General features: G+C 69.5%; 51 protein-coding genes (1 of these 51 only partly in view). 25 read left to right on the plus strand and 26 right to left on the minus strand.

Annotated elements, in window-relative coordinates; all coding sequences use genetic code 11:
* Positions 1-125: 125 nt before the first annotated feature.
* Positions 126-731 (minus strand): cysteine hydrolase family protein, encoded by a 606-nt coding sequence (locus ACE3N6_RS04590; protein WP_374244001.1) that lies wholly within the window; start codon positions 729-731, stop codon positions 126-128.
* 122 nt (positions 732-853) lie between these two features.
* Between ACE3N6_RS04590 and ACE3N6_RS04595 the strand changes: the two genes are divergently transcribed.
* The 3 genes from ACE3N6_RS04595 (at position 854) to ACE3N6_RS04605 (ending at position 2,925) form a co-directional block, all read left to right on the plus strand.
* Positions 854-1,714, plus strand: coding sequence for a LysR family transcriptional regulator (locus ACE3N6_RS04595; RefSeq protein WP_374244002.1), 861 nt, complete (start codon positions 854-856; stop codon positions 1,712-1,714).
* A 168-nt stretch (positions 1,715-1,882) separates the two neighbouring features.
* Entirely contained in the window at positions 1,883-2,188 is a 306-nt protein-coding gene (locus ACE3N6_RS04600) for a hypothetical protein (protein ID WP_374244003.1), read from the plus strand.
* A 38-nt stretch (positions 2,189-2,226) separates the two neighbouring features.
* Positions 2,227-2,925: a DUF2202 domain-containing protein gene (locus ACE3N6_RS04605; protein ID WP_374244004.1), complete on the plus strand. Its 699-nt coding sequence runs from the start codon at positions 2,227-2,229 to the stop codon at positions 2,923-2,925.
* 135 nt (positions 2,926-3,060) lie between these two features.
* On the opposite strand, the gene ACE3N6_RS04610 is transcribed toward ACE3N6_RS04605, so the two are convergent.
* Both ACE3N6_RS04610 and ACE3N6_RS04615 read right to left on the minus strand, forming a co-directional pair.
* The gene (locus tag ACE3N6_RS04610; protein WP_374244005.1) at positions 3,061-4,908 is read right to left on the minus strand and encodes a VWA domain-containing protein; all 1,848 of its coding nucleotides are present in this window, start codon (positions 4,906-4,908) and stop codon (positions 3,061-3,063) included.
* A gap of 87 nt (positions 4,909-4,995) precedes the next feature.
* On the minus strand, positions 4,996-5,784 hold the full coding sequence (locus ACE3N6_RS04615) for a 3-hydroxybutyrate dehydrogenase (protein ID WP_374244006.1): 789 nt from the start codon (positions 5,782-5,784) through the stop codon (positions 4,996-4,998).
* Positions 5,785-6,243: 459 nt separating this feature from the next.
* Here ACE3N6_RS04615 and ACE3N6_RS04620 point away from each other — a divergent pair, with 459 nt between their 5' ends.
* The gene (locus ACE3N6_RS04620) at positions 6,244-7,284 is read left to right on the plus strand and encodes a ParA family protein (RefSeq protein WP_374244007.1); all 1,041 of its coding nucleotides are present in this window, start codon (positions 6,244-6,246) and stop codon (positions 7,282-7,284) included.
* A gap of 64 nt (positions 7,285-7,348) precedes the next feature.
* The gene (locus ACE3N6_RS04625) at positions 7,349-7,918 is read left to right on the plus strand and encodes a hypothetical protein (protein ID WP_374244008.1); all 570 of its coding nucleotides are present in this window, start codon (positions 7,349-7,351) and stop codon (positions 7,916-7,918) included.
* Positions 7,919-8,068: 150 nt separating this feature from the next.
* On the opposite strand, the gene ACE3N6_RS04630 is transcribed toward ACE3N6_RS04625, so the two are convergent.
* Positions 8,069-8,674, minus strand: a complete 606-nt coding sequence (locus tag ACE3N6_RS04630; protein WP_374244009.1) for an HNH endonuclease — start codon at positions 8,672-8,674, stop codon at positions 8,069-8,071.
* A gap of 387 nt (positions 8,675-9,061) precedes the next feature.
* Here ACE3N6_RS04630 and ACE3N6_RS04635 point away from each other — a divergent pair, with 387 nt between their 5' ends.
* The 5 genes from ACE3N6_RS04635 (at position 9,062) to ACE3N6_RS04655 (ending at position 18,408) form a co-directional block, all read left to right on the plus strand.
* On the plus strand, positions 9,062-9,226 hold the full coding sequence (locus tag ACE3N6_RS04635) for a hypothetical protein (protein WP_374244010.1): 165 nt from the start codon (positions 9,062-9,064) through the stop codon (positions 9,224-9,226).
* Between the two features lie 156 nt (positions 9,227-9,382).
* Positions 9,383-11,038 (plus strand): fatty acid--CoA ligase, encoded by a 1,656-nt coding sequence (locus ACE3N6_RS04640; protein ID WP_374244011.1) that lies wholly within the window; start codon positions 9,383-9,385, stop codon positions 11,036-11,038.
* A gap of 339 nt (positions 11,039-11,377) precedes the next feature.
* Positions 11,378-14,758, plus strand: a complete 3,381-nt coding sequence (locus ACE3N6_RS04645) for a DUF2126 domain-containing protein (protein ID WP_374244012.1) — start codon at positions 11,378-11,380, stop codon at positions 14,756-14,758.
* Between the two features lie 181 nt (positions 14,759-14,939).
* Positions 14,940-17,465 (plus strand): circularly permuted type 2 ATP-grasp protein, encoded by a 2,526-nt coding sequence (locus ACE3N6_RS04650; RefSeq protein WP_374244013.1) that lies wholly within the window; start codon positions 14,940-14,942, stop codon positions 17,463-17,465.
* A 10-nt stretch (positions 17,466-17,475) separates the two neighbouring features.
* Entirely contained in the window at positions 17,476-18,408 is a 933-nt protein-coding gene (locus ACE3N6_RS04655) for a transglutaminase domain-containing protein (protein WP_374244014.1), read from the plus strand.
* 1 nt (position 18,409) lies between these two features.
* Here the strand turns inward: ACE3N6_RS04655 and ACE3N6_RS04660 are convergent, their stop codons facing one another.
* The 6 genes from ACE3N6_RS04660 to ACE3N6_RS04685 all read right to left on the minus strand — a co-directional run bounded on the left by ACE3N6_RS04660 (position 18,410) and on the right by ACE3N6_RS04685 (position 24,074).
* Positions 18,410-19,771: an ATP-binding protein gene (locus ACE3N6_RS04660; RefSeq protein ID WP_374244015.1), complete on the minus strand. Its 1,362-nt coding sequence runs from the start codon at positions 19,769-19,771 to the stop codon at positions 18,410-18,412.
* 13 nt (positions 19,772-19,784) lie between these two features.
* Positions 19,785-20,450 (minus strand): response regulator transcription factor, encoded by a 666-nt coding sequence (locus ACE3N6_RS04665; RefSeq protein ID WP_374244016.1) that lies wholly within the window; start codon positions 20,448-20,450, stop codon positions 19,785-19,787.
* 3 nt (positions 20,451-20,453) lie between these two features.
* Positions 20,454-20,762 carry a PepSY domain-containing protein gene (locus ACE3N6_RS04670; RefSeq protein WP_374244017.1) on the minus strand — a complete coding sequence of 103 codons (309 nt, stop codon included), beginning with the start codon at positions 20,760-20,762 and terminating at the stop codon, positions 20,454-20,456.
* Between the two features lie 48 nt (positions 20,763-20,810).
* Positions 20,811-21,350 (minus strand): cytochrome b/b6 domain-containing protein, encoded by a 540-nt coding sequence (locus ACE3N6_RS04675; RefSeq protein ID WP_374244018.1) that lies wholly within the window; start codon positions 21,348-21,350, stop codon positions 20,811-20,813.
* A gap of 99 nt (positions 21,351-21,449) precedes the next feature.
* The gene (locus ACE3N6_RS04680; protein WP_374244019.1) at positions 21,450-22,856 is read right to left on the minus strand and encodes an FAD-dependent oxidoreductase; all 1,407 of its coding nucleotides are present in this window, start codon (positions 22,854-22,856) and stop codon (positions 21,450-21,452) included.
* Positions 22,857-22,871: 15 nt separating this feature from the next.
* On the minus strand, positions 22,872-24,074 hold the full coding sequence (locus ACE3N6_RS04685) for a c-type cytochrome (RefSeq protein WP_374244020.1): 1,203 nt from the start codon (positions 24,072-24,074) through the stop codon (positions 22,872-22,874).
* Between the two features lie 322 nt (positions 24,075-24,396).
* Here ACE3N6_RS04685 and ACE3N6_RS04690 point away from each other — a divergent pair, with 322 nt between their 5' ends.
* Together ACE3N6_RS04690 and ACE3N6_RS04695 are read left to right on the plus strand one after the other, a co-directional pair.
* Positions 24,397-24,633 carry a hypothetical protein gene (locus ACE3N6_RS04690; RefSeq protein ID WP_374244021.1) on the plus strand — a complete coding sequence of 79 codons (237 nt, stop codon included), beginning with the start codon at positions 24,397-24,399 and terminating at the stop codon, positions 24,631-24,633.
* Positions 24,634-24,711: 78 nt separating this feature from the next.
* Positions 24,712-24,912, plus strand: coding sequence for a hypothetical protein (locus tag ACE3N6_RS04695; protein ID WP_374244022.1), 201 nt, complete (start codon positions 24,712-24,714; stop codon positions 24,910-24,912).
* Positions 24,913-25,061: 149 nt separating this feature from the next.
* Here ACE3N6_RS04695 and ACE3N6_RS04700 read toward each other — a convergent pair whose 3' ends face one another.
* A complete protein-coding gene (locus ACE3N6_RS04700) occupies positions 25,062-25,541 on the minus strand; it encodes a hypothetical protein (RefSeq protein ID WP_374244023.1) in 480 nt (159 codons plus the stop codon).
* 146 nt (positions 25,542-25,687) lie between these two features.
* A complete protein-coding gene (locus tag ACE3N6_RS04705) occupies positions 25,688-26,149 on the minus strand; it encodes an Lrp/AsnC family transcriptional regulator (RefSeq protein ID WP_374244024.1) in 462 nt (153 codons plus the stop codon).
* A 141-nt stretch (positions 26,150-26,290) separates the two neighbouring features.
* On the opposite strand from ACE3N6_RS04705, the gene ACE3N6_RS04710 reads away from it, so the two are divergent.
* Complete coding sequence (locus tag ACE3N6_RS04710; protein WP_374244025.1) at positions 26,291-26,908, plus strand: LysE family translocator; 618 nt, start codon at positions 26,291-26,293, stop codon at positions 26,906-26,908.
* 68 nt (positions 26,909-26,976) lie between these two features.
* On the opposite strand, the gene ACE3N6_RS04715 is transcribed toward ACE3N6_RS04710, so the two are convergent.
* The 3 genes from ACE3N6_RS04715 to ACE3N6_RS04725 are packed head-to-tail and all read right to left on the minus strand — an operon-like array spanning position 26,977 to position 32,724.
* Entirely contained in the window at positions 26,977-28,383 is a 1,407-nt protein-coding gene (locus ACE3N6_RS04715) for an efflux transporter outer membrane subunit (RefSeq protein ID WP_374244026.1), read from the minus strand.
* Positions 28,380-31,502, minus strand: coding sequence for an efflux RND transporter permease subunit (locus ACE3N6_RS04720; protein WP_374244027.1), 3,123 nt, complete (start codon positions 31,500-31,502; stop codon positions 28,380-28,382). The genes ACE3N6_RS04715 and ACE3N6_RS04720 overlap by 4 nt, the downstream gene beginning before the upstream one ends.
* A gap of 13 nt (positions 31,503-31,515) precedes the next feature.
* Positions 31,516-32,724 carry an efflux RND transporter periplasmic adaptor subunit gene (locus ACE3N6_RS04725; protein WP_374244028.1) on the minus strand — a complete coding sequence of 403 codons (1,209 nt, stop codon included), beginning with the start codon at positions 32,722-32,724 and terminating at the stop codon, positions 31,516-31,518.
* A 108-nt stretch (positions 32,725-32,832) separates the two neighbouring features.
* On the opposite strand from ACE3N6_RS04725, the gene ACE3N6_RS04730 reads away from it, so the two are divergent.
* Positions 32,833-33,438, plus strand: coding sequence for a TetR family transcriptional regulator (locus ACE3N6_RS04730; RefSeq protein ID WP_374244029.1), 606 nt, complete (start codon positions 32,833-32,835; stop codon positions 33,436-33,438).
* 6 nt (positions 33,439-33,444) lie between these two features.
* Here ACE3N6_RS04730 and ACE3N6_RS04735 read toward each other — a convergent pair whose 3' ends face one another.
* Both ACE3N6_RS04735 and ACE3N6_RS04740 read right to left on the minus strand, forming a co-directional pair.
* A complete protein-coding gene (locus tag ACE3N6_RS04735) occupies positions 33,445-34,623 on the minus strand; it encodes a hypothetical protein (RefSeq protein WP_374244030.1) in 1,179 nt (392 codons plus the stop codon).
* A 36-nt stretch (positions 34,624-34,659) separates the two neighbouring features.
* A complete protein-coding gene (locus ACE3N6_RS04740) occupies positions 34,660-37,080 on the minus strand; it encodes a hypothetical protein (RefSeq protein WP_374244032.1) in 2,421 nt (806 codons plus the stop codon).
* A 138-nt stretch (positions 37,081-37,218) separates the two neighbouring features.
* On the opposite strand from ACE3N6_RS04740, the gene ACE3N6_RS04745 reads away from it, so the two are divergent.
* The 6 genes from ACE3N6_RS04745 to ACE3N6_RS04770 are packed head-to-tail and all read left to right on the plus strand — an operon-like array spanning position 37,219 to position 40,878.
* Positions 37,219-38,187 carry a prenyltransferase gene (locus ACE3N6_RS04745; RefSeq protein ID WP_374244033.1) on the plus strand — a complete coding sequence of 323 codons (969 nt, stop codon included), beginning with the start codon at positions 37,219-37,221 and terminating at the stop codon, positions 38,185-38,187.
* On the plus strand, positions 38,184-38,864 hold the full coding sequence (locus ACE3N6_RS04750) for an HAD family hydrolase (protein WP_374244034.1): 681 nt from the start codon (positions 38,184-38,186) through the stop codon (positions 38,862-38,864). Before ACE3N6_RS04745 ends, ACE3N6_RS04750 begins: the two co-directional genes overlap by 4 nt.
* Positions 38,865-38,867: 3 nt before the next feature.
* Positions 38,868-39,182: a hypothetical protein gene (locus tag ACE3N6_RS04755; protein ID WP_374244035.1), complete on the plus strand. Its 315-nt coding sequence runs from the start codon at positions 38,868-38,870 to the stop codon at positions 39,180-39,182.
* On the plus strand, positions 39,179-39,790 hold the full coding sequence (locus ACE3N6_RS04760) for a glutathione S-transferase family protein (protein WP_374244036.1): 612 nt from the start codon (positions 39,179-39,181) through the stop codon (positions 39,788-39,790). The genes ACE3N6_RS04755 and ACE3N6_RS04760 overlap by 4 nt, the downstream gene beginning before the upstream one ends.
* 12 nt (positions 39,791-39,802) lie before the next feature.
* Entirely contained in the window at positions 39,803-40,390 is a 588-nt protein-coding gene (gene ruvA, locus ACE3N6_RS04765; protein WP_374244037.1) for a Holliday junction branch migration protein RuvA, read from the plus strand.
* Positions 40,387-40,878, plus strand: coding sequence for a DUF4442 domain-containing protein (locus ACE3N6_RS04770; RefSeq protein ID WP_374244038.1), 492 nt, complete (start codon positions 40,387-40,389; stop codon positions 40,876-40,878). The genes ruvA and ACE3N6_RS04770 overlap by 4 nt, the downstream gene beginning before the upstream one ends.
* Here ACE3N6_RS04770 and ACE3N6_RS04775 read toward each other — a convergent pair.
* Entirely contained in the window at positions 40,875-42,290 is a 1,416-nt protein-coding gene (locus ACE3N6_RS04775; RefSeq protein WP_374244039.1) for a tetratricopeptide repeat protein, read from the minus strand. The genes ACE3N6_RS04770 and ACE3N6_RS04775 overlap by 4 nt on opposite strands.
* 5 nt (positions 42,291-42,295) lie before the next feature.
* On the minus strand, positions 42,296-43,645 hold the full coding sequence (locus ACE3N6_RS04780; protein ID WP_374244040.1) for a hypothetical protein: 1,350 nt from the start codon (positions 43,643-43,645) through the stop codon (positions 42,296-42,298).
* Positions 43,646-43,792: 147 nt separating this feature from the next.
* Between ACE3N6_RS04780 and ACE3N6_RS04785 the strand changes: the two genes are divergently transcribed.
* Complete coding sequence (locus ACE3N6_RS04785; RefSeq protein ID WP_374244041.1) at positions 43,793-44,857, plus strand: AI-2E family transporter; 1,065 nt, start codon at positions 43,793-43,795, stop codon at positions 44,855-44,857.
* Positions 44,854-45,921, plus strand: coding sequence for a Holliday junction branch migration DNA helicase RuvB (gene ruvB, locus ACE3N6_RS04790; protein WP_374244042.1), 1,068 nt, complete (start codon positions 44,854-44,856; stop codon positions 45,919-45,921). The genes ACE3N6_RS04785 and ruvB overlap by 4 nt, the downstream gene beginning before the upstream one ends.
* Before the next feature lie 38 nt (positions 45,922-45,959).
* Here ruvB and ACE3N6_RS04795 read toward each other — a convergent pair whose 3' ends face one another.
* From ACE3N6_RS04795 to ACE3N6_RS04815, 5 genes are all read right to left on the minus strand, one after another.
* Entirely contained in the window at positions 45,960-46,397 is a 438-nt protein-coding gene (locus ACE3N6_RS04795) for a hypothetical protein (protein ID WP_374244043.1), read from the minus strand.
* A 223-nt stretch (positions 46,398-46,620) separates the two neighbouring features.
* Entirely contained in the window at positions 46,621-47,805 is a 1,185-nt protein-coding gene (locus ACE3N6_RS04800) for a class I SAM-dependent rRNA methyltransferase (protein WP_374244044.1), read from the minus strand.
* A gap of 200 nt (positions 47,806-48,005) precedes the next feature.
* Positions 48,006-48,656 (minus strand): DUF484 family protein, encoded by a 651-nt coding sequence (locus ACE3N6_RS04805; RefSeq protein ID WP_374244045.1) that lies wholly within the window; start codon positions 48,654-48,656, stop codon positions 48,006-48,008.
* A gap of 23 nt (positions 48,657-48,679) precedes the next feature.
* Positions 48,680-49,519, minus strand: a complete 840-nt coding sequence (gene dapF, locus ACE3N6_RS04810; RefSeq protein WP_374244046.1) for a diaminopimelate epimerase — start codon at positions 49,517-49,519, stop codon at positions 48,680-48,682.
* Positions 49,516-49,929 carry a CoA-binding protein gene (locus tag ACE3N6_RS04815; RefSeq protein ID WP_374244047.1) on the minus strand — a complete coding sequence of 138 codons (414 nt, stop codon included), beginning with the start codon at positions 49,927-49,929 and terminating at the stop codon, positions 49,516-49,518. The genes dapF and ACE3N6_RS04815 overlap by 4 nt, the downstream gene beginning before the upstream one ends.
* A 143-nt stretch (positions 49,930-50,072) precedes the next feature.
* Between ACE3N6_RS04815 and sppA the strand changes: the two genes are divergently transcribed.
* From sppA to ACE3N6_RS04830, 3 genes are all read left to right on the plus strand, one after another.
* A complete protein-coding gene (gene sppA / locus ACE3N6_RS04820; RefSeq protein WP_374244048.1) occupies positions 50,073-51,848 on the plus strand; it encodes a signal peptide peptidase SppA in 1,776 nt (591 codons plus the stop codon).
* 135 nt (positions 51,849-51,983) lie between these two features.
* On the plus strand, positions 51,984-54,014 hold the full coding sequence (locus tag ACE3N6_RS04825) for a bifunctional 2',3'-cyclic-nucleotide 2'-phosphodiesterase/3'-nucleotidase (RefSeq protein WP_374244049.1): 2,031 nt from the start codon (positions 51,984-51,986) through the stop codon (positions 54,012-54,014).
* Entirely contained in the window at positions 53,992-54,753 is a 762-nt protein-coding gene (locus tag ACE3N6_RS04830) for a tetratricopeptide repeat protein (RefSeq protein ID WP_374244050.1), read from the plus strand. Before ACE3N6_RS04825 ends, ACE3N6_RS04830 begins: the two co-directional genes overlap by 23 nt.
* 78 nt (positions 54,754-54,831) lie before the next feature.
* On the opposite strand, the gene ACE3N6_RS04835 is transcribed toward ACE3N6_RS04830, so the two are convergent.
* Positions 54,832-55,185 carry a DUF2782 domain-containing protein gene (locus ACE3N6_RS04835; RefSeq protein ID WP_374244051.1) on the minus strand — a complete coding sequence of 118 codons (354 nt, stop codon included), beginning with the start codon at positions 55,183-55,185 and terminating at the stop codon, positions 54,832-54,834.
* A 63-nt stretch (positions 55,186-55,248) separates the two neighbouring features.
* Positions 55,249-55,620, minus strand: the 3' portion of a protein-coding gene (locus ACE3N6_RS04840; RefSeq protein WP_374244052.1) for a TIGR00730 family Rossman fold protein. Its footprint extends 354 nt past the window's final position; 372 of the gene's 726 nt are visible here — the last part of the coding sequence; its start codon lies off the right edge, out of view; the stop codon is at positions 55,249-55,251.

Consider the following 55,620-nt stretch of genomic DNA (forward strand, 5'->3'; position numbering starts at 1 on the left):
GCGTTTTCGTGGGGGGGGGGGGGGCGCGCGGTGCTGGCCCGGGGCGGGGGGGGCCCCCCCCGCGCCCGCCCCCCCCCCCCCCCCCCGCGCCCGCGCCGGATTGCCGATGCCGTCGCGGCGCAGCCCTACGCGTCCGCAATCGCCGCGCCGTTCGCCACCACCAGCGCGAACACGTCCGACAAGCCCGCCAGATTGGCCCGCTGCACCTCCGCCGCGGGCACCGTGCCGCCGTCCGGCGCCGGCAGCGCGCGGGTGGCGGTGGCTGCCGCCGGCACGCACACCGGCCAGCCCAGGTTCACCGCCCCGCGGGCGGTGGAGTTGACGCAGTTGTGGGTCATGAAACCGCAGATCACCAACTGGCGCACCTTGCCCAACGCCTTCAGGCGCGCCTCCAGCTCGGTGCCGACAAAGCCGTTGGCGAGGCGCTTCACCACCACCGCCTCGCCCTCCACCGGAGCCACCCGGACGGCGATGGCACCGATCTCGGCGCGGATGTCGAACAGCGAACCGGGCCCGCTGTCGTGCTGAATGTGGATCACCGGCGCGCCCACCGTCCGCGCCCGGGCCAGCAGCGCCGCGCATTCGTCCAGCGCGGCCTCCACCCCGTCGAGGCGGAGCGGCCCGTCCAGATAGGTGTTCTGCGCATCCACGACGATCAGCACGGATTCGGACAGGGGCGCCGGGGTGGCGGGCTTGCCGGCCAGCTGGCGGATGGTGAAGGGGGCGGTCATCGTCGATCTCCTCGGGTGGGTTGGGATGGCTGCAGCTTAGGGCCCGCGCAGGCTGGCGTAAATGCATATACATGCAGCACAATGCTGCAAAATTGCATGCCCTCATCCCCGGAGCCCCCACCATGAACTGGGACGACCTGCGCGTTCTCGTCGAGATCGGCCGGGCCGGCAGCATCGCCGGCGCCGCCCGCCGCCTGAAGCTGGATCAGACCACCGTGGCCCGCCGCCTGCGGGCGCTGGAAGACCGCCTCGGCGTGCGCGTGTTCGGCCGCGGCGCGTCGGGGCGCTGGCAGCCCACCGCGGTGGGGCTGCGGGTGCTGGAGCGCGCCGCCCGCGTCGAGGAGGACGTGGCGGGCCTGCTGCGGGTGGCCGACGCCGCCCACCCCGAGATCGCCGGCAGCGTGCGCATCACCTCCGTCGGCTCGATCCTCGCCCACTGGATCACCCCGCGCCTGCCGGCCCTGCTCGACCGCCACCCCGGGCTCGCCGTCGAGCTGGTGGCCAGCAACGACAACCTCAGCGTCTCCCGCCGGGAGGCCGACATCGCCATCCGCCTGGCCCGCCCCGAGCACGGCGACTTCCTGATCCGCAAGCTGGCCGACGTGGGCTTCGCGGTATACGCCCCCGCCGCCGGCACGCCGCCCGACGCCTGGGTGTGCTACGACGACGACCTGGCCCACACCCCCGAGATGCGCTGGCTCGCCCCCCACCTGGCCACCGGCCGGGTGCGCCTGCGCAGCAACGAGGTGGACTGCCTCGTCCGCGCGGTCGCCGCCGGCATCGGCCAGGCCGTGCTGCCCTGCTTCATCGCCGACCCCAACCCCGCCCTGCAGCGCCAGCGCGCCCCCGCGCCGGCAGTGACGCGGGAGCTGTGGCTGCTCATCCACCCCGACGCCCGGCAGCAGCCGCGCGTGGTGGCCGTGGCGGATTGGCTGGCCGCGCAGTTTGCCGACAACCGGGGCGCCTTCCTCGGCCAGCCGTAGGCCCAGCGCCACGGCGGCGGGCCGCGGCATATTGCCGCACATAAGCAGAATCTAATATTCAAAGGCTATGCTGGCAGTGAGGCGGGCAATCCCCCCCACACGCCCACCGCCGGCCGCATCCCCAAGCCCGCCCGCCCCAAGCCGGGGTTGGCCCTTGAGGAGATCGCGATGACATCCCGCACCCTTCTGGCTGTCGCCGGCGCCGCCCTGTGCCTGCTGTCCGGCGCCGCCGCCGCTGCCGGGGAGACAACCTACGGCAGCCAGCTCATGACGCCCCAGGAGCGGATCGAGCACCGCAACGCCCTGCGCAGCCGGCAGACCGACGCGGCGCGCGAGGCCTACCGCAGCCAGCAGCACGAGCGGATGCAAGCCCGCGCCCAGGAACAGGGCGCCCGGTTGCCCGAAACGCCGCCCGCCCGTGGCGCCGGCGCCAACCGCCGGGCTGCCGGCATGGGCCCCCGCGGCGCCCGCTGAAGGCTCGCCCCCGCCCCATCCACGCCGGAGAAATCGCAATGAAACAGACCCTTCGCAAGATTGCCGTCGCCGCCCTCGGCGCGGGCCTCCTGGCCGCCTGCGGCGGCGGGGGCGACGGAACCCCCCAGGGCGGGCCGCCCTTCACGGTGAGCGCCGACGGCAGTTCGGCCTTTGCCGCCGCGGCGCTGGGCAGCACGCTGGCCGCCCTGCCGGTCGAAGCCCTCAGCGCGGCCGAGGCGGCGTCCCTCGCCTACATGCGCGAGGAGGAGAAGCTGGCCTACGACGTCTATTCGCGTCTCGACGCGATGTGGGGCCGGCAGCTGCCGATCTTTGCCAACATTGCCCAAAGCGAGGCCACCCACACCGAGGCGGTGCGGCAGCTACTGGTGCGCTACACCCTGACCGATCCGGCCGCCAACCTCAGCGCGGGGCTGTTCACCGTGCCCGTGCTGCAGCAGCTCTACCACGACCTCGTCGCCCAGGGCGCCACGTCGCTCATCGCCGCGCTGCAGGTGGGCGCCACCATCGAGGAGATCGACATCGTCGACCTGGAGACGGCGCTCCCCACCATCGACAACCAGGACATCCGGCTGGTGTACGGCAACCTGCTGAAGGGCTCGCGCAACCACCTGCGTGCCTTCGTGCAGGCCCTCGCCCAGCAGGGCGTGACCTACACCCCGGCCTATCTCACCACCGACACCTACAGCGCCATCGTCACCACCGCCTTCGAACGCTGAAGCCCTCGCCCACCTGTAGGTCGGGGTTAGCGCAGCGTAACCCGACATGCATTTCCACGACTGACGTGACGTGATTCGATCACCGGATGTCGGGTTACGCTCTGCGGGCTAACCCGACCTACAGATCCGGAAAGGTCACCCGCCGGTGAGCTGCGCGTAGAGCAAGGGCAGCCGTGCCGGCAGCTCGGCCGGGTTGCGCAGGATGGTGTAGCCCGCCGGCCCGAAGAGGTGGGGCAGGTAGCCCTGGCCTTCCTTGTCGATGGTCACGCAGAAGGGGCGCACGCCCTCCTGGCGGGCGGCGTTGAGGCTCATCCGGGTGTCTTCGATGCCGTAGCGGCCCTCGTAGTGATCCACGTCGTTGGGCTTGCCGTCGGAGAGGATCAGCAGCAGGCGCAGGGCTTCGGGGCGCTTGGCGAGGAGCTGGGTGGCGTAGCGGATCGCCGCGCCGATGCGGGTGTAGAAGCCCGGCTTGAGGGCGCCGATGCGGCCGCGGATGCGGTCGTCGGCGGGTTCGTCGAAATCCTTGATGCGGTGAAAGCGGATGTGATCCCGCTTGCGCGACGAGAACCCGTACAACCCGAACGGGTCGCCGGTGGCGCCCAGCGCCTCGGAGAACAGCCACAGGCTGTCGCGGATCACGTCGATCACCCGCTGCTCGTCGCTCACCCAGGTGTCGGTCGAGAGCGACAGATCGGCCAGCACCAGGCAGCACAGGTCGCGCTCGCGGCGCTCGCACGACAGGTAGCCGCCGGTGTCGCCGGTGACGTGGCCGGTTTTCCGGTCGGCAAAGGCGCGCACCACGGCGTCCAGATCAAGCTCGGGGCCGTCGGGCTGGTTCTTGAGCCAGCGCCGGGCCGGGGTGAGGGCCTCGAACTGGTGGCGCAGGCGCCGCGCCGGGCGCAGCAGGTGCGAGGGCAGCGCGCAGGGCTGGGCGTCCCGCGGGTCGAGCACGGTGAGGCTGCACACGTCGCGCTTGAGCTGCTGCTTCTTCCAGTCCCACTCGGGCAGCAGGATGCCGGACTCGAGGGGCGTGTCGTCCTGGGCGGCAGAGGGCAGGTCCAGGTCGAAGCGCACCTTGGAGGCGGTGTCGCTGCCGTCCTGGGCCACCGAGATCCGGTCCATGTCGGCGGCGGCGCGGGCCGGGTCGTCCTCGGCGTCGTCGTCCTGGCCGCGATTCACCTTCACGAACTCGGCAAACGACAGCAGGCTCTCGGCCCGGAAGTTCAGGATCAGGCCGTTCTTGCCGTCGGGCATGTCCTCGCGCTGGGCCTGACGGCGGCGGTCGGTGGCATCCGCCGCCTTGCTGCCGTCTTCGCGCCGGTCGGCCGGGGTGGGCGGGTTGGATTGCTCGCGGCGGTCGATGGTCACCGGCGCCGGGTAGAGCCACAGCGCCACCGGCATGGGCGGGCGCCTGGCGGCGGGCAGGCCGGCCACGCTGCCCGGCTCCTGCAGCGCCTGGCGGATCGCCCGCTCGGCGGCGGCCTCGTCGGCCGGCAGCTTGGCCGGGTCGGGCCGCTCGGCGATCACCGCCGCCACCAGCCGGCGGTAGCGCGCCGCAAAACCGGGGAAGGCCGCCAGCGTGGCGCGGCTGGCAGCCTGGTTGGCGGCGATCCAGGCGTCGGCGTCCAGCCCGCCATCGGGCAGCGCCGCGCCCTGGGCGATCAGCCACAGGTACAGATCGCGGTTGAGGCTGCGCTCGGGAAAGAACTCGATGCTCGCCGGCAGGCGCAGGGTTTCGGCGTCCCGCGCGGCGTGGGCGGCCTTCTCCCCCACATGGGCGATGCGCTGCAGCCAGTTGCGCCGGGCCCCGTGCTCGATCTCGGCCGCCGGCGCCACCCGCAGGCCGGGGTCGCCCCCCAGCGCCCGGAACAGGATGCCCGCGGTGCGCTCGATGTCGTCCAGCCGCACGGCGGCGTCCGGATAACTGCGCGTCGCCGCCCGGGTGATGAACTTGTGCCACAGACCGCCGATGAACTCTTCCATGATCCTACCCGGGGCCAGCCGCCCCGCTCTGTTGGGGCGACCTCAGCCGCCCATCGCGCGTTGAACAGACACGCCGCCGGCAGCCGCCTAGCGCGCCGTCCACCCGCCATCGATCAACTGCGCCGACCCGGTGACCGACCTGGCCGCATCCGAGCACAGGAACACCGCATACGCCGCCACCTCCTCGGCCTCGACAAACTGTCTGGTAGGCTGGGCGGCGAGGATCACCTCGCGGATCACCCGCTCCTCCGGCAGGTTGTGCACCTTGGCCTGATCCACCACCTGCTTGTCGACCAGCGGCGTGCGCACATAGCCCGGGCACAGCGCGTTGCAGGTGATGCCCTGCTCCGCCACCTCCAGCGCCACCGCCTTGCTGAAACCCACCACCGCATGCTTGCTGGCCGTGTAGGGCGCCTTGAACGGCGAAGCCACCAGCCCGTGGGCCGACGCGATATTGACGATCCGCCCCCAGCCCTGCGCCTTCATCCCCGGCAGCGCCGCCTTGGTGGTGTGAAACACCGACGACAGGTTGATCGCCAGCAGCTGATCCCAGGTGTCGTCGGGAAAGGCATCCACCGCCGCCACATGCTGGATGCCCGCGTTGTTGACGAGGATGTCCACCCCGCCAAAGGCCGCGATGGTCGCCTCCACCAGCCCCCGAGCCGAAGCCGGGTCGGCCAGATTGGCCGGCGTGTAGGCGATCTCCGCGCCCGTCTCGGCGGCCAGCGCCGCGCGAACCGACTCCGCATCCGCCGCCACCCGCGAGCCGTTGAGCATCACCCGCGCCCCCGCCTGGGCCAGCGCCCGCGCCACCGCAAGGCCAATCCCCGAAGTGGAACCCGTAACCACCGCCCGCCTGCCTGCCAGAACCGCCATCCGATCTCTCCTCGAATCCCCGAGCCCACGCCCGGCCATGCGGGTGATGCTACCGCAGGGCGGGGATGCGGCGATGACTATAGCGGCGAGGGGTGGGGGGCGCCCTGTTGTGGGTCAAGTTCTGAGGACGGGATGACTCTATAACTTATGGCATATGGGCAAGAGGTGGCAGAAAGGCTAACATTTGGCGCGTTATGTATTGATGTGCGAAACACATGCCAAGAGACGGTAGTTAAGGTGAATGGCTGCATATCGGCCGGTGCGAACGATCATGCTTATGCGCTAGAATGACAACTATAAATTCAAGAGCAGACCCTGTTGTCGCCAGATCTAGCCCTAACTTAGCAGCAGGTAGCTCAGACCTAAGCGGCCCTTTATTTTCACAAAGGATCAGCCCGAAATTTGAATTGCGCCCAATCGGCAGCACCAACTCAATACAATTGATAAATCGAGAATCTTATGGCCAAAGTAATTTGTCTTTTTAACCACAAAGGCGGTGTTAGCAAGACGACCACCGCGTTTAACCTTGGCTGGATGATGGCAAGAAAGGGGAAGAAGGTATTGCTTGCTGATTTTGATCCTCAATGCAATCTCACTGGAATGGTGATGGGTTTTGCGGGAGTCGAAGAGTTAGAAGCAGTTTACAAGCCCAATCCCGCAAACAACGTCAAAGATGCATTGGCGCCTGCATTTGAGTCACAGCCTCGCATAATAACAGCAGCTGAGTGCGCTGAAGTTGCGGGGAATCAAAACCTCAGATTGCTACCAGGTCACATTGCGCTATCAGAGTATGAAACCACATTGGGTGTAGCTCAAGAGTTATCTGGTTCGCTGCTGCCTCTGCGAAATCTTCCGGGTGCGATTCGCTTTCTTTTAGATGAAACGGCAGCTAAGTACGAAATCGATTATGTCTTAGTTGACATGAGTCCAAGCCTTGGCCCATTGAATCAAAATCTTTTAGCCACATCTGATTATTTCATCGTTCCTCTGCATCCGGATTACTTCTCTTCAATGGCGCTTAGTTCGCTTGCCCAGACCCTTCCTAAGTGGCAAGCATGGGCAAAAATGGCTCATGGATTAGATGTGCTAGTGAAAGCTGACTATCCATTTCCTGAGCCAAAAACTCAATTCATTGGGGCGATTATTCAAAAGTATCGACCGCGAAACGGCAGGGCCTCGAAGGCGTTTCAGCAATGGATCGATCGATTGCAGGAAGGAATTCAGCAAAGGCTGGTGCCGGCACTGGAGGGGGCTGGCATGCTTGATCGAGCAGCCTATTTCGACAAGACGGGCACGAACCCTTGGACTCCCATAATGGAAGTCGCCGACTTCAATAGCATCATTGCGTTGTCGCAAGAGTTTCAAGTTCCAGTTTATGAATTAACTGAACAACAAGCAAATCAGCAAGGTGCCGTATGGGACCAGACGCGGGAAAGCATGAATGTCTTTGAGACGGCATTTAGCAAATGTGCTGACAGCGTATTCTCCCTAACTGATTGAGCTTATGGCTTCTCCGCACGACCTTTTTAATGATGCATGGCTCCGTTGTGACATGCTTTCCTCAATGTACGCTTATCTCGCCAAAGCAACGACAAAAGCGCTACACACAGAAGAGATTCTCAGGGCCGAGTGGGTTGCACGTGTGGCGGCACTTGACCTATACATACACGAGTTGGTTGCACAACGCCTAGTGGAGATTTTTGAGGGACGTTGTCCAGCAACTGATTCCTACAAGAAGTTCATGTTGCCGAATGAGACAGTTGCGCGCATTCGTTCTGCACCAACTCCAGACGACGCAAGGGCTGCTTTTGATCTTGAGGTTCGTCGGCAACTGGGGTTTATTACTTATCAAAGTGCCGAATCAATTGCCGATGGTGTACGAATGATTTCGTCAGTTGAATTATGGAACGGAGTGGCAGCTTTCCACGGGGCAGCACCGGCTGATGTCACAAAGCAGGCAAAAGCGCTGCGCCGACAATTGTCGATAATTGTGGAACGACGTAATAAGATTGCACATGAAGGCGATATGCAACCATCAGTTCCTCGCCAGCCTTGGCCAATCTGTCAGGAAGACCTACAGACTGTTCGTAATTTTATCTTTCAAGTCGTCGCGGCAATCGATGCCATCGTTTGATAGACGCCTTATGACAAATAATCCGACCAAGGTTTTGCAAGCAATGCGTAGGGGGCTCTGGTGCGGCTCTTGTCAGTTATCGGCTGGGAAGACTGCCGTTCAAAATTAGAGCGCGTTGAACGGTAGCTGACTGTCCGAAAGCAGGCACTCCTATCTCAGAGCGTGAATGACCGCAAAGGCCGGCAACCCGGCGCCCCCTCCCCCCAACTTATAAGCCACCTTCGTTTCCTCCACCACCAACTGCCCCCATCGCTGAAGTTCCTTGATCACAGCATCCACGTCCGCATCCGAGTGGGCGCGCTGCAGGCTTTTCAGTAGCGCCTTGATGGTGCTCGATAGGGTCGCCACTTTCCGGGGCCGGGAAGCACCGCGTTTCTTGAGGTCTGACACCACAAGATCAAAGGCAGTTTGGGTGCTGTTGGCGCTGGCGTGCGGCGGAGTGGGCTTGGGCGTCACTGCGTTTGCAGGAGAAGCAGAAGCTAATGGTGCAGGGCACGACGCCTGGGCCAGCACCGCCGGGCACTGGAAGTTGCCTCGCTGATTCAGCACGACCTGCATCTTCTCGCGGATCGATTTGGCGCCAAGCAGATGGTTGAGCGTCTTGCAGCAGGCCACGCAGTTGCCTTCGTCATTGGTGCCGCCGTTGGCAGTGGCCACCAGATGCTCTACCGACGCCTCTGCCTTCGGAAGCGGTTTGCGGCAGAAGAAGCACTGCCCACCCTGAGCAAAGAGGAGGCGGTCGAGATGTGCGGTCATGGCGATGTCGGTTCTGGCGTCTTTCCGTAGGGCGGGGAGAGGATACCAGCCGATTGCGGGCGCCGCACACCGGCATTGGGGCCAGATGCCCACCGCCCCCCCAAAAACCCAGCCCCCGCGCGGCTTTCGGGGCGCTTGCGCCTTATGCCGACCGCTTTTCGCGATCTCCGGCAACGGTTGCCCGACGTGCTGGAATCATTGCCCGATGTCCGGCAATTGTTCCACGACGTCCTGCAATGGCTGCAGGGCGTCGGGCAAACCTTGCATGACGTCGGGCGATAGTTGCCCGACGCCATGCACAGGCTGCCGGATGTCTGGCAACTATCGCCGGATGTCTGGCAATCATTCACGGACGTCGGGCAGCCCTTGCCGGATGCCGGTGAATGATTGCCCGGCATCCGGCAAGGGCTCACGGGCAGCTGGCAAGGTTTGCGCGATGCCCTGCAAACAGTGCACCGCGTCGTGCACTGTTTGCAGGGGGGCGGGCAGATGTTGGCCGACGCGCGCGATCTGCCAGAAGCCGTCGGCCAGGATGTGCCGGGCGACGTGTGATCGATGCGGGGGGCGCGTGGATGGCTGGGGCGTCCTCTGCAGGCGGAGCGGCAGAGGCCTCGCCCCCACCCCGCAGCCCAACCCCGCCACCCCACCTCCGCCCCGCACCTGTTAATCTCCCCGTCACAAAACCATAACAGCGTTGGGAGTATCGCCATGCCCGTCAAACTCATCGACCGCACGCCGGAGGCGTACGGCTATCCGCTGCTCATCAAGCAGCTTCTGCACACCCCGCTGGCCATTGCGCCGGATCGGGAGATCACCTACATGGGCGGGCGGCGGCACAGCTACCGCACGATGCGGGCGCGCATCGGGCGGCTGGCCAGCGCGCTGGCCGGGCTGGGGGTGGATGCGGGCGACACGGTGGCGATGATGGACTGGGACAGCCACCGCTACCTGGAGTGCTTCTTTGCGGTGCCGATGATGGGCGCCATCCTGCAGACGGTGAATGTGCGCCTCACGCCGGAGCAGATCCTCTACACCCTCAACCACGCCCAGGCGGATGTGGTGCTGGTGAATGCGGAGTTCTTCCCGATCCTGGCCGCCATCGCCCCGCGGCTCACCACCGTGCGGCGTTTCGTGCTGATCGAGGATGCGCCGGCCGATACGCCGCCGCCGGTGGATTTTGCGGGGGAATACGAGGCGCTGCTGGCCGCCGCGTCGCCGGATTACGACTTTCCGGATTTCGACGAGAACGCCAAGGCCACCACCTTTTACACCACCGGCACCACCGGGCTGCCCAAGGGGGTGTATTTCAGCCACCGGCAGCTGGTGCTGCACACCCTGGCGGTGGCGGCGGGGCTGGGCGGGGCCACCGGTCAGGGCCGGCTGGATCGGGACGATGTGTACATGCCCATCACCCCCATGTTCCACGTGCACGCCTGGGGCCTGCCTTATGTGGCCACCCTGCTGGGGCTCAAGCAGGTGTATCCGGGCCGCTACGTGCCCGAGACGCTGCTCAAGCTGGTGCGCGACGAGGGGGTGACCTTCTCCCACTGCGTGCCCACCATCCTGCACATGCTGCTGGTGCATCCGCTGTCCAAGGTGATCGACCTCTCCCGCTGGAAGCTCATCATCGGCGGGTCGGCCATGTCGCAGGCCCAGGCCCGGGTGGCCCAGGAGCGGGGCATCGACGTGTTTGCCGGCTATGGCATGTCCGAGACCTGCCCGATCCTCACCGTGGCCTTGCTGCCGCGCACCGCGCTGGATGCGCCGCCGGCCGATCAGGCGGTGCTGCGCGCCCGCACCGGGCTGCCGCTGCCGCTGGTGGATGTGCGCGTGCAGGGGCAGGACGGCGCCGACCTGCCCCGCGACGGGCGCAGCGTGGGCGAGGTGGTGGTGAGGAGCCCGTGGCTCACCCAGGGCTACCTGCACGACCCCGAGGCGTCGGCGGCCCTGTGGCAGGGCGGGGTGCTGCACACCGGCGACATTGGCCACATCGCGGCCGATGGCTGGCTGCAGATCACCGACCGCATCAAGGATGTCATCAAGACCGGCGGCGAATGGACCTCGTCCCTGCAACTTGAGGACGTGGTGGCCCAGCACCCGGCGGTGGCCGACGTGGCGGTGATCGGCGTGCCCGACGCCAAGTGGGGCGAACGCCCGCTGGCCAAGGTCACCCTCAAGCCCGATCAGGTGGGCAAGGTCACCGAACACGAGATCCGCAACTTCGCCGCCCGGCTCATCGAATCCACCGGGGTGAGCCGTTACGGCGTGCTGCTGCAGGTGGAGTTCGTCGAGGCCCTGGCGCGCACCAGCGTGGGCAAGCTCAACAAGCGGGCCATGCGTGAGGCCCAGGGCAACACCGCCTGAACGGGGCGGGCGCCAGCCCCAAGGCAGGGCGGGCCCCGTTACGGGCAGATGAAACCGGGGTGGCGCACCAAATCGGTGCCGCCCACCGGCCCCGTTGTGGTGCGTCCGGGCCTCGCGCACCGGCGCGGTCGGGGCGCCTGCGCCCACCCGGCGGGCGGTTTGACGCGCAAAATCGCCCGCCCGGCGGAGGGGGGTCATCCCTTCGCGCAGGCGGCCGCCCGTTCGGGTGCCGCGCGGCCGCCATCGTGGCGCAATGCCCGCAGGGTAAACAGGCTGGCTTGAAGCTTGCTAACACAGAAGACCAGTCCGAACCCTGCAGCCCCACGAACGGAGTCTACCGTGACCATTCACGTTGCCCTCAATCACCTGACTTCCTACAAGTACGACCGCCCGATCAACGTCGGCCCGCAGGTCGTGCGCCTGCGCCCGGCGCCCCACAGCCGCACCCGCATCCTGTCCTACTCGCTGCGGGTGCTGCCCAAGCCGCACTTCATCAACTGGCAGCAGGACCCGCAGTCGAACTACCTCGCGCGGCTGGTGTTCCCGGAGAAGGTGACCGAGTTCAGCGTCGAGGTCGATCTGGTGGCCGAGATGTCGGTCATCAACCCCTTCGACTTCTTCCTGGAGCCCGAGGCCGAAAACTTCCCCTTCGCCTACGACAAGACCCTCGCCCACGAGCTGGCGCCCTTCCTGCTGAAGGAAGAGGCCACCCCCGCCTTTGCCGACTACCTCGCCACCCTGCCCCGCGAGAAGATGCGCAGCGTCGACTTCCTGGTGAAGGTGAACGCCGACCTGCAGCAGCACATCGGCTACGTGATCCGGATGGAGCCCGGCGTGCAGACGCCCGAAGAGACCCTCGTCAAGCGCACCGGCTCGTGCCGGGATTCCGCCTGGCTGCTGGTGCAGCTGCTGCGCCACATGGGCCTGGCCGCGCGCTTCGTGTCCGGCTACCTCATCCAGCTCAAGGCCGACGTGAAGGCCCTGGACGGCCCCTCCGGCACCGACGTCGACTTCACCGACCTGCACGCCTGGACCGAGGTCTACCTGCCCGGTGCCGGCTGGGTGGGCCTCGACCCGACCTCCGGCCTCTTCGCCGGTGAAGGTCACATCCCGCTGGCCTGCTCGCCCGATCCCTCGTCCGCCGCGCCGATCTCCGGCCTCATCGACGAGTGCGAGTGCGAGTTCGAGCACCGCATGGCGGTCACCCGTGTGAAGGAAGCGCCGCGGGTCACCAAGCCCTACACCGAAGAACAATGGGCCGAGATCGAAGCCCTGGGCCACCTCATCGACGTGGACCTGGAAGCCCACGACATGCGCCTCACCATGGGCGGCGAGCCCACCTTCGTATCCATCGACGACCCCGACGGCGCCGAGTGGAACACCGAGGCGATGGGCCCCAACAAGCGCATCCGCGCCGAAGACCTCTACCACCGCCTGCGCGACAAGTACGCCCCCCAGGGCCTCGCCCACTTCGGGCAGGGCAAGTGGTATCCGGGCGAGCAGCTGCCGCGCTGGTCGCTCACCTGCTTCTGGCGCAAGGACGGCGAGCCGATCTGGACCCGCGCCGACCTGATCGGCGATTCGGCCACCCCCGGCAACGTCAAGGTCGACAAGGCCCACACCTTCCTCGCCGGCGTGGCGCAGCGCCTCGCCGTGGACCAGCGCCGAGTCTTCCCGGCCTATGAGGATGCCTTCTACTACCTGTGGCGCGAGCGCCGCCTGCCGGGCAACGTGGACCCGTTCGACGCCCGCCTGGACGACCCCCTGGAGCGCGACCGCATCCGCCGCGTGTACGAGCACGGCCTGCCCAACCCGGTGGGCTACGTGCTGCCGATCTCCCTCAACGCCTACACCGGCGCGTGGCAGACCGGGCCGTGGTTCCTGCGCGACGAGCGCTGCTACCTGATCCCCGGCGATTCGCCGGTGGGCTACCGCCTGCCGCTGGATTCCCAGCCCTGGGCCGCCAAGGGCGACTACCCCTACGTGAACCCGGTGGACAGCCACCAGACCTTCCCGCCGCTGCCCTCCCACTCGGCGATCCGCCGCCAGCTGCCCGGCGGCCAGACCGCGGTGCTCAACGCCCTCACCGACGACGCCAGCGGCTTTGGCACCTCGGCCGCAGCCCGCGCCGCCGAAGCCCTCAAGGCCGCCCGCGCCGCCGAAAAACTGAGCCCCACCGACCGCCAGCCCCAGCCCTTCGAGTCGGCCGACTGGATCGTGCGCACCGCCATGTGCGCCGAACCGCGCAACGGCACGATGCACATCTTCATGCCGCCGCTCGCCAGCCTCGAGAAGTACCTGGAGCTGGTGGCCGCCATCGAAGCCACCGCCGCCGACCTGGGCATGCCGGTGGTGCTGGAAGGCTACGAGCCGCCGCAGGACCCTCGCCTCACCCACTTCCGCATCACCCCCGACCCCGGCGTGATCGAGGTGAACATCCACCCGGCCAGCAACTGGGAAGAGCTGGTGGAGCGCACCACCCACCTCTACGAAGCGGCCCACTACGCGCGCCTCACCACCGAGAAGTTCATGGTGGATGGCCGCCACACCGGCACCGGCGGCGGCAACCACTTCGTGCTGGGCGGCGCCACCCCGGCGGATTCGCCCTTCCTGCGCCGGCCGGACGTGCTGCGCAGCCTGATCTCCTACTGGCACAACCACCCGAGCCTGTCCTACCTGTTCTCGGGCCTGTTCATCGGCCCCACCAGCCAGGCCCCGCGGATCGACGAGGCCCGCAACGACTCGGTGTATGAAATCGAGACGGCCTTCCGCCAGTTCCCCAAGCAGGGCGAGAACGTGCCGCCCTGGCTGATCGACCGGCTGCTGCGCAACCTGCTGATCGACGTGACCGGCAACACCCACCGCTCCGAGTTCTGCATCGACAAGCTGTACTCGCCGGACGGCCCCACCGGGCGGCTCGGCCTCGTCGAGATGCGCGCCTTCGAGATGCCGCCCCACGCGCGCATGTCGCTGGCCCAGCAGCTCCTGCTGCGCGGCCTGCTGGCCCGCTTCTGGGAGACCCCCTACGCGCCGGAACGCCTGGTGCGCTGGGGCACCGAGCTGCACGACCGCTTCCTGCTGCCGCACTTCGTCGAGCAGGATTTTGCCGACGTGATCGAGGACATGCAGGCCCACGGCCTCGGCTTCAAGAAGGAATGGTTCGCCCCGCACCTGGAGTTCCGCTTCCCCAAGATCGGCGACTTCGCGGTGCGCGGCATCGACGTGGAGCTGCGCAACGCCCTCGAACCCTGGCACGTGATGGGCGAGGAAGGCGCCATCGGTGGCACGGTGCGCTTCGTGGATTCGTCCGTCGAGCGCCTGCAGGTGAAGGTGACCGGCATGTCCGACGACCGCTTCGTGCTGGCCGTCAATGGCCGCACGGTGCCCCTGCAGCCCACCGGCACCGTGGGCGAGTACGTGGCCGGCGTGCGCTACCGCGCCTGGCAGCCGCCCTCGTGCCTGCACCCCACCATCCCGCCCCACGCGCCGCTCACCTTCGATCTGGTGGACACCTGGAGCGAACGCTCCCTGGGCGGCTGCCAGTACCACGTGGCGCACCCGGGCGGTCGCAGCTTCGAAACCTTCCCGATCAACGCCTTCGAGGCCGAGAGCCGCCGCCTGGCGCGCTTCTTCCGGATGGGCCACACCCCGGGCGAACCGAAGGTGAAGGCCTCGCCGGTGGAGAAGGAGTTCCCCTTCACCCTCGACCTGCGCCGCTAGGCGTCTCGCGGCCCGTAAAGCCGCCCCGTGAAGTGCCCGGCGACACCCTCGCCGTGCACTTCACCCTTTACGCCGCCCCTGAAATGTCAGTAGCCTACGGGGTTCGTGGAGCGGGGCCGATCTCCTTCCGGGAGCGTCGGCCCGTTTTACCTCCGCCCTACCCGATACCAGCCGCGACCGCATGACAAGCCCACTCCTCGCCCATTACACGTACCGCCCCGACGTATACGACGAACTGCGCGGCGAGGACGGGGTGCGCCCGCACTGGCAGCAGTTCATCGACCACCTGGACGAATCCGGCAGCGACGTGCTCAAGGCCCGCGCGGCCCAGCTCGAACGGGGCATCCAGCAGAACGGCGTCACCTACAACGTCTATGCCGACCCGCGCGGGGTGAGCCGCCCGTGGTCCCTCGACCTGCTGCCCCTGATCCTGCCCGCCGACGAATGGCGCGGCATCGCCACCGCCATCGGCCAGCGCGCGCGCCTGCTCAACACCCTGCTGGGCGACCTCTACGGCCCCCAGACCACCCTCGCCAAGGGCCTGCTGCCGCCCGAGCTGGTGTTCGGCCAGAAGCGCTTCCTGTGGCCGTGCCAGGGCATCAAGCCGGTGGGCGGCAACTACCTCCACCTCTACGCCGCCGATCTGGCCCGCTCCCCCGACGGCCGCTGGTGGGTGATCGCCGACCGCACCCAGGCCCCGTCCGGCGCCGGCTACGCGCTGGAGAACCGCCTGCTGGTGTCCCGCGCGTTTCCCGACCTGTTCCGCGACATGCAGGTGCAGACCCTCGCGCGCTTCTTCCGCAGCCTGCAGAGCACCCTCGCCAGCCAGGCCCCCACCGACGGCGAACCGCCGCTCACGGTGCTGCTCACCCCGGGGCCGTTCAACGAAACCTATTTCGAGCACGTCTACCTCGCCCGCTACCTGGGCTTCCCGCTGGTCGAGGGCCAGGATCTCACGGTGCGCAACGACACCGTCTACCTCAAGACCGTCTCCGGCCTGGAGCGGGTGCACGCCATCCTGCGCCGGCTGGACGACGACTTCTGCGACCCGGTCGAGCTGCGCGCCGACTCGGCCCTGGGCGTGCCCGGCCTGCTCGGCGCCGTGCGCGCCGGGCGGGTGCTGGTGGCCAACGCGCTGGGCTCGGGCCTGCTCGAATCGGCCGCCCTGCCCGGCTTCCTGCCGGGCATCTGCCGCCACCTGCTGGGCGAGGAGCTGGCCATGCCCTCCGTCGCCACCTGGTGGTGCGGCGAGGCGCCCGCCCGCAAGGAGGTCATCGCCAATCTGCGCAAGCTGGTGCTCAAATCCACCTTCCCCGGCGCCTTCAACGAGATCGTCTTCGGCGACCGGCTGGGCGAGGACCAGCTCGCCGCAGTGGCCGCCCGCATCGAATCCGACCCCTCCGCCTTCGTCGCCCAGGAACTCGTCAAGCTCTCCCGCGCCCCGGTGTGGATCGACGGCCAGCGGCGCAAGCTGCGCTCCCGGGCCATGGGCCTGCGGGTGTACGCCGCCCTCACCCCCGAGGGCTACACCGTGCTGCCCGGCGGGCTGGCGCGGGTGGCGGGCGTCGAGAACACCCGCATCCTCACCCTCCAGAAGGGCGGCAGCAGCAAGGACACCTGGGTGCGCGCCGACGGCCCGGTGTCCACCTTCAGCCTGCTCCACAGCACCATCGGCGTGGCCGACCTCATCAAGGAAACCGGCACCCTGTCGTCCCGGCTGGCCGAAAACCTGTTCTGGTTCGGCCGCTACTCCGAGCGCTGCGACGCCACCGCCCGCCTCGCCCGGCTGGCCCTGGCCCGGCTCTCCGAGGGCCGTCAGGCCCAACGCGCCGGCTCCCTCGCCGCCCTGCTCGAACTGGCCGCCGGCGCCGGGCTGATCGAACCCGAAGTGATCGACGCCCCGCTGGCCAAGGCCGAACTCGACCTCTTCCGCGCAGTGCTCGACCGTCAGGCCGAGAACGGCCTCGCCGCCAACCTGCAGCGCCTCACCTGGTGCGCCGGGCAGGCCCGCGAGCACCTGTCGCTGGATCACTGGCACGCCCTCAAGCGCCTGTCGGCCGACATCGAGACCTGCCGCAAGCGCGTCTCCGACGTGCCGGGGCTGCTCGACTTCCTCGACGAAGCCCTCACCACCTTCGTGTCCCTGTCGGGCTTTGCGATGGACAACATGACCCGCGACATGGGCTGGCGCCTGCACATCGTGGGGCGGCGCATCGAACGCCTCGACAACCTCGCCTCGCAGCTGTCCACCTTCCTGCGCGCCCACACCGAAACCGCCGCCGCCCTGCACCGCGAGCTGGCCGTGGAGGCGCTGCTGGAGCTGTGCGACTCCATCATCACCTACCGCACCCGCTACCGCGCCCAGCCGGCCCTGCTGCCGGCCCTGCACCTGCTGTGCATGGACGAGGCCAACCCCCACGCCCTGTCCTTCCAGGTGCGGATGCTCAGCAACTACCTGGCGCGCTTCGACGGCGAGAGCGGCGGCCTGGGCGTGGCCGGGCTCGAAAGCGCCTTCCAGGCCCTGCGGGATTTCCCCTGGCAGCAGCTCGAAGACAGCGTGGCCGACGACGTGCGCGACGCCGCCTGCCTCACCCTGGCCGGGCACTTCGACAGCCTCGCCGCGGCCGGCCGCCAGCTGTCCGACCTGCTGGCGATGCGCTTCTTCAGCCACACCGGGCGCACCGCCCAGGCCACCTTCGCGGCGTGACGAGGCCCCCATGACCCGAAGCACCGACTACATCGTCATCCACGAGACCGAGTACCCGCCCTGCGGCGTGCCGGTGTCGCTGGCCCAACACCTGCTGCACCTGATCCCCCGCGACCTGCCCTGGCAGACCCGCCGCTCGGGCGAGATCGTCATCGACCCCGACCTGTCGCGCCTCATCGAAGGCGAGGACGTGTTCGGCAACCCGGTGGCCTGGCTGTCCCTCGACACCCCCCACGACGGCCTGCTGGTGCGCGCCGAAAGCCACGTCACGGTGATCGGCCGCGAGCTGCCCAAGCCCGCCGGCTCGCCCCCCTGGGAAGCGGTGCGCGAGCGTTTCCGCTACCGGCCCGAGCCCTGCGAGGCCAACGTCCTCGACGCCCAGCGCTACCTCTACGCCTCGCCGCGGGTGCCCTGCGACGCCGCCCTCGCCGACTTCGCCCGCCAGGCCTTCAAGCCCGGCGTGCCCGTGCTGGCCGGCGCCCAGGCGCTGATGGACCTGATCTACAAGACCTTCACCTTCGACGCCAAGGCCACCGAAGTGGGCACCCCGGTGCACGAGGTGCTCACCCGCAAGCGCGGCGTGTGCCAGGATTTTGCCCACCTGATGATCGCCGCGCTGCGCTCCATCGGCCTGCCGGCGCGCTACATGTCGGGCTATCTGCTCACCGACCCGCCGCCGGGCAAGCCGCGCCTCGTCGGCGCCGACGCCTCCCACGCCTGGGTGGCGGTGTGGTGCCCCGAGAACGACTGGGTGGAATACGACCCCACCAACGGCATCCAGCCCGACCTGCGCCACGTCACCCTGGGCTGGGGGCGCGACTTCCAGGATGTGTCGCCCCTGCGCGGCGTCATCCTCGGCGGCCTCGCCCAGGCGCCGGAGGTGCGCGTCACGGTGATGCCCGAAGCCGAATGGCTGGCCCGCCAGAGCGCCGGGAAGAAGTAGCTCAGGCCGTCAGCGGCAGGCGGACATCCACCCGCAGGCCACCCAGCAGGCTCCCCCTGCCGAAGCCGATCGCCCCGCCGTACTGGGCCACGATGTCGCTGGCGATTGCCAGCCCCAGCCCGTGACCGGGGCGGGCTTCGTCGGTGCGCAGGCCGGGTGCCCCCAACCGAGCCAGCACCTCGGCGGGCACGCCGGGGCCGTCGTCCTCCACGCTGAAGGCCAGCACGCTGCCGGCGGTGTCCGGCGCCACCGTCACCCGCACCCGCGCGCGCGCCCACTTGAAGGCGTTGTCGAGCAGGTTGCCGAACAGCTCCAGCATGTCCTCCCGATCCGCTGCAAAGCCCTGCGCCGGCGCGTCGATCTCCACCGCAATGCGGCCCTCGCCGTGCAGGCGCCCGAGCACGTCCGCCAGCAGCCGGAGCTGGGCCCGGGCGTCGAAGTGGGCGCCGGTCGAGCCGCCTCCGGCCAGCCGCGCCCGCCGCAGCTCCCGCTCGATGGTGCCGCCCATGGCGTCGAGCTGCACGCGCATGGTCCGGGCCAGCTCGGCGTCGCCCTGCACCTCAACCCGATCGACCTGCTGGGCGAGCACGGCGAGGGGCGTCTTGAGGGCGTGGGAGAGGTTAGCTACCGCGTGACGGATACGCCCAAGGCGCTGGCTGTGGTGGCGGGCAAAGCGACGCACAGCGTCGAGCATGGGCTGGACTTCGGCCGGGGCGGTGGCATCGAGTTCGGCCGACTCGCCGCACTCCAGCCGCCGACACGCCGCCACCGCGGCGTCCAGCGGCGCCAGCCCCTTGAGCAGCAGGCGGCGCTGGAGGATCAGCAGCAGGCTCAGGGCCAGCGCCAGCACGGCTAGGGTCTTGAGGCGAAAATCGGCAATGGCTGCGTCCAGCGCCGCCAGGTCCTCGGCTACGGTGACGGTCACCGGCGCGTCGCCGCCCAGCCCGGGAAAGCGCTTGCTCACCACCAACAGCGCCTGCCCGGCAGGGCCGTCGGCACGGCGGACGGTGCCGGGCGCAGCCGCTGCGTCGGCCAGCGGGATGGCCTCGTCCCACATGGAGCGGGAGCGGATCTGCTGCCCGCCCCGCTCGATCAGGAAGTAATGCCCGGACAAGGGCAGCTCGTACACCGGCCCGGCGCTGGCCAGCCGGGTGGGGTCGAGGCCGCCGGCGTCTGGCCCGGCCACGGCCAGGGCGTCCGCCAGCCGCACGTAGATCAGGTCGGCGTCGTGACCGAGGCGGCCGGCCACGTGGCGCTCCACCAGCCGCCGCGGAAAATCCTGCAGGCCCACGGCCAGCAGCACCCCGGCGGCGATCAGCACCAGGGCCAGGGTGAGGGAGAGCCGGCGGCGCAGGGAGATCATCGGCGGGCGGGCTTCAGGGCTGGCTGCGGAAGAGGTAGCCCTGCCCGCGCCGGGTTTCGATACGGGCGTTGCCCAGCAGGGCGCGCAGACGGCACACGTACACCTCGATCACGTTGCTGTCGCGCTCGCCGTCGTAGTCGTATACGTGCTCGGCCAGGTGGGTTTTGGAGAGCACCGCGTCCGGGTGACGCATGAAGTAGCGCAGCAGACGGAACTCGGTGGCGGTAAGCGTCGTCTGCCGGCCGTCTCCATCCACCAGGCACTGACTGCCCTCGTCGAGCCGCCAGGGGCCCACCTGGAGCTGAGGGGCCTGCACCGGGGCGGCGCGCCGCAGCAGGGCCTGGATGCGGGCGATCAGCTCCTCGATGTGGAAAGGCTTGCCCAGGTAGTCGTCGGCGCCGGCCTGCAGCCCCTCGACCCGCTCGGCCCAGCCGTCCCGGGCGGTGAGGATGAGCACCGGCAGCTGCTTGCCGGCGGCGCGCCATTCCCGCAGCACCGCGAGCCCCGGCTTGCCTGGCAGGCCCAGATCGAGGATCGCCGCATCGTAGGGTTCGGTGGCGCCCAGGTGGGCCCCGTCGATGCCGTTTACGGCCAGATCCACCGCGTAGCCCAGCCCGGCAAAGCGGGCGAGCAGGCTCTGGCCAAGGCTGGCCTCGTCCTCCACGATGAGCAGCCGCACGGCTTACTTCTCCTTGCGACTCAGCAGCGCGCCGGTGGCGGCGTCGAGTTCGAGCTTGTGGAGCTTGTTGGCGCTATCGATCAGCTTGAGTTCGTAGATCATCCGGCCGGCCTCGCGCTCCAGCTCGAGCCCCACGAGCTGGCCGGGCTGGATCTTGCGGGCGCGCACGATGATGTCTTCAGCCGGGAGGATCTTGCCGCTCTCGCGCAGCTTGCGGACGTCCTCGGCCCGGGCCGGGTCACCGGCCCGGGCGGCGAGGGATACGCTGGCGGCGGCCACTGCGGCCGCCAGGCCGAGGGACAGGAACTTCATCGGGGGACTCCTTGCGAGGCAGGCTGGTGGGGGTGAGGCGCGGGGACGTCAGCGCACCTTGCGCCGCTTGACGCCGGTAATCATGGCACCGATCAGGTTGGTGCCCTCCAGCCAGCCCATGACCAGGGCCGCGGCGGCATGCAGGCCAGCCAGCCCCAGCAGCCCGGAGGCGAGGGCCTCGTGCACCTCCTCCAGGGCCTCGCTGTCCCCGAGCGACTCGGTCGTCTGGAGGTGGCCGGTGAGCCCCAGCAGCAGCACGCAGGTCATCAGCGCCAGCATCATCGCCGCGCCGGCAGGGTTGTGGCCCACGTAGGGCGTCTCGCGGCCGGCGAGCAGGTTGGCAAAGTGCCGGCGCAGCCGGGCGGGGGTAGGGAAGAAATCCGCGAAGCGCGCGTACCGGGTGCCGACGAAGCCCCACAGGATGCGCGCCCCCACCAGCCCGCTGGCGGCGTAGCCCAGGGCCCGGTGGAGCGCCTCGCCCTCCTCCACGACAAAGTTGAGGAGCACGCAGCCCACCAGGCTCCAGTGGAAGAAGCGGACAAACGGATCCCACACGCGGACGGGCTGGGTGGCTGGCAGCGATTTCATGGGTGAAACTCCTGAGCTTGATCGTCGCGCCGGATGGCAACGCCAGAAACAGTGTGGCACCCGGCCCATGAACGCACGCTGAACGGCGCCGGGGCGGGGTCAGCCGAAGCTGTCGCCCATCAGGGTGTTGAACCAGGTGCCCATCTGGCGGAAGTTGCCGTTGCTGACCGAGGCCGCCTCGATGGCGGTGGCCCCCACCGGGTTGCCGCCGTTGGCGGCCAGCACCATCTTCCGGCCGGCGCTGTCGTACTGGTAAACCGCGGTGAGCCACGAGGCGGTGGTGGCGGTAATCGGCGAGTAGCAGGCCGAGTTGGCCACCGGCGCCGGGTCGGGCTGCTGGCCGGCGAGGAGGCGGATGATCGCGTCGGCGCAGATTTTGGCCTCCTGGTTGGCCACGTGGCCGGCCTTGGGCATGCCGCAGCTGGCGGCGTCGCCGATCACGTGGATGCCAGCCACCGCAGTGAATTGGTAGCTCAGCACATCCACCACGCACCAGCGCCCGTCGGCGCTGTTGTTGAGCCCGGCAGCGGCGAGCCAGCCACCCGCCCCCGAGCCGCTGGCCCGGTGGGGCGGAATCGGGCTGACCGCCTGGGCGTCGATCGTGCGGGGCGTGCCGACCGCGTCCACGTAGCTCACCCGGCGGGTCAGCGGGTCGATGGCGATGCCGGTGACGCCCGCCTCATAGCCGATGACGCCGGCGTGGGTGACGCCGAACGCATGGGTGAAGGTCTCGCGCTCGGCCTGGATGGTGGCGTTCTCATCGAGCACCACCACCCGCGAGCCGGCGCCCCGGTAGGTCTTGAGATAATCCGCCACCAGACAGGCCCGCTCGTAGGGCCCGGGCGGACAGCGGTAGGGCGCCTTGGGGATGGTCATCACGAAGGTGCCGTCCTGCATGGCGGCGAGCTGGCTGGCCAGGAGCGCGGTCTGGGGGCCGGCCTGCCAGGCGTGGGGCGTGCGGCTGGCGTAGTCGGCCTGGGTGAGGCCGTAGGCGTCGGAGAACTCGACGCCCGGGGCGAGGATCAGCCGGTCGTAGGCAAGGCGGCTGCCGTCCGACAGGGTGAGGCTGCGGGCGGCGCTGTCGATGGCGGTGAGGCGGGCAGCCTTCACCGTCACCCCATACTTGGCGGCGAGGTTGTCGTAGGTGTAGCCGAGGGAGGCGATGCTGCGGCTGCCGTTCAGCACCAGGTTGCTCATGATGTTGGAGGTGTACCGGGCGTTCGGCTCGACCAGCGTGACCTGCAGGCCACTGCCGCCCCACAGGCGCAGGTACTTGGCCGCGGTGGCGCCGGCCATGCCGCCGCCCACCACCACCACCCGGGCCACGAGGCCGGTGCTGGCGAGGGTGAAACTGGTGTTGGCGCTGTCCTCGAAGTGTTCGTCGTTGTCGTCGCTGTCGGAATCGGCGTGGGCAAAGTGGGCGAGGCCACCGATGGCGCCGCTGCCAAGGGCGGCCCCCGCAAGCAGCAGCAGGCGACGCCGGGAGGGATTGATGGCTTTGGTCATGGGGGTCTCCGGTGCTTACTGCTTGAGGTAGGCGACGATCGCGTCGAGCTGGGCGCTGGTGTAGCCCTGGGCGTGGGCGGCCATGATGTCGCCGCGGGCGGGCTTGCCCAGGTAGTCCTTGACCTCGGCGGCCTCCGAACCGCGGATCCGGTCGAAACCGCCCACGCCGCCGGTGCCGTGGCACTGGAAGCAGTTGGACGCCAGCAGGCGCCCGGCGGTACTGGCCGGCTGGCTGACGGTGGCGGTGCCGCCGGAGCGGCGGGTCAGGGTGTTGATCGCGTCGTGCTTGCCGGCGCTGCTGGCGATCTGGGTGTAGACGCTGAGCCGGTTGCGCTCGTCCAGCCGGGCGGCGGCGCGGGCGAGGCCGTAGTCGCGGCTGCCCTCCATCTCGCTGCGCAGCTGGTCCATGGCCTTCATCACCGCCCTGGCGCTGGTCTGCCCGCCGGGGCTTCGCAGCGCGGCATCCACCGCGGATTCGACCGCGTCGGCCAGGGCCTTGGCCGACGCGCTCTCGCTGGCGCTCACCCGCGCAACCAGCTCGCCTACCGTGGCGGAGCCGCGCTGGGCCACCACCACGTCGGCGAGGGCGCGGAGCATGCGCTCCTGGGCCGCGTGGGCCGTCTCGGCGCTGCCGGCGTTGGCGCTGGCAAGCAACTGCACCGCCCGCTGCAGGGCGAGCTGGCGGGTGTACAGGGCCGGCTGGCTGGCGAGCACGGCCAGCGGATCGGTGCTCAGGTCGGCCACGTTCAATCCGAGCGCCGCCGCCACCCGGGCGCGGGCGGCGTCCAGGGTGAGCCCCTGGGCCACCAGGGCATCGACGAGGCTGGTCAGGGGCGAGACGAGCTGGCCGGTGGCGGCGCCGTCCGCCCGGGTGCTCAGGCGGCCGGCGAAGGCGTAGCCGGTGTCGGTGTCGATACCGCCGCTGACGATCACCCGCAGGCCGGCAACCGGCACGGACAGGGTTGCGTAATCCAGGCGATAGCGGCCGACATCGTCGGTGGTCGCGGTGGGCTCTCCGGCGTCGGCCAGGCCGTTGCCGTTCACATCCAGAAAGACGGTGGCGCCTTTCAGATAGCCGTCGACGGCGGAGCCGGACAGACTGCTCGAGGCCGGCGCGGCGGTACCGGACCCGCCGCCACCGCCGCAGGCCGTCAAGGCCGCGGCAAGTGCGCTGGCCACGATCCCCGCCCACGGAAGCCGGGCGAACGAAGGACACATCTGCATGGAGACTCCCCTTGTGCTGGTTGGTGCTGTGGGTTGAATGCTCCCCTGAAGAGAAGCCATGCGGCGATTATGGGCATCGGGGCTTAAGCCACCCTTAACGGCCACCGCGGGGCACCCGACGCTATGCCAGCGCCGTCCAGGCCACCCCCGGCCCCCGGGCTGACGGCCAGCACCGACATGCCGGGGAAGTCGAAGGCCGACAGCGAGCGCCCCGGCCCGCGTCCGTCCTGAGGCAAATGGCGGTCGGTGAGGGTCGGCACCGTGGCATGGCGGAAGACGCACGAAACGTACTTAGTCCATGCATACCCCGCCCTGTATGGAGCCGTCGGCAGCGCTAAGGGCAGCGATGAGCACGCCCGACCTGAACCTCCTCGTCACCCTCGATGCGCTGCTTGCCGAAGGCAGCATGGCCGGCGCCGCAGGACGGCTGCGCGACGGACGGGTCGACCTGGAGACCGGCGCGATCGGCAAGCACACCGCGCCGGAGCTGCGGGTGCAGGCCCTCTTCCGCGACCGCCTCGTGGGAGTGGTGGCCGCGGGTCACGCCCTGTGAGAGGGAGAGATCACCGCCGCCCGCTACGCCGCCGGACGGCACGTGCGAGTGGCCTGCAAGGGGGTGGACCGGGGGCCGGTGGACGACGATCTCACGGCCCTGGGGCTGGCGCGTCAGGCGGTGGCCACGGAGGGCGGCTTCGCCACCGCGCTGGCGCTGGTGCGCAACGCCGCCCTGATCGCCAGCGTGCCCGAACGCCACACCGGCCGTCTGCGGGAGGGGCTGCACCGCTGTGCGCTGCCGGTAGCGCTGCCGGAGATCACCGTTTCGATGCTGTAGCACCCGCGCTTCGACGGCGACCCCGCGCATCGCTGGCTGCGCGCGGCGGAGCACCGGGTGAGCGCCAACCCGCCGGCTGCAGACGAAGGAGGGGCCTGACCGGCGCGGAGGCGCGGGCCCGGCGGTGAAGGACAGCCGCTCACGCCATCTCAGCAGCCCAGCTCCCGGAAGCGGCTGCGCAGCGCGAACAGGCGCCGCTGCACCGCGGTCAGCTCGGCCCCGCTGGCCTGCCTCTCGATCTGCTCCAGCGCCGGCAGCTGGCTGTCGAGTTGCCGGCACTCCCGCTGGGCCTCGGGTGAGAGCCGCACCCGCTGGGCGAAGGTGTCGTGCTGGCGGGGGTTCATGCCGCCGATCGGCCGCAGCGCTTCGGCAACCTGCTCCCGGAACACCTCGCGGCGCACGTCGTCGCCGACCCGCTCCTTGCCCGACAGCTTGCTGACGCCGCGGGTGGGCTCCACCTCGACCTTCTTCGCGCCCATGCAAGGGACGTCGGAATACACCACCCGCCCCCCTTCGTCGCACTTGAAGACGTTACGGGATGGCGACGGCAGGGACTGGGCGGCGGCCAGGCCGGCCAGAAGCAGCGGCGCTGCCAGCAGGACAAGGGTTTGAGGGGTCTGGAGGCGCATGGGGTTCGGGGGCGGTTGGGGGAGACTTGACCGGCGGGATCGGCGCGACCGGCAGGCTTCGCCGCGACGCATCCCCGAATCCGCCGGGCATTCACGCATGTCATAGATTCTACCTGCCGCCAAGCGCCCTGAACATCGCGGGTGCCCTACAAGGGCAGCGAGTGATCGGCCTTGATCTCGCGGAGCGAGAGGTTCGAGCGGATCGCGCTCACGCCGGGCAGGCGACGCAGGGTGTCGCGGACGAAAATGCCGTAGGCGTCCAGATCCGCGGCGACGACCTGCAGCAGGTAGTCCGACTCGCCGGTGACGTTATGGCAGAACAGCACCTCGGGCATGGCCGCCACCCGCTGCTCGAACTGCAGCGGGGCGTCGCCGGCGTGGTCGCCCAGGGTGATCTGCACGAAGGCCACCACGCCGTAGCCCAGCTTGCGGCGGTTCAGCTCCGCCCGGTAGGCGGCGATGTAGCCGTCGGCCTCCAGGCGCTTGAGCCGGCGCCAGCAGGGGGTTTCGGAGAGCGCCACCTGCTCGGCCAGGCGGGCGTTGGTGAGCCGGCCGTCCCGCTGCAGGGCGCGCAGGATGGCGATGTCGGTGCTGTCGAGGGCATCCATGAAAGAATTTTTTCCGTTCGGTGGCTTACCGGCAATTATCTGCCCGAAAACACCACAGCCCGGAAATAAATAGCAATCCCGCTCCCGGCGTTCCACGGGAAGATAGGTGCTGCTTTTGACCGAGGAGCCGCGATGCCCGGCGTGTCCGATCTTTCCCTGTTCGTTGCCGCGCTGGTGGCGGTGTACCTGTTGCCGGGGCCCGACATGGCCCTCGCGATGTCCACGGCGATCTCACGGGGCACGCGCCACGGGCTGGCGGCGGCGGCCGGGCTGGCGGCCTCGCGGGCGATCCACGTGAGCCTCGCGGGGGCGGGGCTGGCCGCCTTGCTCGCCGCCCATCCGGATCTGTTCGCCGCGGTCCGCTGGGTGGGTGCGGCCTATCTGCTGTGGCTGGCGTGGAAGGTGGCGATGTCCAGCGGCCAGCTGGCGCTCGACGGCGAGACGGCCGACGCCCCGGCCTGGGACGCCGCCCGGCGGGGCGTGCTGACCAACCTGGTCAACCCGAAGGCGCTGATGTTCTGCGCCCTGCTGCTGCCCCAGTTCGTGCATCGGGAGCAGGGCAGCCTGGCGGCCCAGTATCTGGTGCTGGGCCTGGTGCTGGTGGGCATCGGCTTCGCCTTCGACCTGTGCTACGTGCTGCTGGCCGGCCGGCTGGCGGCGTGGCTGGGGGCGTCGCCGCGGGCGGCGCGGGTGCAGCGCCTGGGCTTTGCGGCGGTGTTCGGGGTGGCGGCCGTCCGCCTCGCGGTGCGCGAGCATTAAGCCCCAGCGAAAGGGGCCGCCCCTCGCGGCGCGGCCCCGGCAGATGCCCGGCGGAGAGCCGGCGGCCCTCAGCTGCCCTTCCAGCCCCCGCCCAGGGCCTTGAAGAGATCGACCGAGGCGCTGAGGCGGGCCTGACGGTTCTGCACCCAGGCGAGGGTGGCGTCGTTGGCGGTGCGCTGGGCGGTGAGCACTTCGAGGTAGGGCGAGTAGCCGCCGTCGTAGCGGGCCTGGGCGAGCTTGAGGGCGCGCTGGGCGGCGGTCATGGCGGTGGTGTAGGCGTCTTCGGCTTCGGCGTTCTGGCGCACGGTGACGAGCGCGTCGTTCACCTCGCGGAAGGCGGTCTGCACCGTCTTGCGGTAGGTTTCGAGGGTTTGAGCCTGCTGGGCGCTCACCTGATCCACCTGGGCGCGCAGACGGCCGCCTTCAAAGATGGGCTGGGTGATGCCGGCGCCCAGCGACCAGATGGCCGACGGGGCACTGAACAGCTGGGACAGATCCTTGCTCTCGCGGCCGAAGTTGCCGGTGAGGGTGATGCTGGGGAACAGCGCGGCCTTGGCGACGCCGATCCTGGCGTTGGCGGCGATCAGGTCGGTCTCGGCCTTGCGCACGTCGGGGCGGCCTTCGAGCAGCGCCGACGGCAGGCCGGCGGGCGGCACCGGCGGCACCGGCAGGCTGCGCAGGTCGGCCGGGGCGAGCTTGAGCCCGGGCTGGCCCACCAGCAGGCCGATGAGGTTTTCGGCCAGCGCGCGGTTCTTCTCGAGCTGCACCTGGGCCGCCGTGTAGGTGGCGAGCTGGCCTTCGGCCTGCTGCACGTCGAGCTGGGAGGCGATGCCGCCCTCGAAGCGGGTGCGGGTGAGCTGGGCGCTCTTCGCCTGGCTGGTGACCGAATCGGTGTTGACCAGGATCTGGGCGTCCAGCGCGCGCAGGCTGAGGTAGGCCTGCACCACCGACGCGGCGAGGCTGAGGGACACCGTCTCGCTGGCGTAGCGGGTGCCCAGGGCCTGGGCGCGGGCGGCCTCGGAGGCGCGCCGCAGCCGGCCCCACACGTCCAGCTCGAAGGAGGTGGACAGGGCCATCTTCACGTTGCTGCGGGTGATCGGCGCGGTGGACGGGATGGGCGTGGCGGTGGTCTGGCTGATCCGGTTGCGGGTGCCGGCAACGGTGCCGTCCACCTGGGGCAAGAGGGCCGCATCCACCTGACGCAGCACGGCGTCGGCTTCTTCGATGCGGGCGGCGGCAATCAGGGCGTCGGGGCTGCTGGCAAAGGCCTGGCGGACCAGATCGTCGAGGGTGGCGTCGCCGAAGAGGGTCCACCAGTTGCTGGCGATGGCCGGCGCGGCCGACACCGGCGCGGCGGCGTATTGCGCCGGCAGCTGGAGCCGGGCGTCGGGGCGGGCGTAGTCGGGGCCGATGGCGCAGCCCGTGAGGGCGCCGGCAAAACCCAGCGCCAGCAGGGCGGGAAGGGTGCGGATCATTGCTTCACCTCCGGGGTGTGGGCCTGGGGCAGATCGCCGGCCGGGTGGCGGGTCTTGCCGCGGCTCAACCACTTGAAGAACAGGGGCACGAAGAGGGTGGCGATGAAGGTGGCGGCGAGCATCCCGCCGACCACGCCGGTGCCCATCGAGCGGCGGGCGGCAGCGCCGGCGCCGGTGGAGATGGCCAGCGGCAGCACGCCCAGCACGAAGGCCAGCGAGGTCATCACGATGGGGCGGAAGCGCAGCCGCGCGGCTTCCACCGCGGCCTCGACGATGCCCATGCCTTCGGCCTGCTTCTGGGCCGCGAACTCGACGATCAGGATCGCGTTCTTGGCCGCCAGCCCCACCAGCACCACCAGGCCGATCTGGAAGTAGATGTCGTTGGGCATGCCGCGCAGGAGCACGGCCAGCAGGGCGCCGAACATGGCGAAGGGCACCGCCATGATGACCGCCAGCGGCAGCGACCATTTTTCGTACTGGGCGGCGAGGATCAGGAAGACCATCACGATGCCGAAGGTGAAGGCGATCACCGAGGCGTTGCCGGTGCGCTTCTCCTGGAAGGCCTGGCCGACCCATTCGGTGCGATAGCCTTCCGGCAGCACTTCGGCGGAGACTTCCTCGACGGCCTTGATGGCGTCGCCCGAGCTGTAGCCCGGCGCGGCACCGCCCATCACCTTGGCGGCGACGAAGCCGTTGAAGCGCTCGATCATCTCGGGGCCGGTGATGGTCTTGACGGTGGCGACCGCGGAGAGCGGCACCATGGCCCCGCCAGCCGCCTTGACGTAGGACTTGAGGATGTCTTCCGGCTTGGCGCGGTTGGCGGCTTCGGCCTGCAGCTGGACCTTGTAGGTCTTGCCGCCGCGGTTGAAGTCATTGACGTACAGCGTGCCGGTGGTGGCCTGCAGGGTGGCGTAGATGGAATCCAGCGAGATGCCCATCGACATGGCCTTGGGTTCGTCCACCTCGACGAAGAGCTGGGGCGCGCCCACCCGGAAGAAGCTGTTGATGCCGGCCAGCTCCGGACGCTTCTTGAGGGCCTCGACGAGCTGGCCGGTGACCGCCGCCAGGCTGCGGGCGTCGCCGTCGGCACGGTTCTGCAGATACACCTCGAAGCCGCCGGCGGTGCCCAGGCCCTGGATGGGCGGCGGGTTGAACACCAGCCCCATGCCGTCGGGCAGGCTCATGCCCAGGCCGGTGAACTTGCCGGCCATGGCGTCGGTAGTGACGGTGCGCGCCTCCCACGGCTTGAAGATGATGAAGGTGGTGGCGACGCTGGGCCGGTTGTTGCCGGTGATGAAATCGACCCCCTTCACGAAGAAGATGTTCTCGATGTCGTCGGACATGATGCGCTGGCGCATCTGGTCGGTGGCGACGTTGGTGCGCTGGGCGGAGGCGCCGTCGGTGAGGGTGACGAAGCCGAACAGGTAGCCCTGGTCTTCGGCCGGCACGAAGCTGCCCGGCACGGTGCGCAGCAGGAAGGCCGCGGCGCCGATGGTCAGCAGGAACACCAGGGTGCCGATGATGCCGTGGCGCAGGGTGAGGCTGACGGTGCCGGTGTAGCTGTTGGTGAAGCGCTCGAACAGCCGGTTGAAGGGCTTGAACAGCGGCTTCTCCTCGTGGGTCGGCTTGAGCAGCAGGGCGCACAGGGCCGGGGTGAGGGTGAGGGCGACGATGCCGGAGATCACCACCGCCACCGCCACGGTGACCGCGAACTGCTTGTACAGCACGCCGGCGATGCCCCCCAGGAAGGCCACCGGCACGAACACGGCGCACAGCACCAGCACGATGGCGACCACCGCGCCGGACACCTCGCGCATGGCCTCGATGGCGGCGTCCCTGGGCGAGAGCTTCTGCTCGTTCATCAGGCGCTCGACGTTCTCGAGCACGACGATCGCGTCATCCACCACGATGCCGATCGCCAGCACCATCGCGAACAGGGTGAGGGTGTTGATCGAGAAGCCGAACAGCCACATGCCGGCGAAGGTGCCGATCAGCGACACCGGCACCGCGATGATCGGGATCAGCGTGGCGCGCCAGTTCTGGAGGAAGAGGTAAACCACCGCGATCACCAGGATGACCGCCTCGGCGAGGGTCTTGAGCACCTCCTTGGCGGATTCCTGGATGAAGCGGGTGGTGTCGTAGGGGATGATGTACTCGACGCCCTTCGGGAAGCGCTTCTGCATCTCGTCCAGGCGCGCCCGCACCGCCTTGGCGGTGTTGAGGGCGTTGGCGCCGGACTGCAGGTAGATGCCCATGCCCGACACCGGCGCGCCATTCACGGTGGTGCTGCGGTCGTAGCTGTCGGCGCCCAGTTCGATGCGCGCCACATCACGCAGGCGCACCACCCCGTTGGGGCCGTCGGCCCGCAGGATGATGTTGCCGAACTCGTCGGTGGTGAGCAGGCGGCCCTTGGCGGTGACGGTGTAGGTGAGCTGCTGGCCATTGACCATCGGCTCGGCGCCGATCTTGCCGGCGGCGTTCTGGGTGTTCTGCACCCGGATCGCGGCGGCCACCTCGGAGGTGGTCACGCCCAGCTTGGCCATCACGTCGGGCTTGAGCCACAGGCGCATGGCGTAGATCGGGTCGAACTGCTGGGCGTCGCCCACGCCGGGGATACGGCGGATCTCCTCGACCACGTTGGTATTCACGTAGTTGGAGAGGAACAGGGCGTCGTGGGTGCCTTCGGGCGAGCGCAGGGCCGCGAACATCAGGATGTTGTTGGAGCGCTTCTGCACCAGCACGCCGGTGCGCCGCACGTCGTCGGGCAGGCGCGGCTCGGCCACCTTCACCCGGTTATTGACGGCGATCAGCGCGTTGTCGGGGTTGGTGCCCACCTCGAAGGTGGCGGTGATGGTGACCACCCCGGCCGAGTTGCTGGTGGAGTTGTAGTAGATCAGGCCTTCGACGCCCGACAGCTGCTCCTCGATGGGCGCGGCGACGGTCTTGGAGAGGGTTTCGGCGTTGGCGCCGGGGAAGCTGGCGGTGATGATGACCGTCGGCGGGGTGATCTCGGGGTACTGGGCGACCGGCAGCGTGAGCGAGGCCATGAGGCCGGCGATCACGATGACGATCGAGATGACCGACGCGAAGATCGGGCGACTGATGAAGAAGCGTGACATGGATGGCGCCCCCTCAACCCTTGGCCGGCGCAGCGGCCGGGGCGGCGCCCGGCTTGCCGCCGGCACCCGGGCCTTCGCCCGGCCCGTGCGGGGCCACGGTGGCGCCCGGACGGAGCTTGATGAGGTTGTCCACGATCACCTTGTCGCCAGCCTTCAGGCCACCCAGGATGACCCACTCCTTGCCGCTCCACTGGCCGGTCTTGACCGGGCGCGGGGCGACCTTGTTGTCGGGACCGACGGTCATCACCACCGGGCCGCCGTCGGTCTGCATCACCGCCGCCTGGGGCACCTTGAACACGCCCTCGCGCTCGCCGGTGATGAGGCGCGCCTTCACGAACTGGCCCGGCAGCAGCTTGCCGTCGGGGTTGGGAAACTCGCCGCGGAACTGCAGGGTGCCCAAGCGGGGGTCGATCTGGCTGGCGGCAAAGTTGAGCCGGCCGCGCTGGGCGTAGGTGCTGCCATCCGGCAGAACCACCTCGACGCCGCGGATGGCCTTCGGGTTGAAGCGGCCGTCCGGCGAGGCGGCGGTGAGTTCGGTGTCGGACACCGAGAAGCGCACCCAGATCGGGTTCACCTGGACGATGGTGGTGAGCAGGGTGCCGGCACCGCTGGCCACCAGCGTGCCCTCCGATACCTGAGCGCGGCCTGTCACGCCGGACACCGGCGCGGTAACATTGGCATAGGAAAGGTTCAGCTCGGCCTGGCGCAGCGCGGCCTGGGCGGCCTGCACCGCAGCCAGGGCCACGCTGTTGTCGGAGCTGGCGGTGTCGTACTCGCGCTGGCTGATGGCCTGCTGGGCCAGCAGCGCCTTGAGGCGGGCCGCCTCGCGCTGGGTCTGTTCGACCTTGGCCTTGGCCTCGGCCAGTTGGGCCCTGGCCTGGGCCACGGCCACGTCGAGGGGCTCCCGGTCGATCTGGAAGAGGGTCTGGCCGGCCTTCACGGTGGCGCCTTCTTCGTACACGCGCTTCATGAGGATGCCGCCGACCCGCGCACGCACTTCAACCTCCCGCGCGCCTTCGGTCTGGGCGACGGCCTCGACGCTGGTCTCGGCCCGGGTGGGCTGCATCTCGACGGCGGTCACCGGCATCGGCGGCATGCCACCGGCGGGCGGTCCGCCGGCGCCCTGCTCCTTGCCGGAGCAGCCGAACAGCAGAAAGGAAACCGCCAGCGCCGGCACGGCGAGGCGGAACGAGAAGGGCTGGGGATGGGGGTGCGCGCTCAAGATCGACTCCAGGGCTGGATTTCTGGTTTGTATTGGGGCACAGTTTCATACAAACACGAATGTATGTAAATAGCCCTCACTAACATTCTACGACGGGATTAATGCAATATGGTTCGCAGGACCAAGGAAGAAGCCGAAGAAACGCGCCGCCAGATCATCGAGGCGGCCCGCCGGGTCTTTCTGGAATGCGGGGTTGGCAGCACCAGCCTCGAGAAGATCGCTGCCGCCGCGGGGGTGACCCGGGGCGCGGTTTACTGGCACTTCAAGAACAAGACCGATCTGTTCTTCGCGATGCGCGAGGACGCGGTGCTGCCCTTCCTCGACCGGGTGGTGTTCGACGCCGGGACCGACGACCCCCTGGGCGGCATCGAGCGGGCCCTGCAGGAGATCATCCACATTCTGGTGGACGAGGCCCAGACCCGCGAGACCTTCGAGATCCTCGCCTTCAAGTGCGAGTACGTGGGCGAGTTCAGCGCGATGAAGAGCTGCACCGCGGGGCAGATGGATTTCCTGGGGCTGCTCGGCGAGGCTTACCGCCGGGCCGCGGCGCGGGGCCAGCTGCGCCAGCCGGCCGACCCGGAGATGCTCGCCTACGACACCTTCCTGTTCGTGGGCGGGCTCATCAAGCACTGGATCGCCTGCACCCCCGACGAGCGCTTCCGGGTGGACGCGAAGCGCTTCATCGCCCAGCACGTGGCCCTGCGCCGGGCCTGAGGGCGGTCAGCGGGGCGCCGGCAGGCGGGTCACCATCCCGCGGCTCTGGAAGGCGCCGGGCGCCCATGCGGCGGGCGGCGCCAGCGGCTGGGTGCCGACCGGCAGGGCGAACTCGGCCTGGGGCGTGAGCAGCTCGCCCAGCGGGCCGTCGGGCTTATCCACCCGCCCGCGCAGGATGGCCGGCGGCGTGAAATCCAGGGCCTCCGGCGCAAGCGCGCCGCCGGGCAGCGGGAAGTTGCCCCGGTGATCCCCCGGCATGGCCAGACTGAAACCCCCCAGCCCCACGGTGAGGTTGTTGCGCGTGACCACCTGGGTATCCGGCGGGAGCTTGTCGGACCACACCCGGGTGAACCAGGCCGGCCGCCAGCCCGCGTTGATGAGGGTGTTGTGGGCCATCAGCAGGCGGTTCTCGGCCCAGCGGCTGCCCTCGGCGCCGTAGCCCACCACGATGGGGTTGGCGCTGTCGGCGCTCTGGCCGATCACGTTGCCCACCACCAGCGCCACGCCGCCTTCGGGAAACTCCAGCTCGTACGAGGCCATGCCGCCGGGGCCGTCCAGCAGCAGGTTGTAGCGGATCTCGTTGCGCCCGGCCCGGCTCTTGACCAGATGCCCCAGATAGCCCTGGTGGAAGCGGCTGCCCTCCAGCACGAAGGACTTGATGTGCCCCACGTAGAGCAGGTGGTGCAGGCGGCCGGGCTCGCGGGGCGCCTGGCTGAAGGCGCTGTTGTAGATGCGCAGCTCGGCGGTGTCGAAGTTGGCGGTGATGAGGCCGTTCTGGTTGTCCTCGAAGACGCAGTCGCGCACCTCCAGGCTGCCCTGCTCGAAGCGGATGCCGGCGCCGTTGCCGTCGGCCACCCGGGCGCCGCGGAACTCGATGTTCTCCACCTTGTAGTTGCCATTGACGAACACCCAGATGCCCTTGCCGTCGGCGTCGCGACCGTCGGCGTCGAGCACCGGGCGGCCGCCGTAGCCGCGCAGGGTGAGGGATTTCTGGGCCCACACCGCCACGTCGCCCTTGTAGGTGCCGGGGCGGATCAGCACGGTGTCGCCGTCCTTGGCGATGCGCGCGGCGTCGGCGATGCGGGTGACCGACTCGCCGGGCCCGACGAGGATGGTCGCCGCGGCGGCGGGCAGCGCCGGCAGGCAGGAGAGCGAGAGGGCGAGAAGCGCGAGGCGGGCGGTCATGGGTCGGCGCGAAGTCAGTGGTGGAAGGGCGTGCGCTCAGCGGGCCGGAGGCTGGCGCAGGTTGAGGGCCAGCCAGGCCAGCAGCAGCAGGAAGACGGTGATCCGGGGCATGTCGAGGAGGCTGTCCACCATGCCCACCGTCGCCAGCCCGACCAGCGCCGCCAGCAGGGTGGGCGCGTGGGCCTGCAGACGGGTGGGCCGGCGGACGAGGCACAGCAGCGCGCCGGCCAGGATCAGCAGCATCGCCACCGCCCCCAGCACGCCTTGCTCGACGAAGGCATGGACGAACAGGTTCTTGGCGTGCCACGGCAGGTGGTCCCGGTCGGAGCTGAAGAACCAGCGCGCGCCGCCGTCCTCGAAGCCGCCGTTGGCGACGAGGGGCCGGAGCTGGGCGTCGGTGAGTTCGATGTCGTCCAGGTCGATGGGCGTGGGCCCGGTGGTGCCCAGGGTGATCACGGTCGTCCGGGGCAGGCTGCCGACCGCGGCCATCAGCGGGTCGTCGAGCACGCGGGTCACCGTCGTCCAGTGCTTGCTGCCGGAGAGCGGCACCATCGCGCTGGCGCAGGGGTTGGCGTAGAGCAGGTGCTTGCGGCACACCTGCACGACCAGCTGGGTGTCGACCTCGCTGCGGGCCTTCAGGCGCAGCTGCAGCGGGGTGACGACGTCGGTCGGCAAGCGCTGGGTGAGCAGCACCACCTCGTCGATGCTGCGCCCCTGGCGCGGGCCGGTGAGGCGCATCGCGCGGCCGCCGGGCTCGCCGACGAGGGCCAGCGAACCCGGCGTGGCCGGATCGGCAACCCGCCAGAAGTACACCTCGGGATAACGCCCGAGGCCCAGGCCGACCAGCGCATCCAGCGGCCCCTGCACGAAATCGAGGCTGCGCCCGGTGTGGCGGAGCCGGATCTCGGTGTCGGAGCCGGTGTTGGAGAGGCGGCTGCCCATGTAGTAGCCGCCCAGGGTGGTGACCACCATGCCGCCGACCGCCAGCGCCACCAGCAAGCCCTGGATGTCCTGCAGCCGCGGCTGCCACAGGGGCGTCCGGCCCAGCGCCTGACGGGTCAGCACCGCCAGCGCCAGCAGCGCGCCGCCCAGGCTGCCCATGAAGCGCGTCGGCGCGCTCCAGAAGGCGCTCACCAGCACCGTCGCCAGCGCCAGCGCCACCAGCAGCGCCAGCACCGCCACGCCGCCCACCCGCAGCCCGCGCGCCCGCAGCACCAGGAGCAGCGCCGCCAGCCCCCACAGGGCCGCGTAAGTCAGGTAGATGCCCTTCGGCAGCGCCAGCATGGCCACCGCGCCCCCCGCCGCCAGCACCGCCCCGCCGATCAGGCCCAGGGCGAAGCCGCCGGCCCGCATCCCCGCGATCGCGCTGCCCGCCGGCCACGCCAGCAGGGCCAGCCCGGTGAAGGCCAGCAGCGCCCGGTAGCCGCCCTCGGGGAAGATCAGCATCCCGCCGGCCAGCATCGCCAGCACCAGCCCGGCCACCACCGCCGGATGCCGCCGCGGGCGATCTGCCGTGCCCGGCGCCGCAGGGCGCCCCAGGCTGGCCACGCCCAGCGCCGCCATCGACACGAACAGCGCGCCATAGACGATCCGCGAGAAGGTGGTGAACATCGCGTAGACGCCCACCGCCACCACCGCCAGCGCCAGCGCCCGACCCACCACGCCGTGGGCGCGCCGGAAGCTCAGCACCGCGAAGGGGAAGCTCAGCATCAGCCACGCATCCAGCGCCGCGCCGCCCACGTGCATCTCCCAGAACAGGGCCGAGGTGCGGTAATCGGACGCGAAGTTGGTGAGACCCGGAAAGGCCACCCGCTCCCACAGCGCGGCGGCGGCGCAGGTGGCAAAACCCAGGGTGAGGCCCAGGGTCAGCCGGTCCAGCGCCGCGTCGCCATCGCGCCGCACCGCCAGCTGCAGGAAGGGGATCAACGCGAAGGCCAGCAGGAAGCCCTTGCCCACCCGCAGCGCATTGACCGTGGTGTTGTAGCCGATCAGCGACCCCGCTTCGAGCGCCGGCAGCGGCAGCCCGCCCCGCAGCCCGGCGACGGCCACGCTCGCCGCCAGCAGCCCGAACACCCCCAGCGCGCCGGCCCGCAGCTTGACGGGCGCCCGCCCGGCCAGGGTGGGCGGCGGCGGCGCGAAGGCCTCCCGCAGCCCCAGGGCGGCCAGGGTGACCAGGGCCAGCGCGTCGCTCTCGGTAAAGTGGATGTGCCCGCCCCACGGCGCCAGGTCCACCACCGGCCACAGGGCCGGCAGCAGCACCAGCCACAGGGCCGGGCGGATCGCCAGCGCCAGCCCATAGGCCCCCAGCAGCACCCCGGCCACGCCCCGGTCGAGGGGGTAGGACGCGAACCACATCGACAGGGCGACGATGGCAAGCACGAACACCGATCCGCCATACAGGCGGGCAGTGGGGCCGGAGCGGGGCGAAGCGGCGGAGGGGTGGGCGGTGGCGGTCAAGATCGGCAGCGCAGGGGACGACAGGAAGCGGGGATGCTAACCGATTCGAATGAAGCGCGGAGGCCCCGGCGCGCGTCCACCCTTGACCGGTGTCACGGCGCATCGCAGGATTGCGCATTCCGTCACGCCCGCCCGCCGATGCCCACCCCTGCCGCCCCCGCCGAACCCACCCCGGCCCTGCGCACGCGCCCGCTGGTGGCCTGCCTGCTGGCGACGCGTCCGGCGTTTCTCGGCGTCACCCTGTTCGCCTGCCTCATCGGGCTGGCCACCGCCCACGGCGGCGGCGCGATCATCGACCCGGCCAGGGCCCTGGTCACCGTGCTGTTCGCCCTGGTGGCCCACGCCGGCATCAACGTGCTCAACGATTTCTACGACGCCCGCAGCGGCGCCGACGCCGCCAACGCCGAGCGCCTCTTTCCCTTCACCGGCGGCAGCCGCTTCATCCAGAACGGCGTGCTCTCCGAAGCCGAAACCGGCCGCCTGGGCTGGACCCTGCTGGCCGCGGTGGTGCCGGCCGGGCTGTGGCTGGCGGCGCAATCGGGGCCGGGGCTGATCCTCGTCGGGCTGGCCGGGCTGCTGCTGGGCTGGGCCTACACCGCACCGCCGCTGGCGCTGGTGTCCCGCGGGCTGGGCGAGCTGGCCGTGGCGGCCGGCTGGCTGATCGTCACGGTGGGCGCCGACTTCGTGCAACGCGGCGGCTTTGCGCCGGCACCGCTGCAGGCCGGGCTCTCCTACGCCCTGCTGGTGGCGGCGATCCTGTTCATCAACGAGTTCCCCGACCTGCGCGGCGACGCCGCCGCCGGCAAGCGCACGCTGGTCGTGCGCCTGGGGCCCCACACCGCCAAGTGGGCCTATCTGGCGCTCACCGTCGTGGCCTACGGCTGGCTGGTGCTGATGGTGGGCCGCGACCGGCTGCCCCAGGGCGCCGCGGCCGCCGCGCTCAGCCTGATCCTGTCCTTCCGCGCCGCGCGCCACCTCCTCGCCCACGCCGACCGGCCCGCCGAACTCGCCCCCGCGATAAAACTGACCATCGCCGCCGCCCACCTGCACGGCCTCATCCTTGCCGCCACGCTGGCCTTCGGCCGCTGGCCGGGAGCCACCTCATGAACCTCACCCTGCCCTTCACCCCCGCCGAAATCCGCGGCGTCATCTTCGACATGGACGGCCTGCTCCTCGACAGCGAGCGGGTAGCCCTCGCCACCGTGGCCGAAGCCGCCGCCGAGCTGGGCCTGGAATGGCGCTACGAGGTGGGGCTGGCGATGGTCGGCCTCAACTCGAAGGACGGCCCCGCGGTGATCCGCCGCCACCTGGGCGACGACTACCCCACCGCCGCCCTGTACGACACCTTCGGGCGGATCTACGAGGCCGCCATCGTCGCCGGCCGCATCCCGGTGAAAGGCGGCGCCGCCGAGCTGTTCGACCAGCTCGACCGCCGCGCCCTGGGCCGCGTGGTGGCCACCTCCACCCGCCGCTCCCGGGCCGAGCCCAAGCTCGCCGCGGTGGGCCTCCTGCCGCGGGTGCACGGCATGGTGTGCGGCGACGAGGTCGTCCGCGGCAAGCCCGCGCCCGACATCTACTTCGCCGCCGCCGCGCGCCTGGGCCTGCCGATCGAGCACTGCCTGGTGCTGGAAGACTCCAACGCCGGCGTGCGCGGCGCCCTGGCCGCCGGCGCCCGGGTGGTGATGGTGCCCGACCTCCTCCAGCCCGCCGACGGCGTGCGCGCCGCCGGCGTGCCGGTAGCCGCCAGCCTCCACGACCTCGCCGGCTTCTTCGCCGCGGGCTGACCCATGCTGCGCGCCACCGCCCTCCTCGCCCTGCTCGCCGCCGCCCCGGCCCACGCCGACGCGCCGGGCTCCACCGCCTTCTGCCTGTTCCCCCTGCCCCCCGACAACGCCACCCAGCGGCACATCAATCTGGGTATCGTTCAATATGTCGACCTGCGGGCCGACGAAGTGCGGATCGCCTTCGGTGGCGGCAACCTGGGCAGCGGCCACGAGGCCCGCATCCCGGTAAAGAGCCGCGACGAAGCCGACGCCGTGCTCGCCCGGCTGCGCGAAACCGCCATCCGCTGTGCCCAACCCACCACCGGAGCCACGCCATGAAACTCGTCGGAATGCTCGATTCGCCCTTCGTCCGCCGCACCTTCATCAGCGCCCGGATGCTCGGCGTGCCCTTCGAGCACCAGTCCCTGTCGGTGTTTCGCAACTTCGCCGAGTTCCACGCCATCAACCCGCTGGTCAAGGCCCCCACCCTGGTGCTGGACGACGGCGGCGTGATGGTGGACAGCAGCGTCATCATCGACTGGTTCGAGCGCACCGCCGCCCCCGGCAAGACCCTGCTGCCCGCCGACCCGGCCCGCCTGCTGCGCTGCCTGCAGCTCACCGGCTGGGGCCTCGCCGCCGCCGAGAAGAGCGTCCAGCGCTACTACGAGACCAAGGTGCGCCCCGAGGCCACCCGTCACCCCGACTGGATCGAGCGGGTCAGCGGCCAGATCCGCGACACCTACGCCCTCATCGACCGCCACGTGGGCCAGGACGACTGGCTGTGCGGCGACCGCCCCACCCAGGCCGACATCACCGTGGCCGTCGCCTGGCGCTTCACCCACCACACCGCCCCGGGCCTGGTGGACGCCAGCGACTACCCCCACCTCGCCGGCCTCGCCGCCCAGGCCGAGGGCCTGCCGGCCTTCCGCGCCGCCGCCTACGACTGAACGAAAGCCCCCATGATCGGACGCATCACCGGCCGCCTGGCCGAGAAGAACCCACCCCAGATCCTCGTCGACGTAAACGGCGTCGGCTACGAGCTGGAGGTGCCCATGAGCACCTTCTACGGCCTGCCCGCCACCGGCCAGACGGTCAGCCTCGCCACCCACCTCGCGGTGCGCGAGGACGGCCATTTTTTGTACGGCTTCGCCAGTGAGGACGAGCGCGCCACCTTCCGCCAGCTCCTCAAGGTGGCCGGCATCGGCGCCCGCACCGCGCTGGCGGTACTCTCCGGGCTGTCGGTCACCGATCTGGCCCAGGCCATCGCCCTGCAGGAATCCGGCCGCCTCATCAAGATCCCCGGCATCGGCAAGAAGACCGCCGAACGCCTGCTACTTGAGCTACGCGACAAGCTGCCCAAGGCCCTCCCCGGCCTCGCCGCCCAGGCCGCCGCGCAACCCGGCGACGACCGGGCCGACATCGTCAACGCCCTGCTGGCCCTGGGCTACAACGAGAAGGAAGCCCTCGGCGCGGTCAAGCAGCTGCCCGACGGCGTGGGCGTGTCGGACGGCATCCGCCAGGCGCTCAAGGGGCTCTCCAAGGCATGAGCGGCAGACTCCAACAGGGCTTCACCCGCAACGTGAAGCTCGGCGCCGGCACCCTGCGCCTGCTCATGAACCTGTGGCCGCCCTTCATCGGCGCCGGCATCCACGTGGAGCGCCTGTCGCCCGACTACACCGAAGCGGTGGTGCGGATGCGCCTGGGGCTCTTCAACCGCAACCACATGGGCACCCACTTCGGCGGCTCGCTGTACGCCATGACCGACCCCTTCTTCGCCCTGCTCGTCCTGCACCAGCTCGGCAGCGGCTACGTGGTGTGGGACAAGGCCTCGCGCATCGACTACAAGCTCCCCGGCCGCGGCACCGTGCGCGCCACCTTCCGCGTCACGCCGGCGCAGGTCGAAGCCATCCGCCACGCCACCGCCGGCGGAGACAAGCACGAGCCGGTGTTCACGGTGGACGTGGTCAACCGAAAGGGCGAGGTGGTGGCAACGGTGGAGAAGACGGTTTATGTGAGGCGGAAGCCGACGGCTTAGGCGGGGTCGTCGAGGCGCTTGAGCCAGGCTTCGATGGCGGCGATTTCCCCGGGCAGCTTCAGCCGGCGGGCGTCGGCGAGGGCGAGGGCGAACAGCCGGCGGGCCTCGGCGCGGTCGCCGGGGGCGTTGCGCTTCAGGAGCGTGATGCCGATATTGGCGCGGGCCACCAGCATAAAGCGCACGTCACCCAGCTTTTCATAGACCGGCAGTTCTTCTTCGGTCTGGATACGCAGCGCCTCATCGAGCTGGCCCCGCGCCATCAGGATGTCCGCGATCTTGCCCTGGGTCACCGCCTTCGAGCGCACGTCACCCAGTTTTTCATAGACCGGCAGCTCTTCTTCGGTCCGGATGCGCAGCGCCTCGTCCAGTTCGCCCCGCGCCATCAGGATGTCCGCGATCTGGCCCTGGGTCACCGCCTTCTCGCGCACGTCACCCAGCTTTTCATACACCGGCAATTGTTCTTCGGTCAGGATGCGCAGCGCCTCGTCCAGTTCGCCCCGCGCCATCAGGATGTCCGCGATCTTGCCCTGGGTCACCGCCTTCGAGCGCACGTCACCCAGCTTTTCAAAGGCCGGCAGTTGTTCTTCGGTCCGGATACGGAGCGCTTCGTCCAGTTCGCCCCGAAATTGCAGGATGTCCGCCACACGCGCCTGCACCAAGGCCCGTCCAGACTCATCGTCGGACAGCATCGGCAGCAGTTGCTGCCGCAACACCTGCAAGGCCTCATCGAGGCGCCCCACGACAACGAGGATGTCCGCCAACTCCAGCAACAGATCGCGCCGCAACTCGGCACGCTTGATGTGCGCCAGCACCTGCTCCAGTTCGGCAAGCCGCGCATCCTTCTCTTCGCGGGACATGCCCCACACCTCAAGCCAACTCCGAGCAACCGGCGGTGACACACCGATCGGTTCGGACACCTCGCCCGCCCCCTCGAACGCCACCACCCCAGACCGCCAGGACCACACATCCGGCGCGCCGCGGGCGAGTTCGGTGACGGTGGCCTCCGGCAGCCACCACAGCAAGGACGCAGGCACCTGGGCGGCAAGGGCATTGCGGTGCAGGTTGAGTTCGGCGATGCGGTCGGGCTTCAGCCAGCCGTCGCCATTGACGAGATGCACGATGGCGTCGGCGCCCGCTTCGGCGTGGAGCCACGCCTCAAGGCTGGGCACATCGGCAGGCGCGGCGGCGGACAGGCCGTATTCGGCGAGATCGACCCGCAGCATCGGCCGCCCCGTCAGGCCGGGCTCGCCTTCCAGCCGCGCGATGAGGCGGTCCCGCTCACGGGGCGCCGGGCAGACCAGCACATAGAACTGAAAGCCCTTCTTGACCGCCAGCAGCCGGGCCAGCCGGGCCAGCCCCGCTTCGTTGGCGGGCAGGATCGCCGCAGACGCAGGCGGCAGCGGTGCGATCATCGGCGTCAGGGCGTGGGCGCCGCCAGTGCCTGCGCCGCGCGCCGATAGCCTTCCAGCTCGCGCACGACCGGGTTCGAACGCCGCCAGGAGCCGTCGTTGTACTGCAACAGGGCGAGGCGCCACAGCAGGTTGCGGGTGCGCTCGTCGTTGCCCACATGCAGGCCGTTGCTGGCATCCACCTCGGCCAGCCGCGTGTAGTCCTCGGGCGAGAGCCAGTAGCGGTAATCGGCCGCGAGGAGTTCGATGGCCCGGTCGACGGTGGCGCTCTCGATGGTCGCGCCTTCGGCCGATTCGCAGGCCAGCGCCAGCAGGCGCAGCAGCTCACGCGGGTGACCGCCGCTCATCTCGATGAGCCGGTCCCGCAGGTCGGGGCTGGCGAAGGCGGCGGGGTCGATGCGCCGGTCGAGCAGGTCGTGCATGGCCTGCCAGCCTGGGTCGAAGCGCTGGCCATCGCGGCTGGCAAGCTTGACGATGGGCAGCACAAGCTCGCTGTTGAGCTTGCTGTGGGTGGTGCCCACGTACTTGAGGGTGATCGGTGCGGTGTAGAGCACCAGCGCCTGGATGCCCAGCAGCTGCTCGGTGTCTTCAAGGAACAGGCTTTGCGCCTGCTTGAGGGGAATCTTGTCGGTGCCATCGACCAGCAACAGCAGGCGCTGGCCCTTGCCGGCGGCCTGGATGGCCTGCTCGGCGGCGCGGATGAAGTGATTGAACGCCACCGCGAACTCGGTGAAGGTCTTGCGGACCACCTCGCGCATGGTGTCCTTGTAGGTGGAGCTGTTCTTGAACACCGCAGAGAAGCGCGCGGTGAGCTTGAGCAGCAGCGGCCAGCCACCACCGGCTTCGGCTTCGGTGCCGATCTGGGCCGCCAGCTCCTTGACCGCCTCCTGGGTGAGCACGTGCTCGCTGAACCAGCGCTTCAGCCCGGCGATGTGTGCGTCGTCCACCCGCAGCTGCAGCCTGTCCAGCTCGCTCATCACTGCATGGGCGAGGGAGAGGAACAGGTCGGCGTACTCGAGGTTGTTGATGTCGATCTCGCCCCGCACGTTGAACAGGATCGGGTAGAGCTTGCCCCCCGCCGGATTGCCGGCATCCCGCAACTGGGCCCGCAAGCGCATCAGCTCGGTGGACTTGCCGCAACCGATGGGCCCGAACAGCAGCACATGCCGCCCGAGGGTGGGGAAGAACTCCCCCGTCGCCAGGCTCAGACCGAACTTCGTGAGCAGCCGGCTGCGCAGATCGGTTGCCCCACGCGCCACATCGGTGTCCACAAAACGCGGATCGCTGGGCTCGATGGCTTCGTCGAAGTCGAGCTGCTGGAGCACCTGGAGGAGATTACGGGGAGGCTGCTGACTCATTGCATTCGCACCACAGGAGCGGGAGATGTACCGGCTTTCATTAAACCATGAGTTAATCCGTACGCCCACGGTCCGGAGCCCCCAGCCTGGAACCGCTGCGCCGCCCGATTCGGCGATAATCCCCCCACCCCAACCCGAGACACCTCCATGGCTCCGCGACGTACCGCCCAGGTGGCCATCACGGCCCTTCTGCTTCTTGGCTGCGCCTTCGTGCTCAGCCCCTTCTTTGCGGCGATCCTGTTTGCCGGGACGGTGTGCATCACCACCTGGCCGATCTACCGCTGGCTGCACCGCCGGCTGGGGCGGCGGGACGGGCTGGGGGCGATCTCGATGACGCTGCTGCTCACCGCCGTGCTGTTGGTGCCGATGATCGGGCTGGCAGCCTCCCTCACCGACGCGGCGATGGAGGCCGTGGAGTGGGCGCGCACCGCCATCGAGCAATCCGACGGCCGCCCGCCGGCGTGGGTGAAGCAGCTGCCGGTGGTCGGCCCCGACCTCGACGCCTACGTGCGCAAGCTCACCCACAGCCAGCAGGAGATGCGCAAGCTGGCGCTGCAGGCGGTCGAGCCGGCCCGCAAATTCGCCCTGGGGCTGGGCGGCGTGCTGGGCCAGGGGTTGCTGCAGATCACCCTGGTGTTGTTCATCGGCTTCTTCTTCTACCGGGACGGCGCCAGCATCTACACCCAGCTGGAAACCGGCGCCCAGCGGCTGGGGGGCGAGCTGGGCCACCGGCTGCTCGATCTGGCCGCCAACACCGTGAAGGCGGTGATGATCGGCATCGTCGGCACCGCCGCGGCCCAGGCGCTGGTGGCGCTGGTGGGCTTCGCGATCGCCGGGGTGCCGGGGGCCCTGCTGCTGGCGGCGGGCACCTTCTTCCTGTCGCTGGTGCCGGTGGGCCCGCCGCTGATCTGGGGCGGCGCGGCGTTCTGGCTGTACCAGCAGGGCGAGAGCGGCTGGGCGATCTTCATGGTGCTGTGGGGCGCGCTGGCGGTCAGTTCGGTGGATAACTTCCTCAAGCCCTTCCTCATCAGCCGCACCGCCAGCCTGCCGATCCTGCTGATCGCCCTGGGCGCCTTTGGCGGCGTGCTGGCCTTCGGTTTCATCGGGCTGTTCCTCGGCCCCACCTTCCTGGCCCTGGGTCAGGCCCTGTTCCGGGAATGGACGGCCCACGACGCCGCCCTCCCCGCCGTCACCTCGGACAACGCGCAATGATCGAAACCGATGCCATCAAGGGCGGCCAGCCCGACGCCACCGCCCGGCTCATCGGCGCCAGCAAGGCGAGCAACCAGGAAGAGGCGCTCGAACGCGCCCTGCGCCCCAAGCGGCTGGCCGATTACGTGGGCCAGCAGAAGATCCGCGACCAGCTGGAGATCTTCATCCAGGCCGCCCGGAAGCGCGGCGAAGCCCTCGACCACGTGCTGCTGTTCGGCCCGCCGGGCCTGGGCAAGACCACCCTCGCCCACATCGTGGCGGCGGAGATGGGGGTGAACCTGCGCCAGACCTCCGGCCCGGTGCTGGAGCGCGCCGGCGATCTGGCGGCGCTGCTCACCAACCTCGAACCCCACGACGTGCTGTTCATCGACGAGATCCACCGCCTGAGCCCGGTGGTGGAGGAGATCCTCTACCCGGCGCTGGAGGATTTCCAGATCGACATCATGATCGGCGAGGGGCCGGCGGCGCGTTCGGTGAAGCTCGACCTGCCGCCCTTCACGCTGGTGGGCGCCACCACCCGCGCCGGCATGCTCACCAACCCGCTGCGCGACCGCTTCGGGATCGTGTCGCGGCTGGAGTTCTACACCGCGCAGGAGCTGGCCTACATCGTCAGCCGCTCGTCGCGCCTGCTGGATGTGGAGATCGACGACACCGGCGCCTTCGAGATCGCCCGCCGCGCCCGCGGCACGCCGCGCATCGCCAACCGCCTGCTGCGCCGGGTGCGCGACTACGCCGAGGTGCGCGCCGACGGCCGCATCAGCGCCCAGGTGGCGGATGCGGCGCTGACGATGCTGGACGTGGACCACCTGGGTCTGGACCTGATGGACCGCAAGCTGCTGGGAGCGATGCTGGAGAAGTTCGGCGGCGGCCCGGTGGGACTGGACAACCTGGCGGCGGCGATCGGCGAATCGTCCGACACCATCGAGGACGTGCTGGAGCCCTACCTCATCCAGCAGGGCTACCTGCAGCGCACGCCGCGGGGGCGCATGGCCACCGCGTCGATCTGGCAGCACTTCGGGCTGAGGCCGCCGGGCGGCGGCACGGCCCTGTGGGAAGAAGGCTGATCCGCGTCGCCGGCAGCCAGCCGGCGGGCGGAGGGGGGTCAGGCAGTCTGGCGGGACGCCTTGGCGCTGGCCATCACGGCCTGGATGCGGTCGGCAGTGCCGAGGAAATCGCTCTGGTTTTCCTCGTCGAAGGGCTTGAGGCATAGCGACACCGCCTTGGCGGTGATCGTCAGGCCGCCCTTCGGGTCGCGGTCGATGAAGCCGTTCTGGATCAGGTGGCTCACCTTGCGCCGCACGGTCTCCCGCGGGATGCCGGTGGACGAACTGATCGAGAAGGCGTTGCAGGGGCGCAGCGGCAGGCGGCTGAAGGTTTCCTCGTCGGTGCAGCTGCTGGGCACGCTGGAGCCGTCGCCCAGCGCCAGGCTACCCATGTTGTAGAGCCCGACCTCGCCGAGGACGATGGGCAACAGCAGGTCGCCGTCGAAGGCGCCGTACAGCCGGACCAGATAGCGCAGGTTGTAGCGGGCAAGATGCAAGGCGGCCAGGCGCCTCTCTCGGGGGACTTCAGGCCCGGTCGCCCCGGTCGTGTCGCCGGGTGGAACCAACCCTTTGGGGTCAGCGGGCAGCAGGGTGTTCATGTAGTTCTCCATGATGCTTCTGGCTGAATGGTGTGTAACATCATTTAACCATTCAATGCCCGGAGAATACATACCCCTGTCTTGCCAAAGCCCGAAAAACTGGGGTCGGCTATGGACTAATTCACACCTGACAGGCCAGACCCTTAAGGTATTCGCCCTCCGGAACGGCCAGACCGATGGGATGGTCGGGCGCGGCGGCGAGCCGATGCAAAATGCGTGCCTCGACACCCACGTCCGCCGCGGCCCCCGCCACGATCTTCTGGAACAGCTCCAGCCCGATCCCACCGGAGCAGGAGTAGGTCATCAGGATGCCGCCAGGGTTGAGCAGGCGGAAGCCCAGCAGGTTGATGTCCTTGTAGGCGCGGGCGGCCCGGTCGGCGTGGGCGGCAGAGGGCGCGAACTTGGGTGGATCGAGCACGATCAGGTCGAACTTGCGACCATCGGCCTTGAGGGTGCGCAGGGCCTGGAAGACGTCGTCCTCGCGCCACTCGGCGCGGGCGGCGTCGAGCTGGGGGTTGAGCGCCACGTTGCGCGCCGCGGTGGCCAGCGCCGGGCCAGAGGAGTCGATGGAGATCACGCTCTTGGCGCCGCCGGCCAGGGCCTGCAGCGAGAAGCCGCCGGTGTAACAGAAACAGTTGAGCACGTCGCGCCCGGCGGCCAGCTGGCCGGTGAGCAGGCGGTTGTCTCGCTGGTCGAGGTAGAAGCCGGTTTTATGGCCGCCGGCCACGTCCACTTCCATCCGCACGCCGTTCTCGACGATGGTGAGCTGCTCGGGCAGCTCGCCGAACACCAGCCCGCTCACCGGGCAAAGGCCCTCGAGCTTGCGCACGTCGGAATCGGAGCGCTCGTACACCGCGCTGCAGCCGGTGGCCTGGACCAGCCCGGCGACGATGGCGTCGCGCCATTTGTCGGCGCCCGCGCTGGTGAGCTGCACCACCACCACCGGGCCGTAGCGGTCGGCGATCACCCCGGGCAGGCCGTCGGATTCGCCGTGGATGAGGCGCACGCCGTCCTGCCGGGCCAGCCACGGGTGGGCCGCCCGCCGCGCCACCGACGCCGCCACTGCGCGCTTGACGAAGGCGTGGTCGATGGACTGGTCGCAGTCGAAGGTCCACACCCGGGCGCGGATCTGCGATTCGGGCGACCACGCCGCCCGCGCCAGCGCCCGGCCGTCGGCGTCCTTGACCAGCACGGTATCGCCCGGCCGGGCGCGGCCCTCCAGCCGATCCACCGAACCGGCGAAGATCCAGGGGTGACGACGCATCACGGAGCGTTCCTTGCCGGGTTTGAGAATGAGATCGGCCATGGGAGGAATTGGGAATGGAGAATTGGTAAATGGGGGAATGGGAAATGGGGCAACGGCCACACCTTGCGCCGCTCCCGAAACCTGAGGGGTGCAGAAAGCGTAGCGAGCAGGCCGAGGTCGCGACGAGAAGCGCAGCCGTACATGAATACGGCGAGCATCGCAGACGCACGATCGGCCTGCGCAGTAGCTTTATGCGCCCCTCAGCCGAGCTGGCGGACGAGGGAGGCGGAGACCATCTCGCCGATACGGGTGACGTAGAGCGTGCCCATCGACGGATAGAAACGCTCCGGGTCTTCGCTACCCATGGCCAGGAGGCCGAAGGTCTTCTCGTCGCGGCGCAGGGGCACCAGGGCCACCGACTTGACCTGCCGGCCGGCGGCGCCGAACCAGTTGGCAACCTCGCGGATCGTCGGGGTGCCGCAATAGGGCGCGGTCAGGTCGCCGGTGAAGAAGCGCACGTCCTCGCCCACGGGCAGGAACTCGGGGCCGCTGCGCGACAGCACGCTGTTCCACACCCGGAAGGCCACGTGGGGCACGGTGAAGTCTTCCTGCAGGTGGGTGTAGATGGCCTGGCGGATGGATTCGAAATCCTCGGCCTCAAGCAGCGACAGGGTGAGGCGATGCACCTTCTCGCCGATGGCGTCGTTCTCTTCGCCGAACTCGAGCAGCTCGGCGAACTTGTTCTCGAGCTGGGCGATGCGCTCGCGCAGGGCGAGCATCTGGCGCTCGATGAGGGAAATGGCCTGGCCGTTGTGGGGGTGGGTCACCGTCAGGTCGGTCAGCAGGCTGGCGTTGTCGTCGAAGAAATCGGGGTTGGCCTGCAGGAACTGGATGACGTCGGAAGCTTTCATGGCGTGGGCCGGGTGGGTGAGGTTCAGGGGAGCGTGAGTTCGCCGGAGAAGACGGTGACGGCCGGGCCGGTCATGAGGACCGGGGTGCCGACGCCGCCCCAGGCGATGGTCAGTTCGCCGCCGCGGGTTTCGACCGCCACCGGCGAGGCCACCAGGCCGCGCAGGATGCCCGCCACCACCGCCGCGCAGGCGCCGGTGCCGCAGGCCAGGGTTTCGCCAGCGCCGCGTTCGAAGACGCGCAGACGCACCCGATGTTCGTCCACCACCTGCAGGAAGCCGGCGTTGACCCGCGCCGGGAAGCGCGGGTGACGCTCGATGAGCGGGCCCTGTTCGGCCACCGGGGCGGTGTCCACGTCGGCCACCACCTGCACCGCGTGGGGGTTGCCCATGCTGACGGCGGTGATCGCCACGCTGGAGCCGGCCACGTCGAGGGGCTGCACGTAGGCGTCGGAGTCGCTGACGAAGGGCACGTCGGCGGGGTTGAGCACCGGCACGCCCATGTCGACGGTGACCTTGCCGTCGGCCTCCAGGCGCGGCGCGATGACGCCCTTCCTGGTCTCGACGCGGATCTCGCGCTTGTCGGTGAGGCCCTGGTCGAACACGAAACGGGCGAAGCAGCGGGCGCCGTTGCCGCACTGCTCCACCTCGCCGCCGTCGGCGTTGAAGATGCGGTAGCGGAAGTCGACACCGGGGGTCTGGGCCGGCTCGACCACCAGCAACTGGTCGCAGCCGACGCCGAAATGACGGTCGGCCAGGAAGCGCACCTGGTCTTCGGTGAGCGCGATGGGCTGGCGCACGGCGTCGATCATCACGAAGTCGTTGCCAAGGCCCTGCATCTTGGTAAAGGCGAGCTTTCTGCTCATGGGATAAAATCCAGGTAATCCCGCCAGACGCAGCGGTCCATCACCACCGTCATGCCGGCAGCTTGCGCACGCGCGGCGGCCGCTTCGTCGATCACCCCGTCCTGCAGCCAGATGCGCTTGACGCCCAGGGCGATGCACTCGTCCACGATCGGGCCGACTTCATGGGACGCACGAAAGACATCCACGAGATCGGGCACGAAGGGCAGGTCGGACAGGCAGGCGTAGGCTTTTTCGCCGAGCACCTCGGAAACCGCCGGGCGAACCGGTACGATGCGGTAGCCGAAGCCCTGCATCGCGCGGGCCACCCGGTAACTCGGGCGATCCGGACGCGGCGACAGGCCGACGACGGCGATGGTCTTGACCTCCTGCAGCAGGCTGCGGATCCGGTCGGGCGGGGGATTGGTAAACATGGGCGGATTCTACCGGATTGGCAGAGCGCCGAAACCCTGCGGGGAACCGCAGGCGGCATGACAGGAAAGCATTGGAGAGCAGGATGGATCGCAGTACGCGGCCGGGAGTCGTGAGAAGAGTGTGGTCGGGCTTTTGGCGCGGGGTGGACCAACTGCGGCGGGCGAGCATCAACCTGCTGTTCCTGGCGGTGGTGGCGGTAATCGTCGCCAGCTGGGGATCGAGCCGGATCGAGCCCCTGCCCACCGACGCGGCGCTGGTGATCGCCCCCAACGGTACCCTCGTCGAGCAGCGCACCGTGCGCAGCCCGATGAGCGTGCTGCAGGGGGGCGATGGCATCCGTCAGGTGCTGCTGCGCGACGTGGTGGACGCCATCCGCCACGCCGCCACCGACCCGCGCATCAAGGTGCTCATCGTCGAGCCCGACAGCCTGGCCGGCGCCGGGCTGTCCAAGCTGCAGGAGATCGGCGCGGCGATGGCCGACTTCCGCAAGGCCGGCAAGAAGATCTACGCCTGGGGCAAGAACTTCAACCAGACCCAGTACCACCTGGCGGCCCACGCCGACGAGGTCTTCCTGAACCCCGACGGCTACGTGCTGCTCACCGGCTTCGGGCGCTACCCCACCTACTTCAAGGGGCTGTTCGACCAGCTGGGGGTGAAGGTGCAGGTCTTCCGGGTGGGCACCTACAAATCCTTCGTCGAGCCCTACACCCGCAGCGACATGTCGCCGGAAGACCGCGATGCCACCCGCGAGTACCTCGACGCCGCGTGGCAGGCTTACCAGGCCGACATCGCCGCCGCCCGCCCCAAGGCCGGCGGCCAGATCGCCCGCTACGTGGGCGAGGCGCCCGAGCTGCTGGCGGCGGCCGACGGCGATTCGGCGAAGATGGCCCTCGACGCCGGCTTCGTGGACGGCCTCAAGAGCGCCGACGAGTGGCGCGAGTTCCTGCGTCAGCAGGTGGGCCCGGCCGCCGACGGCAAGGGCTTCAAGCACGTGGATCTGGCCACCTACATCGGCCGCGTGCGCGAGGAGGCCTCCCACCCGGCCGCGAAGATCGGCGTGGTGGTGGCCCAGGGCGCCATCGTGGACGGCGAGCAGCCGCCCGGCGTGGTGGGCGGCGACTCGGTGGCCGGCCTGATCCGTCAGGCCCGCGAGGACGACGCGATCAAGGCCGTGGTGCTGCGCATCGACAGCCCCGGCGGCAGCGCCACCGCGTCCGAGGTGATCCGCCGCGAGCTGGCGCTCACCCGCAAGGCCGGCAAGCCGGTGGTGGTGTCGATGGGGTCGGTGGCGGCCTCCGGCGGCTACTGGATCGCCATGGCCGCCGACGAGGTGTGGGCCAGCCCCACCACCATCACCGGCTCGATCGGCATCTTCGCGATGCTGCCCGATCTGTCCGGCCCGCTGGCCAAGCTCGGGCTCACCGTCGACGGCATCGGCACCACGCCGCTGGCCGCCGGCCTCGACCCCCGCCGGCCCCTCGACCCGCAGATCGGCAGGCTCCTCCAGTCGAGCATCGAACACGGCTACAAGCGCTTCCTCACGGTGGTGGGCGAGGCCCGCAAGATGAGCCCGGAGGCCGTCGACCAGGTGGCCCAGGGCCGCGTGTGGATGGGCAGCCAGGCGAAGGACAAGGGGCTGGTGGACAAGCTCGGCGGGCTCGACGCCGCCCTCAAGGCCGCCGCCGGCCGCGCCGGGCTCACCGACTACGACGTGAGCTACGTCGAGAAGCCCCTGTCGCCCCGCGACCAGCTGCTCTCCAAGCTCCTCGACAACGGCGAGGAGAGCGACGGCGTGCAGCCCGGCAGCCAGTCGCTGGTGGAGCAGACCGTCGCCCGCCTGCGCACCGAGCTGCAGGGCCTCGCCCTGTGGAACGACCCCGGCAACGTCTACCTGCACTGCCTGTGCGACGCGCCCTGAGGCGGCCGGCCAGGGGCTTTCACTGCCTGTAAGCGGAATGTTGCCGGATTGTCCCGGTTCGGCAACTTTTCCGTCACGCCCCGGCAACCCGCATTCATGATACTTCCCGGCACCGATTATCGTGCCGAATGAATCATGTTCATGCCTCCGTTCCGCCTCGGCGCCTGCGCGGCCGCCGTCCTCGTCCTGGCCGGCTGCGGCAGCAGCGGCAGCACCACCGCCCCGAGCGTGCCCACCGGCACCACCGCCACGCTGGCCCTGCTGGAGACCACCGATCTCCACACCAACGTGATGAGCTACGACTACTTCAAGCTCACCGAAGACGCCTCGCTGGGCTTCGAGCGCACCGCGACCCTCATCGCCGCCGCCCGCCAGGAGTTTGCCAACACCCTGCTGATCGACAACGGCGACACCATCCAGGGCACCGCCCTGTCGGACTACCAGGCCAGCGTCAAACCCCTCGCCTGCAGCGAGACGCTGGCCATGTACAAGGTGATGAACGCCACCGGCTACGACGGCGGCGGCATCGGCAACCACGAGTTCAACTACGGCCTGCCCTTCCTGAGCCAGGTGACCGGCAACCGCTTCAGCGTGGCCGGGATGGCCGAGCCGGCCGCCCAGCCCGTCTGCAAGGGCCCGAACTTCCCGCTGGTGCTGGCCAACGTCCACAGCGTGAAGACCGGCCAGCCGCTGTTCCAGCCCTACGCCATCATCGACAAGACCGTCACCGCCACCGCACCCGACGGCAGCGCGGTGACCGGCGTCGTCAAGGTCGGCATCGTCGGCTTCACCCCGCCCGCCATCATGAGCTGGGACAAGCGCTGGCTGGACGGCAAGGTCTACACCACCGGCGTCAAGGAAGCCGCCGCGAAGTACATCCCCGAGATGCGCGCCAAGGGCGCCGACCTGGTGGTGGCGATCTCCCACGGCGGCCTCGACAACAGCACCTACTCGCCGACCATGGAAAACGGCAGCTACCACCTGTCCACCGTGCCTGGGGTGGACGCCATGCTGATCGGCCACTCCCACCAGGTCTTCCCCAACGCCACCAGCAGCGTGGCGCAGTTCAACCTGCCCGGGGTGGACAAGGCCGCCGGCACCGTGAATGGCGTGCCCACCGTGATGGCCAACTACTGGGGCAAGCACCTGGGGGTCATCAAGCTCGGCCTCGCCTACGACGGCAGCCGGTGGACCGTCGACAAGACCAAGACGGTCGTCCAGGCGCGCTCGGCCCAGAACGCCGACAAGACCTACGTGGCCGTCACCCCGTCGGTCGCCGCCGCCATCGCCGCCGAACACCAGGCCACCATCGACTACGTGAAGACGCCCATCGGCAGCACCGACTTCGAGATGTCGTCCTACTTCGCCGACGTGGGCGACCCGGGCGCCATCGAGCTGGTGAACCAGGCCCAGGCCGACTACGTGGCCCGCTACGTGGCGGCCAACCTGCCCCAGTACGCCAGCCTGCCGGTGCTGTCGGTGAGCGCCCCCTTCAAGAGCGGCTTCGCCGGCGGGTCGGACTACACCGACGTGGCCCAGGGCAACCTGGCGATCAACAACGCCGCCGACCTCTACCTCTACCCCAACACCGTCCACGCCGTGAAGGTGACCGGCGCCGACATCCGGAACTGGCTCGAAACCGCCGCCCGCCGCTTCAACCGGATCGACCCGACGAAGACCGCCCCACAGGAGCTGGTCGGCAGCTTCCCGGGCTACAACTTCGACATGTTCACCAGCCCCGACCTCAACTACGAGATCGACGTCACCCAGCCCGTGGGCAGCCGCATCGTCAACCTCAGGTACAAGGGCGCCGCCATCGACCCGGCCAAGGAATTCATCGTCGCCACCAACAACTACCGGGCCAGCGGCGGCGGCAGCTTCCCCGGCCTGGACGGCAGCAAGACCCTCTACGCCTCGCCGGACGCCAACCGCGACGTGCTGATCGCCTACATCAAGGCGCTCAAGACCGTCACCCGCGCCGCCAACGGCGCCGACCGCAGCTGGCGCTTCGTCAAGGTCGCCACGGCCGGCCCGGTGGTCTTCCACTCCGCCCAGGGCAAGCTCGCCCTGGCCACCGCGGCGGGGCTGACCAACGTCACCCTCGCCCAGGCCGACGACGGCAGCGGCAAGAATCTGGCGCTCTATGCGATCGATCTTTCGAAGTAAGCGCGGCCGGATCGGCGGCAGCCTCGCCGCCGGGCTCGCCCTGGCGGCCGCCCTGGCCTGGCACGCCGCGGCGCAGGGCAGCCACCTGCCCGACGACCCGCGGCAACTGCAGGTGCTCGCCGGCCCCGGCCGGCAGGCGGCCGCGCTGGACCGGCTGCGGGCCCTGGCCGAAGACAACGCCCCCCTCGCCCGCCGCGCCCTGGGCGAAACCCTGCTCACCGCCGCCGGAGGACGCGCCGAAGCCCACGCCTGGCTGCGCCTCGCTGCCCAGGCCGGCGACCCTCACGCCGCCTTCCTCCTCGGCAAGGCCCTGATGGGCGACGCGGCCGGAGCCCCCGACGACGGCATCCGGGGCGCGCGCTGGCTGGGCGCCGCGGCCGACGCCGGCCACGCCGGCGCCGCCTTCCACCTGGGCATCGCCCATCGCAACGGCTACGGCGTGCCGCGGGATGCGGCCAAGGCAGCGCGATGGTTCCGGGTGGCGGCCGATCAGGGCCAGCCCGCCGCCCAGTTCATGCTCGCCAACGCCTACCGCACGGGCGACGGCGTGCCCCGCGACGAGGGCGAAGCCCTGCGCCTCTACACCGAAGCCGCCGAACAGGATCACCCGGAAGCCGTCCAGACCCTGGCGATGGCCTACCGGGACGGCGAGCTGGGCCTGGCGCGGGACGAGATGCAGGCCCGCCACTACCTGCTGGAGACCGCCCACGCCCTGAAGCACCCGGCGCTGCGCCCCTGAACCTGCGAGGCGAAAAAAAAGCGCAGGGCAAACACCCTGCGCTGTGCGGTCAGCCGGCGGGACGGCCGCGCGGCGCGCCTACCAGCGCTTGATGACCCACTTGGGCACCCGCACGCCGGCATCGTGGGCGTCGCGACGGGTGAAGTCGCCGTTGCCCACGTCGTCGTAGAGGTAGTAGGGCACGCCGCCGGGCGGGGTGACCTTGACCATGTAGAGCTGGCCGTTCACGCGGAACTCCTCCACGGTGTCCTCGCCCTTCTTGACGATGGTGACCTGGGGCTCCTGGTCGGCGTCGAGTTCCATGCCCGGGGGCGGCGGCGGCGGCTCGGGCAGGGGCTCGAGCTTGGGCGGTTGCTGCTGGGCCCAGGCCGACGCGGTGACGGCAAACAGCAGGGCGGCGAGATTTTTCACGTGGGCTTTGACGCGGGGCATGGCGATCTCCTGACTATGCCGCGATTGTAACCCGCCAGCCGGTGCAGCCGGCGGGCGATGGGCTTACAGGTTGAGCATCAGCTCGTGCTCTTCGGGCAGCGGCAGGAAGCCGCGGCTCTGGTAGTGGTTGAAGATCGCGTCGACGACCTGCTCGGGCTCGTCGATCACCTGCACCAGATTGAGATCCTCGGGGTTGATCATCTTCTCCTCGACCAGCCGCGTCTTGAACCAGTCGATCAGCCCGCTCCAGAACGCCGACTCGACCAGGATCACCGGGATCTTGCGGCTCTTGCCGGTCTGGATCAGGGTCATCGCCTCCAGCAGCTCGTCCAGCGTGCCGAAACCGCCGGGCATCACCACGTAGGCCACCGCAAACTTCACGAACATGAACTTGCGCGCGAAGAAGTGCTGGAAGGTCTGGGAGATGTCCTGATA

Source organism: Zoogloea sp. (assembly GCF_041904905.1).
GTDB lineage: Bacteria > Pseudomonadota > Gammaproteobacteria > Burkholderiales > Rhodocyclaceae > Zoogloea.

What these genes read in the sequence shown, in the direction of transcription:
- ACE3N6_RS04590 (WP_374244001.1), bottom strand. Translation starts at nt 731, where the DNA reads ATGACCGCCCCCTTCACCATCCGCCAGCTGGCCGGCAAGCCCGCCACC.
- ACE3N6_RS04595 (WP_374244002.1), top strand. Translation starts at nt 854, where the DNA reads ATGAACTGGGACGACCTGCGCGTTCTCGTCGAGATCGGCCGGGCCGGC.
- ACE3N6_RS04600 (WP_374244003.1), top strand. Translation starts at nt 1,883, where the DNA reads ATGACATCCCGCACCCTTCTGGCTGTCGCCGGCGCCGCCCTGTGCCTG.
- ACE3N6_RS04605 (WP_374244004.1), top strand. Translation starts at nt 2,227, where the DNA reads ATGAAACAGACCCTTCGCAAGATTGCCGTCGCCGCCCTCGGCGCGGGC.
- ACE3N6_RS04610 (WP_374244005.1), bottom strand. Translation starts at nt 4,908, where the DNA reads ATGGAAGAGTTCATCGGCGGTCTGTGGCACAAGTTCATCACCCGGGCG.
- ACE3N6_RS04615 (WP_374244006.1), bottom strand. Translation starts at nt 5,784, where the DNA reads ATGGCGGTTCTGGCAGGCAGGCGGGCGGTGGTTACGGGTTCCACTTCG.
- ACE3N6_RS04620 (WP_374244007.1), top strand. Translation starts at nt 6,244, where the DNA reads ATGGCCAAAGTAATTTGTCTTTTTAACCACAAAGGCGGTGTTAGCAAG.
- ACE3N6_RS04625 (WP_374244008.1), top strand. Translation starts at nt 7,349, where the DNA reads ATGTACGCTTATCTCGCCAAAGCAACGACAAAAGCGCTACACACAGAA.
- ACE3N6_RS04630 (WP_374244009.1), bottom strand. Translation starts at nt 8,674, where the DNA reads ATGACCGCACATCTCGACCGCCTCCTCTTTGCTCAGGGTGGGCAGTGC.
- ACE3N6_RS04640 (WP_374244011.1), top strand. Translation starts at nt 9,383, where the DNA reads ATGCCCGTCAAACTCATCGACCGCACGCCGGAGGCGTACGGCTATCCG.
- ACE3N6_RS04650 (WP_374244013.1), top strand. Translation starts at nt 14,940, where the DNA reads ATGACAAGCCCACTCCTCGCCCATTACACGTACCGCCCCGACGTATAC.
- ACE3N6_RS04655 (WP_374244014.1), top strand. Translation starts at nt 17,476, where the DNA reads ATGACCCGAAGCACCGACTACATCGTCATCCACGAGACCGAGTACCCG.
- ACE3N6_RS04660 (WP_374244015.1), bottom strand. Translation starts at nt 19,771, where the DNA reads ATGATCTCCCTGCGCCGCCGGCTCTCCCTCACCCTGGCCCTGGTGCTG.
- ACE3N6_RS04670 (WP_374244017.1), bottom strand. Translation starts at nt 20,762, where the DNA reads ATGAAGTTCCTGTCCCTCGGCCTGGCGGCCGCAGTGGCCGCCGCCAGC.
- ACE3N6_RS04675 (WP_374244018.1), bottom strand. Translation starts at nt 21,350, where the DNA reads ATGAAATCGCTGCCAGCCACCCAGCCCGTCCGCGTGTGGGATCCGTTT.
- ACE3N6_RS04680 (WP_374244019.1), bottom strand. Translation starts at nt 22,856, where the DNA reads ATGACCAAAGCCATCAATCCCTCCCGGCGTCGCCTGCTGCTGCTTGCG.
- ACE3N6_RS04685 (WP_374244020.1), bottom strand. Translation starts at nt 24,074, where the DNA reads ATGTGTCCTTCGTTCGCCCGGCTTCCGTGGGCGGGGATCGTGGCCAGC.
- ACE3N6_RS04690 (WP_374244021.1), top strand. Translation starts at nt 24,397, where the DNA reads ATGGAGCCGTCGGCAGCGCTAAGGGCAGCGATGAGCACGCCCGACCTG.
- ACE3N6_RS04700 (WP_374244023.1), bottom strand. Translation starts at nt 25,541, where the DNA reads ATGCGCCTCCAGACCCCTCAAACCCTTGTCCTGCTGGCAGCGCCGCTG.
- ACE3N6_RS04705 (WP_374244024.1), bottom strand. Translation starts at nt 26,149, where the DNA reads ATGGATGCCCTCGACAGCACCGACATCGCCATCCTGCGCGCCCTGCAG.
- ACE3N6_RS04715 (WP_374244026.1), bottom strand. Translation starts at nt 28,383, where the DNA reads ATGATCCGCACCCTTCCCGCCCTGCTGGCGCTGGGTTTTGCCGGCGCC.
- ACE3N6_RS04720 (WP_374244027.1), bottom strand. Translation starts at nt 31,502, where the DNA reads ATGTCACGCTTCTTCATCAGTCGCCCGATCTTCGCGTCGGTCATCTCG.
- ACE3N6_RS04730 (WP_374244029.1), top strand. Translation starts at nt 32,833, where the DNA reads ATGGTTCGCAGGACCAAGGAAGAAGCCGAAGAAACGCGCCGCCAGATC.
- ACE3N6_RS04735 (WP_374244030.1), bottom strand. Translation starts at nt 34,623, where the DNA reads ATGACCGCCCGCCTCGCGCTTCTCGCCCTCTCGCTCTCCTGCCTGCCG.
- ACE3N6_RS04745 (WP_374244033.1), top strand. Translation starts at nt 37,219, where the DNA reads ATGCCCACCCCTGCCGCCCCCGCCGAACCCACCCCGGCCCTGCGCACG.
- ACE3N6_RS04750 (WP_374244034.1), top strand. Translation starts at nt 38,184, where the DNA reads ATGAACCTCACCCTGCCCTTCACCCCCGCCGAAATCCGCGGCGTCATC.
- ACE3N6_RS04755 (WP_374244035.1), top strand. Translation starts at nt 38,868, where the DNA reads ATGCTGCGCGCCACCGCCCTCCTCGCCCTGCTCGCCGCCGCCCCGGCC.
- ACE3N6_RS04760 (WP_374244036.1), top strand. Translation starts at nt 39,179, where the DNA reads ATGAAACTCGTCGGAATGCTCGATTCGCCCTTCGTCCGCCGCACCTTC.
- ruvA (WP_374244037.1), top strand. Translation starts at nt 39,803, where the DNA reads ATGATCGGACGCATCACCGGCCGCCTGGCCGAGAAGAACCCACCCCAG.
- ACE3N6_RS04770 (WP_374244038.1), top strand. Translation starts at nt 40,387, where the DNA reads ATGAGCGGCAGACTCCAACAGGGCTTCACCCGCAACGTGAAGCTCGGC.
- ACE3N6_RS04775 (WP_374244039.1), bottom strand. Translation starts at nt 42,290, where the DNA reads ATGATCGCACCGCTGCCGCCTGCGTCTGCGGCGATCCTGCCCGCCAAC.
- ACE3N6_RS04780 (WP_374244040.1), bottom strand. Translation starts at nt 43,645, where the DNA reads ATGAGTCAGCAGCCTCCCCGTAATCTCCTCCAGGTGCTCCAGCAGCTC.
- ACE3N6_RS04785 (WP_374244041.1), top strand. Translation starts at nt 43,793, where the DNA reads ATGGCTCCGCGACGTACCGCCCAGGTGGCCATCACGGCCCTTCTGCTT.
- ruvB (WP_374244042.1), top strand. Translation starts at nt 44,854, where the DNA reads ATGATCGAAACCGATGCCATCAAGGGCGGCCAGCCCGACGCCACCGCC.
- ACE3N6_RS04800 (WP_374244044.1), bottom strand. Translation starts at nt 47,805, where the DNA reads ATGGCCGATCTCATTCTCAAACCCGGCAAGGAACGCTCCGTGATGCGT.
- ACE3N6_RS04805 (WP_374244045.1), bottom strand. Translation starts at nt 48,656, where the DNA reads ATGAAAGCTTCCGACGTCATCCAGTTCCTGCAGGCCAACCCCGATTTC.
- dapF (WP_374244046.1), bottom strand. Translation starts at nt 49,519, where the DNA reads ATGAGCAGAAAGCTCGCCTTTACCAAGATGCAGGGCCTTGGCAACGAC.
- ACE3N6_RS04815 (WP_374244047.1), bottom strand. Translation starts at nt 49,929, where the DNA reads ATGTTTACCAATCCCCCGCCCGACCGGATCCGCAGCCTGCTGCAGGAG.
- ACE3N6_RS04825 (WP_374244049.1), top strand. Translation starts at nt 51,984, where the DNA reads ATGTTCATGCCTCCGTTCCGCCTCGGCGCCTGCGCGGCCGCCGTCCTC.
- ACE3N6_RS04830 (WP_374244050.1), top strand. Translation starts at nt 53,992, where the DNA reads ATGCGATCGATCTTTCGAAGTAAGCGCGGCCGGATCGGCGGCAGCCTC.
- ACE3N6_RS04835 (WP_374244051.1), bottom strand. Translation starts at nt 55,185, where the DNA reads ATGCCCCGCGTCAAAGCCCACGTGAAAAATCTCGCCGCCCTGCTGTTT.